This window comes from Methylobacterium fujisawaense, from assembly GCF_014138435.1.
GTDB lineage: Bacteria > Pseudomonadota > Alphaproteobacteria > Rhizobiales > Beijerinckiaceae > Methylobacterium > Methylobacterium fujisawaense.
In genome coordinates this window covers 56,771-113,992 of sequence record NZ_JACJIM010000006.1, presented here as the reverse complement: position 1 = coordinate 113,992, position 57,222 = coordinate 56,771, and the positions used below count along the sequence as shown (strand labels likewise).

Here is a 57,222-nt window from a genome sequence, read left to right as displayed (position 1 = left end):
TGCCCACCGGCACGCCGGGTGGATTGCGCGGGATTCCGGCCACCGGGATCGACACCTCCGAGGGCGGGCGCCCGATCAGGGTGGCGATGGCGTTGACGTACTGCACGCGGGTCAGGCGAACCGCGATGGCCTGGGCCTCGATGGTCTGGACCTGGGTCTGCGCGGTGATCACGTCGGACCGGGCCGCGACGCCCGCGGCGTACTGGTTCTCGGTGATCGCCAAGGTCTTCTTGAAATTCTCGACGTTCTCCTCGAGCACCTTCTGGAGCGAATCCGCGTAGCGCACCGTCAGGTAGTCGGCGGCGATCTCCGCCTGGATGCTCAAGCGGGTCAGCGCGAGGGTGGCGGCGTCGGATTGCGCCAGGGCCGCCTCGCTCTCGATGGTCCGGCGCGTGCCGCCGAACAGGTCGAGCTCCCAGCTCGCCTGGCCGAGCAGCGCCACGTTGGTGCGTGTGGTGGTGCCGCTGCCGGTCCGGGTGATGCTCGGCGCGCCGATCACCGTCGGATACAGGGCGGCCTGCGCGGAGGCGACGAGGGCCCGGGCCTGCCGGTAATTCGCCACCGCCTGCCGGAGGGACTGGTTGTCGACGTCGACGAGGCGGATCAGCCGGTCGAGATTCGGATCCCGAAAGACCCGCCACCAGTCGCCGCGCTCCACGGCGTCGTTGGGCCGGGCCTCGCGCCAGCCGTTCTTGCGCGCCGCGACATAGGCCGGGCTGTCCTCGCGGACGCCGCCCTGCTTGTAGGCGAAGGGCGTCTCCACAGAGGGCCGGGTGTAGTCGGGGCCAACCACGCAGCCGGCGAGGAGCGGGGCGGCGAGGAGGAGGGATGCGAGGGTGCGGCGCCGGCGATTGGCAGCGGCAGATTCGCGGCTCAACAATCCGACGGACGCAGGCGTCATGCCTACCCGCGCCCTCATGCTGAGGTGCCGGAGCGCACCGGAGTCCTCGAAGGACGGCTCCAGCCAGACGCGCGATCCCTGGAACCCTCCTTCGGGGCCCGCTGCTGCGGGCACCTCAGGATGAGGGCGTGGGTTGGACAGATGTTCACACCCGACCGGAGCCGCCGCTGTTTCACGTGAAACCTTAACCATCACTCTCCGGCCGGCAGCGCCGCTTCTCCGCCCCGTCCCGCGCGCCTGCGCCGGTTGAGCACCCTGTGCCGGAGGCGATCGAGGGTGAGGTAGACGACGGGGGTGGTGTAGAGGGTCAGGATCTGGCTCACAATCAACCCGCCGACGATGGCGATGCCGAGCGGGCGGCGCAGCTCCGCGCCCTCGCCGTTGGCCAGGATCAGCGGCACGGCGCCGAGCATGGCCGCCAGCGTCGTCATCATGATCGGCCGGAAGCGCAGGAGACAGGCCTCGCGGATCGCGTCCACGGGATTCGCGCCCCGGGTCCGCTCGGAATCGATCGCCACGTCGATCATCATGATCGCGTTCTTCTTCACGATGCCGATGAGCAGGAACACGGCGATCAGCGCGATGATGGTGAAGTCGGTGCCGGTCACCAGCAGCGCCAGCACGGCGCCGACGCCGGCCGAGGGCAGGGTGGAGAGGATCGTCAGCGGGTGCACGAAGCTCTCGTAGAGGATCCCCAGGACCGCGTAGACCGCCAGGATCGCCGCCAGGATCAGCAGCGGCTGGCGGGAGGCCGAGGCGACGTAGTTCTTGGCCGCGCCGGCATACTCGCCGTGGATCGTGGCCGGGAGCTGCAGGGAGGCCATGGCCCGGTCGATGGCGTCGGTGGCGTCCGACAGGCTCTTGCCCGGCGCGAGGTTGAACGAGATCGTCGTCGCCACGAACAGGCCCTGGTGGCTCACCTGCACGGGGGCGCTGCCGGGCTCGATCCGCGCGAAGGCCGAGAGCGGCACCATCGTCTCCTTGGCGGCCGAGACGGGCGCGCTCGACGAGGCCCCGCCCTTGCTCGCCGCGATGGCGTTGGAGGAGGCGTTGCGGGCCGAGTCGGACGCGATGGCGGCGGCGTTCGAGGCGGTGTCGGCCGTGCTGGTGGCGGAGGCGGCGGCCGCCGCCGCGACGGCGCCCGCGCTGCCCGAGCCGCCCACCGCCCCGGAGCCGGTGGCGGCGCCGGTCGCGGCACTCGCCGACGACCCGCTGCCCGGGCTGCTGGTGCCGGTCGCCGTGTTGATGTTGACGGTCCCGCCCGCCGCCACCGTGCCGGCGACCGCGTTGGTGGTGGCCGAGCCCGGCGCGTTGCCGCCCGAGGTCGAGACGTAGATCTGCTTGAGCGTCTCCGGCGTCTCCAGGTAGCGCGGCGCGATCTCCATCACGACGTGGTACTGGTTCAGCGGATTGTAGATCGTCGAGACCTGACGCTGGCCGAAGGCGTCGTAGAGGGTGTTGTCGATCTTGATCGGCGTGATGCCGTAGCGGAACGCGGTCGCCCGGTCGATCACGACCCGGCTCTCCAGCCCGCCCTCCTGCTGGTCCGAGGTCACGTCCGCGAAGGTCGGATCCTTCTGCAGGGCCGCCACCAGCTTCGGGGCGGCGGCGAACAGCTCCGCGGCAGTGTCGCCCTGAAGGGTGTACTGGTACTGGGCGAAGCTCTGGCGCCCGCCCATCTGCAGGTCCTGGCGCGGGAAGACGTAGAGGCGCGCCCCCGCAACTTGCGCGAGCTTCGGCCGCAGCCGCGCCATGACCGCGGAGATCGGCGCCCGCTCGTTGAGCGGCTTCAGGCCGACGAAGACGTTGGCCGAGTTGGTGCCGCGGCCCCCCGTGAAGCCGACGACGCTTTCCACCGCCGGATCCGCGCCGACGATCGCGGTCGCCTGCTTGAGCTTCTTCTCCATGGACTGGAACGAGATGCGCTGGTCGGCCTGGATGCCGCCCATCATCTGCCCGGTATCCTGCTCGGGGAAGAAGCCCTTCGGGACGATGATGTAGAGGTAGACGTTGAGGCCGACTGTGGCGAGCAGGCTCAGCAGCACGAGCCGCGGATGGGCGAGCGCCACCGCGAGGGTCCGTTCGTAGGCGCCGAGCAGACGCGAGAAACCGCCCTCCAGCATCCGGATCAGCCAGTTCGGCCGGCGGCCCGCCGGGGGTTCGCCGTTGGGGCCGTGCCCCTCGGCCCGGAGTAGCCGGGCGCACATCATCGGCGTCGTGGTGAGCGAGAGGACCAAAGAGATCAGGATCGACAGCGACAGGGTGACGGAGAATTCCTGGAAGATGCGCCCGACGAGGCCGCCCATCAGCAGGATCGGCAGGAACACCGCGATGAGCGACAGGCTCATCGAGATCACCGTGAAGCCGACCTCCCGGGCGCCGATCAGCGCCGCCTGGAGCCGGGGCTTGCCCTCCTCGATGTGCCGCTGGACGTTCTCCAAGACCACGATGGCGTCGTCGACCACGAAGCCGGTGCCGATGATCAGCGCGGTCAGCGACAGGATGTTGAGCGAGTAGCCGAGCAGGTACATCGCCGAGAAGGTGCCGATGATCGAGATCGGCACGGCGACCGCCGGGACCAGGGTCGCCCGCCAGGAGCGCAGGAAGGCGAAGACCACCAGGATGACGAGGCCGACCGCCACCAGCAGCGTCTCCTCGGTGGCCGAGAGCGAGGCGCGGATCGTGGCGCTGCGGTCACCGGTGAGCTTGATGTCGATGCCGCCCGGCAGCGCCGCGGTGATCTGCGGCAGGGCCTCCTTCACGGCGTTGATGGTCTCGACCACGTTGGCGCCGGGCTGCTTGTAGACGAACAGCAGCACGCCGGGCTTGCCGTTGACGATGCCGAGGTTGCGCTTGTCCTCGACCCCGTCGAGCACCTCCCCCACGTCGGTGAGCTTCACCGCGGCGCCGTTGCGATAGGCCACGATGATGTCGCGGTAATCGGCGGCCTTGCGGCCCTGGTCGTTGGCGTAGAGCTGGTAGCGGCGGTCGCCCGCATCGATCTCGCCCTTGGGCGAGTTGGCGTTGGCCGAGGCCAAAGCCGCCCGGATGCCTTCGAGGCCGATGCCGTAGTTGAACAGGGCCGTGGGATCGAGCTCGACCCGCACCGCCGGCAGGGACGAGCCGCCGATATCGACATTGCCGACACCGGGCAGCTGCGACAGCTTCTGCTGCACCACGGTGGCGGCGGAATCGTAGACCTGCCCGCGGGTGAGCGTCTCCGAGGTCATGCCGAGGATGATGATCGGCGTGTCGGCGGGGTTGAACTTCCGGTAGGTCGGGTTCTGCCGGAGCGAGGCCGGCAGGTCGGCGCGGGCCGCGTTGATGGCGGCCTGGACGTCGCGGGCCGCACCGTCGATGTCGCGGTTCAGGCCGAACAGCAGCACGATCCGGGTGGAGCCGAGGGCGTTCGTCGACGTCATCTCGTTGACGTCGGCGATGGCGCCGAGCCGCCGTTCGAGCGGCGCCGCCACGGTGGTGGCCATGGTCTCGGGCGAGGCGCCGGCCATCTGCGCCTGGACGAGGATGACCGGGAAGTCGATCTGCGGCAGCGGCGCCACCGGCAGCTTCAGGAAGGCGAACACGCCCGCCAGCAGCACGCCGATCGTGAGCAGCGTGGTCGCCACCGGCCGTCGGATGAACGGCTCGGAGATGTTCACGGCAGCGCCTCGCCGGCCGCGAGATCGGGCCCCCGCCGCCCGGAAATCCGCCGCTCCAACCGGTCGAAGGCCAAGTAAATCACCGGCGTCGTGAACAGCGTCAGCACCTGGCTGACGATCAGGCCGCCCGCGATGCAGATGCCGAGCGGCTGGCGCAGCTCCGAGCCCACGCCGGTGCCCAGGATCAGCGGCACCGCGGCGAACAGAGCCGCCAGCGTCGTCATCAGGATCGGCCGGAAGCGCAGCAGGCAGGCCTGGAAGATCGCCTCCCGGGGCTCGAGCCCGTCCTCGCGCTCCGCCTGGAGCGCGAAGTCGATCATCATGATGGCGTTCTTCTTCACGATGCCGATCAGCAGGACGATGCCGATCACCGCGATGATGTCGAGCGACAGGCCGAACAGCATCAGGCCGAGTAGGGCCCCGATCCCCGCCGACGGCAGGGTCGACAGGATGGTGATCGGGTGGATGAAGCTCTCGTAGAGCACGCCGAGCACGATGTAGACGGTGACGATCGCCGCCAGCACGAGGAACAGCTCGTTGCCGAGCGCCGACTGGAAGGCGAAGACCGAGCCCTGCGGCACCACCCGGAACGAGGGCGGCAGGCCGATCTCGGCCTTGACCGTGTCGATCGCCTCGACCGCCTGACCGAGGGCGGCGCCCGGGGCGAGGTTGAACGACACGGTGGTGGCCGGGAACTGGCCGAGATGCGAGATCAGGAGCGGCGCCCGCCGCTCGCTGATCCGCGCCACCGCGGAGAGCGGCACCTGCCCGTTGGTCGCCGTGGAGGAGGGCAGGTAGATCGCGTCGAGGCTGCGCAGGGTCGTGTGCAGCTTCGGATCGGCCTCCAGGATCACCCGGTACTGGTTGGACTGGGTGAAGATCGTCGAGATGATGCGCTGGCCGAAGGCGTCGTAGAGGGCGTTGTCGATCGTGGCCGGGGTGATGCCGTAGCGGCCGGCGGTGGGCCGGTCGATGGTCACGTAGGCGGCGAGCCCCTGGCCCTGGTGGTCGCTCGCCACGTCCGCCACCACGGGCGACTTCGCCAGCGCCGCGGTGAAGCGCGGCACCCAGGTCTCGAAATCGTCGATGTTCGGGCTCTCGAGGATGACCTGGTACTGGGTCGCCGAGACCGCCGTGTCGATGGTCAGGTCCTGGACCGGCTGCATGTACAGCCGCATGCCCGGCTCGTTCGCGACCGCCGCCGAGATCCGCCGGATGATCGCGCTGGCCGAGGCCGTGCGCTCATCCCGGGGCTTCAGGTTGATCAGCATCCGGCCGGAATTGAGCGTGACGTTCTGGCCGTCGACCCCGATGAACGAGGACAGGCTGGCCACGTCCGGGTCCTTGAGGACGATCTCGGCCATGCGCTGCTGGCGCTCGGCCATGGCCGCGTAGGAGACGGACTGGTCCGCCTGGGTGATGCCCTGGATCACGCCCGTGTCCTGCACGGGGAAGAAGCCCTTGGGGATCACCACGAACAGGTAGACGGTGAGCCCCAGCGTGCCGAGCGCCACCAGCAGCGTCAGGCCCTGGTGGTCGAGAACCACCCGCAGGGAGCGCCCGTACGACGCGATGGTGGCGTCGATGGCGCGCCGGCCGAGACGGGAGAGCACGCCCTCCCGGCGGCGGGTCTCGGCCTCGGGCACGTGCTTCAGGAGCCGCGCGCACAGCATCGGCACCAGCGTCAGCGAGACCACCGCCGAGATGATGATGGTGGCCGCCAGCGTGATGGCGAATTCGTGGAACAGCCGCCCGACCACGTCGCCCATGAACAGCAGCGGGATCAGCACGGCGATCAGCGAGACGGTGAGCGAGATGATGGTGAAGCCGATCTCGCGGGAGCCCTTGAGCGCCGCCTCCAGGGGCGAGTCGCCCGCCTCCACGTGGCGGGCAATGTTCTCGATCACCACGATGGCGTCGTCGACCACGAAGCCGGTGGCGATGGTCAGCGCCATCAGCGACAGGTTGTCGAGGGAGAAGCCGTAGAGGTCCATCACCGACAGGGCGCCGATCAGCGACAGGGGCACGGACAGGCTCGGGATCAGGGTCGCCGACAGGCTGCGCAGGAACAGGAAGATCACCAGCACCACCAGGGCGATGGCGAGGCCCAGCTCGAACTGCACGTCCTCCACGGAGGCGCGGATCGTGGTGGTGCGGTCGGTCAGCGGCGCCACCGCCACGGCAGCCGGCAGGCTCGCCTGGAGCTGCGGCAGCAGCGCCTTGATCTTGTCGACGGTGGCGATGACGTTGGCGCCGGGCTGGCGCTGGATGTTGAGGATCACCGCCGGCGTCGCGTCGGCCCAGGCGCCGAGCTTGGTGTTCTCCGGCCCCTCGACCACGTCGGCGACCTCCGAGAGCATCACCGGGGCGCCGTTGCGGTAGGCGATGATCGCCGAATTGTAGGCCTTCGGGTCGCGGATCTGGTCGTTGGCGTTGATCGCGTAGGACTGCGTCGGCCCGTCGATCGTGCCCTTGGGCGTGTTGACGTTGAGGTTGGTGATCGTGGTGCGCAGGTCGTCGATGTTGAGCCCGTAGGCGGCGAGCGCCCGGGCGTTGAACCGCACCCGCACGGCCGGGCGCTGGCCGCCCGAGATGCTCACGAGGCCGACCCCCGCCACCTGGCTGATCTTCTGCGCGAGGCGCGATTCGGCGAGGTCGCGCACCTGGGTGAGCGGCAGGGTCTTCGACGTCAGCGCCAGGGTGAGGACCGGCGCGTCGGCCGGGTTGACCTTGGCGTAGATCGGCGGCGCCGGCAGGTCCGAGGGCAGCAGGTTGCCGGCGGCGTTGATCGCCGCCTGGACCTGCTGCTCGGCGATGTCGAGGGACAGGTCCAGGCTGAACTGCAGGGTGATGACCGAGGCCCCCGCGGAGGATTGCGAGGTCATCTGGTTGAGGTTGGCGAGCTGCCCGAACTGCCGCTCCAGGGGCGCCGTGACCGAGGAGGTCATCACCTCGGGGCTGGCGCCGGGATAGAAGGTCTGGATCTGGATCGTCGGGTAGTCGACGGCCGGCAGCGCCGAGACCGGCAGGTTCAGGTACGACACGCCGCCGACGATCAGGATCGCCAGCATCAGCAGCGTCGTCGCCACCGGGCGCAGGATGAAGAGGCGGGACGGGTTCATGGGCGCGACCCTTCCGCGCCGGACAGCCTGCACTGCAGGGAGGCTTGAATCGGGGGGCACGGACGTCCCATCCGCGCCCTCATCCTAAGGTGCCGAAGCGCAGCGCAGGCCTCGAAGGAGCTCTCCAGCCGGCCGCGCGATCCCTGGAGCCCTCCTTCGAGGCGGCTTCGCCGCACCTCAGGATGAGGAGGAGACTGGGACTGACCTTCCGGAATCTCCCCGACTCCGCGGAAGGGGGAGGGGAGGCCGCGGGTCCCGCGCGCCAGACCCGTCCTCACTGCGCCTGACGGCGCCGGTGCCGACGACCGCCCTCCGCTGTCCCTTGAACATCCGCCGCCGCGTCGGTCGGCGCGCCGGACTTCACCTCACCCTTGCCGTCGGGTTTGGCCTCCGCGGCCTTCCCGTCCCCTGCCGCCGCCTGTGCGCCCTCCGTGATCCGCACCGGGGCGCCGTCCTTCAGCCGGTCGGTGCCGTCGGTGACGACTCGATCCCCGGGCTTCAGGCCCGAGACCACCACGGTGTTGGTCCCGTCGGTCTCGCCGGTCTTGATCGGCCGGACCGTGACCTTGTTGTCCCCGTCCATCAGGTAGACGTAGGTGCCGGGCGTGCCCTGGAGCAGGCTCGCATTCGGCACGAGCGCCGCGCCCCGCACCGTGTCGACGGTGAGCTTGGCGTTCACGAACTGGTTCGGGAACAGCTCCTCGTCGCCGTTGTCGAACAGCGCGCGCAGCTTCACCGTGCCGGTGGTCGTGTCGATCTGATTGTCGACCGTGTCGAGCCGGCCGGCGGCGATCTCGTGGGCGTCGCCGCGGTCATAGGCCCGCACGGTCAGCTTCGCGCCCGCTCGCACCTGCCGCATCACCCGCGCCACGTCGTCCTCCGGCAGGGTGAAGATCACCGAGATCGGGTGGAGCTGGGTCACCACCACGATCGCCGTGGATGCGGCCGAGATGTAGTTGCCCTGGTCGACCTGACGCAGGCCGACCCGCCCGTCCACCGGCGACGTGATGTGCGTGTAGGCGATGTTGAGCTTCTGCTGGTCGACCAGCGCCTGATCGGCCGCGACCGTGCCCTCGTTCTGCTTCACCAGGGCGCCCTGGGTGTCGACGTTCTGCTTCGAGATCGAGTCCTGCCGGTTCAGGGTCTGGTAGCGCTGCAGGTCGAGCTTCGAGTTCTGCAGGAGCGCCTGATCGCGGGCGAGCTGGCCCTGGTACTGGGCGAGCAGCGCCTCGTAGGGCCGGGAATCGATCTGCGCGAGTTCGTCGCCGGCCTTCACGGTCTGGCCCTCGCGGAACTTCACCTGGGTGAGATAGCCGCTGATCTGCGACTTCACCGTCACGGTGGCCAGCGGCGTCACCGTGCCGAGGCCCTGGAGCACCACCGGCATGTCGCCGGTCGTGACCGTCGCGACGCCCACCGCCTGCGGCATGTCGGCGCCGCCGTGCCGGCCGCCGCGGCCGCCGCCCTTGTGCGCCGTCGCGGGCTCCGCGCCCTTGTCGGTGCGCGCCTCGTACCAGCGATGACCGATCGCCCCGGCGCCGGCGAGCAGCATCAGGATCACGAGCCAGCGGATCGGCCGGAAGCGCCGCGTCCGGACCTCCCGCGCGGGCGCCTCGCCGGGCTGGTAAGCCCGGGCCGTGTCGGTCCGGATCGGTGAACTCTCGTTCATGCCTGACTAGAGCACATGCCGGTCGCCTGCGCGACCGGCGGCACCCTATCCCTCGCTGTCGAAGCCCCCACTCCGCCTCCGGAACGCCGCGTCCCGAAGACCTGTCCTGAAGCCGCCCTGTCCCTCGGGAACCGACGGCTCCGATCCCGTGTGCGGGAGCATACGCCCATAAAGCTGTCCGGGCCCCGAACGGCTCCTTACCGCGGCGACATGTTCACCTGCGGGTTCACCTGTCGGTGCACTTACCGGTGCCCGGCCAATGCGCCGTCACTAGGGCGGCGACGTTTCAGTCGTGTTGCTGGGTCCCGCCGGCCGCATCCGGCGCCGCATAGGCCCGCAGCACCGCGCGGAAGGCGTCATCCACCGGGGTGACGGTCACGGCGCGGCGCAGGCCGATCCCGACGCCGCCGATCAGCAGCGCCAGGATCAGGCAGCCGAGGACCGTGCGTGAGGAAGGCCGCATCGTCGCATCCGGAAGACCCGCCCGACGATCGGAGCGGCCGCCTCCGGACATGCCGAAAGGGCCACCGACCCGCAAGTCGATGGCCCTTCTTGGGGACCGGAGCGGAACCCCGCTGACGGAGCGAGGGGGCGAAGCTCCGTCGGCGTGTGCGCCGCTCCGGCCGTGATCCGAACCTAAGATACGGGTGATGAATGTCAACATTCGTCAGCCGGTGCGTGCGCGTCGGAATCCGGGTCTGTGCGACCGCGCACATTCCGCAACGCGCGGCGCCCATGCTACAGGCCGGCGATGCCGACACCCTCGATGCCCGGCGCCCCCTGCCGCGCCGCATGAAGCCCGCCTTCATCAACCCCGTCTTCGACGCCCTCCCCACGACGGTGTTCGAGACCATGTCCCGGCTCGCGCGGGTCCACGGCGCGATCAATCTCGGCCAGGGCTTCCCCGACGATCCCGGGCCGGAGGACGTGCGCGAGCGGGGCGCGCGGGCGCTCCGCGACGGCTGGAACCAGTATCCCCCGATGATGGGGCTGCCGGCCCTGCGGGAGGCGGTCGCCGCCCATTACGCGCGGCACCAGGGTCTCGTCCTCGACCCGGAGACCGAGGTGATGGTCACCTCCGGGGCCACGGAGGCGCTGGCCGGCGCGCTCCTGGCGCTGATCGAGCCCGGCGACGAGGTCGTGCTGTTCGCGCCCATGTACGACGCCTACCTGCCCCTCGTGCGGCGGGCGGGCGGCGTGCCGCGGATCGTGGCGCTGCAACCCCCGGCCTTCCGCCTCGACGAGGCCGCGCTGGCGGAGGCCTTCGGGGCGCGGACCCGCGTCGTGGTGCTGAACAATCCCCTCAACCCGAGCGCCACGCTGTTCGCCCCCGAGGATCTCGACCTGCTCGCCCGCTACTGCCAGCGGTTCGACGTGACCGCGCTCTGCGACGAGGTCTGGGAGCACGTGGTGTTCGACGGTGCGCGCCACCGGCCGCTGATGGCGCTGCCCGGGATGCGGGAGCGAACCGTCAAGATCGGCTCGGCCGGCAAGATCTTCTCGCTCACCGGCTGGAAGGTCGGCTTCGTGATGGCCGATGCCCGGCTGATGCGCGGGCTCGCCAAGGCGCACCAGTTCCTCACCTTCACCACGCCCCCGAACCTCCAGGAGGCGGTGGCCTACGGGCTGGGCAAGCCGGCCCCGTGGTTCGAGGCCATGCGCGCCGGCTATGCCCGGTCCCGCGACCGGCTCGCGGACGGCCTGCGCGGCCTCGGCTTCACCGTGCTGCCGGCCCGGGCCACGTGGTTCCTCAACATCGACGTCGCGAATCTCGGCTACGCCGACGACGCGGCATTCTGCGAGGCGCTCGTCACCCGGCACGGCGTCGCGGCGATCCCCGTGAGCGCCTTCTACCCGGACGCCGCCGTCCGCAACATCGTCCGGCTGTGCTTCGCCAAGGACGACGCCACCCTGGATGCGGCCCTCGACCGCATGAGCGGTCTTGCCGGGAGGGCGGCGTGACCCGCGGCGGCCCCGTCCTTGCGGGGATCCGACCGGGGGGCCACATCGTTGCGGACGATGGCTTCCCGACGGATCCCGACCATGGACTTCACCCAGGCTGCCCAGGCCGGGCGTTTCGCCCGTGCCGAGACGTTCCCCGGGGGCGCGACGCCCTCCAACCCCGCCTTCCTGAAGGCGGATCTCGGCCGGGAGGCGAGCCTCGCCCGGCTGGAGACGCTGGCCCACCTGATGGACACGGCCTTCGTCATCCCGGGCATCAACCGGCGGGTCGGGTTCGACGCGCTGATCGGCCTCGTGCCGGTGATCGGCGACGTGGCCGGCATGGTGATCTCCTCCTTCATCGTCTACGAGGCGAAGCGCCTGGGCGCGCCGCGCTGGCTGCTGGCCCGGATGGGGATGAACGTCGCCTTCGACGGGCTGATCGGTGCGGTGCCGCTGGCGGGCGACCTGTTCGACGCCGCCTTCAAGGCCAACCGCCGCAATGTCCGTCTGCTGCGCCGCTGGATGGAGCGCAGCGGCGGTCTGCGTCCCACCGAGATCGAGGGCACCGCGACCCGGCTCGACGGCTGAGCCCCCTCAGCCGCTCCCCGTCCGGCCGGTCCTGGGGCTGCCCGGATCTCTGGGCGAGTCTCTGGGCAAGCCCCCGGGCAGCGGGATGGCGCGCGGCACGGGCCGGGAGACAGCACGGATGAACGAGGTCACGCGTCCCGGCGAGAGCGAGGTCGTGCCCGCGCCGATGCCCGGCGCCCAGCCGCTGGTCCTGCGGCCGGATGAGGGGGCACCGGTCCCGGTCGCCGCCGCGGGCCGGGGTACCCGCCTGTCGCCGCTCAACCGGCGCCGCCTCGACAATTTCCGCCGCAACCGGCTCGGCTACGGGTCGTTCCTGATTTTCGCGGTCCTGTTCGTCCTCAGCCTGTTCGCGGAATTCATCGCCAACGACCGCCCGATCCTGCTGTCCTACAAGGGCGAGTGGCTGGTCCCGGTGCTGGTCGACTATCCCGAGGAGAAGTTCGGCGGCTTCCTCGCGACGACCGATTACCGGTCCTCGGAGATCCGCAAGGAGATCGCGGCGAACGGCTGGGCGCTCTGGCCGCCGATCCCGTTCTCGTACGATACGATCAACGAGGATCTGCCGACGCCGTCGCCGTCCCCGCCCACCTGGATGCTCACCGACGCGCAATGCCGGCCCGTGGCCGAGAAGCTCGGCGGCACGGGCTGCGCGGACATTCCCTGGCACTGGCTCGGCACCGACAACACCACCCGGGACGTGCTCGCGCGGGTGATCTACGGCTTCCGAATCTCGGTGCTGTTCGGCCTGATCCTGGCCGCGGTCTCCTCGGTGATCGGCGTCGTCGCGGGGGCCGTGCAGGGTTATTTCGGCGGCTGGGTCGATCTCGCCTTCCAGCGCTTCATCGAGGTCTGGGGTGGCATCCCGACCCTCTACCTGATTATCATCATCTCGGCCTTCATTGCCCCGGGCTTCTTCGTCCTGCTCGGGATCATGCTGCTGTTCTCGTGGGTGGCGCTGGTCAGCGTCGTGCGCGCCGAGTTCCTGCGAGCCCGGAATTTTGAATACGTCCGGGCCGCGCGGGCGCTGGGCCTGTCGAACATCCGCATCATGACGGTTCATCTGCTGCCGAATGCCATGGTGGCGACCCTGACCTTCCTGCCGTTCATCCTGAACGGCTCGATCACCACCCTGACGTCCCTGGACTTCCTCGGCTTCGGCCTGCCGCCGGGCTCGCCCTCCCTCGGAGAGCTTCTCGCGCAGGGCAAGGACAATCTCACCGCGCCGTGGCTCGGATTGACCGGCTTCCTGGTCATCGCCGTGATGTTGAGCCTGCTCGTCTTCGCCGGCGAGGCTGTGCGCGATGCCTTCGATCCGCGTAAGACTTTCGTCTAACGTCGCGATTGGCGGGCGAAAATGACGCAGGCGCCCCGCCCGTCTTTCCACAACTGTACGAAGATCGAGCGTTGTCCCGGCATGACCGCAGGGCAATCGTGAGCGATCGTCTAGGTGCGCCCTCGGTCCGGGCGGTAAAGGTCTCTGCCGCCAGCGAAAACCCGGCTCCAGGATCCGGCTAGCATTCGTGGGACCGGCGGGGATAAAGCGCTTCAGAAGTGCGCCTCAAGTGCCATCTATGCAACCATACCCTGTAAGCCCAGCCGCGTGATCGAGGTTTAGACTTCTGCACGATCACAGATAATTGTATGAATCGCCTTGCATTTTCTGGACGCTGTCTTAACTCGCGAAAAGTGAGGATCCAACCAGGCTTTTGCGCCGAGGAAAGAGAGAATGTCAGAAGCTGCGCCGACATCGCAATTGGACTACATCGAACGGACCGTGGACGTCGTCGCGGCCTACGTTTCCAACAACTCGCTACCCTCGGCCGATTTGCCGGCCCTGATCGCGAGCATCCATGAGGCCCTGAACGCGATCGGATCCGGCCCGGTCGCCCCGGCGACCGAGAGCGTCGAGCGGCCGACGCCGGCTCAGATCCGCAAGTCGATCCGCCCTGACGGACTGGTCAGCTTCATCGACGGCAAGTCGTACAAGACGCTGAAGCGCCACCTGACCAAGCACGGGCTCGATCCGCAGAGCTATCGGGAGCGCTACGGCCTGCCGGCCGATTACCCGACCACCTCGGCGAACTACTCGGCCCAGCGCTCGGCTCTCGCGAAGAGCCTCGGTCTCGGCCAGCCGGGCCGGTCTCAGTCCGCCGACAAGGATGCGGAACCCGCTGACGAGGCGGTCTCCGCCCCCGCCCCGAGCCGGCGCAAGGCTTCGGCCGCCGCGACCAAGCCGCGTGCCGGCCGCAAGGTCGAGGCCGCCTGATCGCGGCCGCGGAAGCCGGACGGTCGTAGGCTCGCGATCGGAGACGGTCGCGTCCTCACCGTCCGCAGGTCCTGCAAGGCGCCCTGGCGCGCTGTGGGTTCAGGCCGGCTGCGGTCCGGCCTGACGGTCACGCGGCCGCCGATCAGGCCGCGAGCCGCCCATCCAGCGGAAAGACCTTGGCGGGGTTCAGCATCCAGTCCGGATCGAACACCGCCTTCACCCGCATCTGCTGCTCGAGATCGACCTGATCGTACTGGAAGCGCATCAGGTCGCGCTTCTCGATGCCGACGCCGTGCTCGCCGGTGAGGCAGCCGCCCACCTCGACGCAGAGCTTCAAGATCTCGTCGCCCGCGGCCTCGGCCTTCTGCAATTCGCCGGGCGTGTTGATGTCGAACAGGATCAGCGGATGCAGGTTGCCGTCGCCCGCGTGGAACACGTTGGCGACCCGCAGGCCCTTCCCGGCGCAGATCGCGCCGATCCGCTCCAGCACCGGACCGAGCTGGCCGGTGGGGATCGTGCCGTCCATGCAGATGTAGTCGGAGATCCGGCCGGTGGCCCCGAAGGCCGATTTCCGGCCCTTCCAGATCGCGGCCGATTCCGCCTCCGAGCGCGAGACCCGTACGCTGGTCGGGCGGAAATCCTTGGCGATCGTCTCGATCCGCGCCAGCATCGCGTCGCACTCGGCATCCGAGCCCTCGACCTCGATGATCAGCATCGCCTCGGCGTCGCGGGGGTAGCCGGCCTGGGCGAAATCCTCGGTGATGAGGATCGCCTCGCGATCCATGTACTCGATCGCCACCGGGATGATGCCGGCCGCGATGATCGCGGCCACGCAGTCGCCCGCATCCTCCACCTTCGAGAAGCCGACCAGCACCGGCCGCGCCCCTTCCGCCGCCCGCAGGATCCGCACGGTGGCCTCGGTGACGATGCCGAGCTGACCCTCCGAGCCGCAGACGAGGCCGAGCAGGTCGTAGCCGCCGCTGTCGAGGTGCTGGCCGCCGATCTCCACCACGGTGCCGTCGTTGAGCACCAGGGTGACGCCAAGCAGGTTGTTGGTGGTCACGCCGTATTTCAGGCAGTGGGCGCCGCCGGAATTCATCGCGATGTTGCCGGCGATCGTGCAGGCGAGCTGGCTCGACGGATCGGGGGCGTAGAAGAAGCCCTCGTGGGAGACCGCCCCCGAGATGGCGAGGTTGGTGATGCCGCTCTGCACCCGGGCGGTGCGATTGGCGAAGTCGAGGTCGAGGACCTTGGTCATCTTGCCGACGCCCAGGATGATCGCGTCGGCCTGCGCGATGGCGCCGCCCGCGAGCGAGGTGCCGGCGCCCCGGGGGACGACCCGCACGTTGTTGGCGTGGCAATAGGCCATCACGGCGGCCACTTCCGCGGTGGTGGAGGGCAGCACCACGGCGAGCGGCATCTGCCGGTAGGCGGTGAGCCCGTCGGTCTCGAAGGCCCGGCGCTCGTCCTCGCTGACCACCAGCGCCTCCGGCGCGACCAGGGGCGCGAGGCCGGCCAGGATCGCGTCGCGGCGGGCGAGGATCGCGGGATCGGGGTCGGGGAAGCGGATGGTCATGGGGCTTGTGCCCTCCTTGGGCCCGCGGCGCGGGGTGGCATGCGGGATGGCGTGCCGGCAGCATGGACCGCGGCGGCCGCGCCTTCAACCGGCGTGCGGCGCTGCGTCGTCCCCGCGTCACATTTCAACCACGACGGCTGCCTAGCGTCGCCGGACACGCTTCGCTGCGCCGATCCGCGAGCCCGGCCCTCGGTGCCGGATCCGGTCGACGGGTCCAGAACGGAAACGATGAACGCTCCCGCCTCCAGCGCCCTGCGCGACGATCGTTACGACGCGCCGTCGGCGCATCTCGCCACCACCCGTGACCTCGGGATCCGCAGCCTCCAGCTCGGCATCGCGGCCCTGCAGGAGGCGAGCGCGGCCTTCCAGGGCCGGCTCGGCGCGGCCTTCGAGGAGGCGGTGCAGACGATCCTGCAGAGCAAGGGCCGGGTCATCGTCAGCGGCATCGGCAAGAGCGGCCATGTCGGCCGCAAGATCGCCGCGACGCTGGCCTCCACCGGCACGCACGCCTTCTTCGTCCACCCCACCGAGGCGAGCCACGGCGACCTCGGGATGATCGCCCGGGACGACGTCATCATCGCCCTGTCGTGGTCGGGGGAGACCGCGGAGCTGTCCGACCTCGTCGGCTTCAGCCGCCGGTTCTCGATTCCCCTGGTCGCCATCACCCGCAACGGCGAGAGCACGCTGGGCAAGGCCGCCGACGTGCTGCTGGAACTGCCCCGGGTGCGGGAATCCTGCCCGCACGACCTCGCGCCGACCTCCTCGAGCCTGATCCAGCTGGCCCTGGGCGACGCCCTGGCGGTGGCGCTCCTGGAGCGGCGCGGCTTCACCTCGGCGCGCTTCCACACCCTGCATCCCGGCGGCACCCTGGCCGCCCGCCTCAAGACCGTGCAGCAGGTGATGCACGGCCCCCAGGACATGCCTCTGGTCCACGAGACCGCGCTGATGTCCGAGGTGCTGATCGAGATCGCGGCGCGGCGCTACGGCTGCGTCGGCGTCACGGACGCGGCCGGGCGCCTCGTCGGCATCGTCACGGACGGCGACCTGCGCCGCCACATGGGCCCCGCGATCCTCGACACGCCGGTCACGGACATCATGACCCGCGACCCGATCACCGTGGAGCCCCACAAGCTCGCCCAGACCGCGCTGGAACTGATGAACCGCCGGCTGATCACGGCGGTCTTCGCGGTCGCGGACGGACGGCCCGTGGGCATCGTGCACGTCCACGATCTGCTGCGCGTCGGCATCGTCTGAGGCCGTTCGGAACCGGCGGGTCCGATCCTCGCCCCCGTCCTGAGGCCTCCGTCGCGCTGCGGCCCCTCGGGATGAGGACGGAGGGTCGGACGACCGGCGCCGGATCCGCCGGTCGGGCGCCGCTCACAGCCGCGCCAGCAGCTCCGCCTTCTTGGTCGAGAATTCCGCATCGGTGAGCACGCCGCGCGCGTGGAGCGCGGCCAGACGCTCGATGGTGGCGAGCACGTCGTCCGATGATGACCGATCCGGCGCAGGCGCTGCGGCGGGACCCTGGATCCCAGCCGCATCCACCGGATGCGGATCCGCCGGGTGAGTGCCCGCCGGGTGAGTGCCCGCGGGGTAAGTGTCCGCGGGGTGAGTGTCTCCTGGGCGTGGATCCGCTTGGCGCGGCGCGGCGACCTCCGCCTCGATCCGGCGCAGGCGGTCGAGGGCGACGGCTCCGGCCGGCCCGGTGAAGCCGAGGCTTCCATCCGCCTGCGACACGCCGGTGATGCGGTGCTCACCGGTGTCGTAGAGAGCCACCCCCGCCCCCGATTCGACCGCGAGCCGCCGGCTGTCCGGGAAATAGGCGTAGCGCAGCCCGTTCTGCGCTCCGGTGCTCGCCGGGTTCCCGAGACCGGCCGGCCACCACTCGCCGCCGCCCCGGAGGGCCGCAGGGGCCGCATCCGAGAAGCCGCCCGCCGGGAGCGCCCCGGCCAGCTCGGTGCAGAGCGCACCGACCCGCGCCTTCAGCGCGTCGTCGAACATCCGGCCGACCATCACCATGCCGCCGGCGAACCACTGGCCCATGCCGCCGAGATCCGGATGGTCGAACTGCGCCATCGTGCCGTGGCCGCGCTCCAGCGCCTGCACGAGATGGCGCACCGCATCCAGGCTGACCCCGTGGCGCTCGGCCACGCTCTGCAGCCCCGAGGCGTGGTCCAGCGGTCCGTCATCGAAGAAACCGTCGCGCGGGGCGCTGTCGGACGGGTTCATGAGCCAGCTCCCGATTCGTCGCAGGGCGGACCGGATCGGTGCAGGCCCGGCGATCCGCCACCCGGCGTGTCCGACCTGCGGCGGTGAGCCCCAGGCCGGCCACGACGTTGCGCTGCGGACACAATCCCTGGTCGAAGGCACCGGTTCCGGCCCGTCTCAGTCCGCGGCGGGCGGGAACGGACCCGCGATGGTGAAGTCGGTGATCGGCCGGCGGCCGTTCGGCGTCTCGCGGGGCCGCTGCTCCTCGGTGAGTTCGGCCTCGGGCGTCTTGCGGCCGACCGCGAAGGCGGCCTCGATCCGGTGGTTCTCGGGCAGGCGCAGCACCTCGGGGGCGCGGACATGGTCGAAGCCGACCATGCCGTGGGCGTGCCAGCCCTGGTGGATCGCCTGGAGCTGGAAGGCCAGCGAGGCGGTGCCGGCGTCGAAGGAGTGGCTGTAGGAGGGCTTCAGCTCGTCGCCGACCTTCATGAGCCCGTTCGAGACCAGGAACAGGATCGCGCCGGTGCCGGATACCCATTTCTGGTTGCCGGGCACGAGCAGGCCGAGGAAGGTCTCCCAGTGGGCGTCGCCGCGGAGCGCGTAGAGGAAGCGCCAGGGCTGCGAGTTGTAGGCGGAGGGCGACCAGCGCGCCGCCTCGATCATCCGCATCAGCTCGGCTTCGGGCACGGCCTCGCCCGTGAAGGCGCGGGGCGAGTGCCGCTTCACGAAGACCGGATCGATGTCGTGGTCGGCGCGGCGGGGCGGGGGCAGGCTCAAGGGATTCGTCTCCGAAGGGCGGGGCGCCCGGGCGGCCGAGCTTGCCCGAAACGCCTGCCCGGAGGCAAACCCGATGCCGACCCGATGCCGACCCTAGGCCACGCTGCGCTCGATCTCCTCCTCGTCGCAGATCACGCCGGCATTGCCCTCGAACTCCGCCGCGAGGTCCACGGGGGCGTGGGTCGGCGCCGGCGAGACCCGGTCGCGGGCGAAGGTCGCCAGGAACAGGCGCATCACGTGGCGGACGCCCGCATCGTTGATGGTGCGCTGGTCCTCGTTGTAGTAGCGCCCGGCATTCACGTTGCTCGTGACGATGTCGTAGGCGGGGAAGTAGACCGCCCGCGGGTCGCCGCGGCCGACCACCTCGCCGGCCGCCACCCGCAGCACCGACTTGGAGTAGCTGTTCGACTCCATCACGTGCCGGTCCATGTAGGTGGCGATCATCGGCACCGGCGAGACCGTGAAGATCACCCGCGCCTTCGGGTTCACGCTCCAGAGCCGGTCGAGGAAGCCGTTGAGGTCGCCGAGCACCTCGCCCGCGCCGGCATTGACGCATTCGTAGAGGTCCGGATCGAAGGTCCCGCCCGCGACCCCGGGGGCGAGCGGCAGCGCCGCCCCGTCGGCCCGCCAGCGCCAGCCTTCCGTGAGGCCGAGTGTCAGCACGAACACGTCCAGGGTCTCGAACAGGCGGCGCACCTCGGCGAGATGCGCGTCGCGCGCCGCGACCACCTCGGCCTCGCTGGCGAAGCCCGCCGGCTCGACCGTGGGGCGGAACGGGTCGACGTAGCGGCCGTCGTCCCGCAGCCACGCCTTCAGCTCCGGCTCGAACTTGCCGTAGGCCCGGTCGAACAGCTGCACGAACTGGCGCGTGTAGTAGAGGTTGCCGTAGCGCGCCGAGAACGTGCCGAACTGCCGGGCATTGGCCTCCTCGGCGCTCATGCCGGGGGGCGGCGGCTCGGTCAGGTAATAGTTGAAGCCGGCGCCGCGCACCGCCTCGGCCACCCGCTGCGCGAAGCAGGAGCCACCGGTGGCGACCTTGTCGGTCGGCCCGATGACGAACGTGTCCTTCGGGTGCGGATTGACCGCGAAGGGCGGCACGTTGGTGACGACCTTGCGCCAGAATCGCTCGGCCGGTAGACCCGTATACGGATTCAACGCCATCTTCGAACCCTCTTCTTCACGACGGCGGCAGGCCCTCGGGGGCGCTGACCCGTCCGCTGACACCGGCACGCGACGTGGCCCTGAACGACCTGCCCCGGCGCGCCCGCAGCGCGTTCACCCTCGCGACACCCAGTTGGGCGCCCACCTGGGCGACACCATGGCGGAACCGCGCCCGCGCCGCCACGACCCGTGACGGGCCGAGCATCGCGGTGCTGGGCAATTGCCAGGCGCGGGGCATCGCCCGGGCCATGCGCCTGCTCGCGCCGAAGAGCCCGGTCCGCTACCTGCCCATGGGCTCGCTGAAGCGCGACCACGGCCATGTCGACGGCTTGATCCGGACCCTGCGCGCCCACGACCACGTCTTCTCGCAGGCCTTCCCGGCCGGGCTGATCCCGGGCGGCGACGTCGCCACTCTGCGCGCGGCCGACCCGCGGCTCAAGCTCTTCCCGTCGATCGTGTTCTCGGCCTTCCACCCGGACATGGTCTATGCCGGCCAGGCCTCGGACCTCGCCGCCCTGAAGCTCGCGCCGTCGCCGATGGGCCAGTACCACTCGGCGATCGTCCTCACCGCCCACCGGCTCGGCCTCGAGCCGCAGCGCACCGCCGGCCTGTTCCGCGAGGAGGTGTTCGCCCGCCTGGGCTATCTCGACCATTGGGATCCGGCGGTGCGCGAACTCGTCGGCGCGGCGGATGCCCTGGGCTTCGGGCTGGAGCGGGAGGTGACCCGCTGGGCGCGCCGCGGCGCCTTCATGCATCTGATGAACCATCCCAAGGTCCATGTCCTCGGCGACATCGCCCGGCGGCTGCTGCTGGAGAACGGGCTCACGCCCGAGCCCGTGGAGATCGAGGATTACCTCGGCGACGAGCTGGCTCAGGACGTGGTCTGGCCGCTCTACCCGCCCATCGCCGAGCATTTCGGGCTGACCGGCTCATACCTGTTCAAGGCCAAGCCCCGGGGCGACGACTTCCCGGTGCTCTACGACCTCTCGGGCTTCATCGCGGCGAGTTTTGCCATCTACGACGCGACGTCCCCTGGGGATCTCGCCTGTCCCCGGGTGGACGCTTGGCTCGCCGCGCCGGAGATCGTCGCGCTGTTCCGGCGCGGTTGAGGCCGTCTCCGGCCGTGAAGGGCGTCCGACCGAAGGATGCGGACGGCCCGTGATCCGGGAGGCGGCGTCTCAGCCTGCCGTGCAGAGTTGGCTGTCGCGGTCGGTCGCGCCGAGGCCCTCGACCATCATCCGGACCAGCCGGTTGACCTCCTGCACCTGGAAGGGCTTGCGCAGGAACAGGCTGCCCGGCACGCCGCTGCGGCGGTTCGTGTCCGTCGAGGAGTAGACCACCGGACGGTCCGGATGGATCGCCCGGAAGGCATGGGCCACGGTCCAGCCGTCGATCAGCCCCGGCAGGTGGATGTCGGTGAACAGCCAGTCGATCGCATCGCCCCGGTCGCGCAGGACGGTCAGCGCCGCCTCGCCCGTCGAGGCCTCGATCACCCGGATGCCGTGCGTCTCGCACAGGCTCGCGATGATCTCGAGGAGCAGGTAGCTGTCCTCGACGATGAGGACGCACTGGGCGGGGCGCATGACGGAGGTCCGGTTTTCGGCCCGTCGATTAGGAAGCGTTAGGGTTGAGGATTCCTTAAGGTCCCGGCCGGAACCGTTACGGTGCGGAAGCCCCGCGCCTGTTGCCGCGCCGCAACCGACACGGCCGAAATGGCCCTTCGCCTCCGTCCGCCCCGCCGCCGCCGCATTCCGGGCGTGTCCCGGGTGCGTCAGCGCACGCCATCGCTCGGTGCGGACCGTCACCACGGCCGCCGCGCCGCGCGACGGAACCGTCGCTTAACCATCCCCGCCTACCAACGGCGCCAGGACTATGCGGACCCGCCTCGAAGACCCGCAGCCGGCCTTCGGCACCGCTCGAGGAGTTTTTCAGATCATGCCCCAGCGTTTCCGCGCCGCCGCCCTCGGCCTCGCCCTCGTCGCCGCCCTCGGCCTCGGCGCCTGCAGCAACGACAAGGACCTCGCCGACGCCTCCGCCTTCGGGGCCGGCGCCGCGACCCCGGGCAGCGCGCAGGACTTCGTCGTCAATATCGGCGATCGGGTCTTCTTCGAATCGGATTCCACCGACCTGACGCCCACCGCGACCGCCACCCTCGACAAGCAGGCCGCGTGGCTGCAGCGCTACCCGCGCTACACCTTCATCATCGAGGGCCATGCCGACGAGCGCGGCACCCGCGAGTACAACTTCTCCCTGGGCGCCCGCCGGGCCCAGGCGGTGAACGACTACCTCGCCACCCGCGGCATCGCGGGCAACCGCATGCGGACGGTCTCGTACGGCAAGGAGCGGCCGGTGGCGGTGTGCAACGACATCTCCTGCTGGTCGCAGAACCGCCGGGCGGTGATCGTCCTCGACCGCGGCGCCGGAGCGTAAGCCGTCGCGACGCGTTACCCGGAGGCGGCCCCGGCCGCCGCCGCGCCGCAGTTTTGCCGCGGTGCGGCGCATCTGTTAGGGCCTCGCGCCGCCACCGGATCGCACCCCCACCATGTCCGCCCGTCTTCGCACTCGCCTCGCGCTCACCACGATCCTGGGAGCCGTGCTCCTCGGCCACCCGGCCGTCGCGCAGGACGCCTCCGAGCTGGTGGTGCGCCTCGGCCGCATCGAGAACCAGTCCCGGCTCATGGCCGGCCAGATCGAGACCCTCCAGTACGAGAACCGCCAGCTCAAGGAGCAGCTGCGCAAGTTCCAGGAGGACGTCGAGTTCCGCCTGAACGAGGGCAAGGGCGGCAAGCCCTCGGCCGCTCCCGCGCCGTCGGGCCCCGTCAACGGCGGGAATCCGGGCGCCGGACGCCCCGGCAAGCGCGGCGACGCCTTCGACCCGGCCCAGGCCCCCGGCGCCCCGGGCACCCCGATGCAGCTCGGCAGCACCCAGCCCTCGGCGCCGCTGCCGCCCCGGGAGGCCGTCGAGGCGGCCGAGGCTGCGCCCCGGCCGCAGCGCCTGCCGCAGGGTGCGATCAACGGGGAGGACGAGGACGCGGAGGCCGGCGCCCCCGGCTACGACGAGCCCGTGGACCTGCGGCCGCCGGCCCGGACCGGGGCGATCCCGGCGCGGCCCTCCGAGAGCGTCGCGGCAACGCGGACGGGCGATCCGGCCGCCGATTACGATGCCGCGGTCGAGCTGTACCGGGCCAAGCAGTACGAGCAGGCCGAGATGGGCCTGCGCCAGTTCATCCAGTCGCATCCCCGCGACAACCGCGTCGCCGGCGCGACCTACTGGCTCGGCGAGAGCTACCTCGCCCGCGGCCGCAACCGCGAGGCCGCCGAGCAGTTCCTGAAGGTCTCCACCGACTACGCCCGCTCCTCCCAGGCGCCCGATGCCATGCTGAAGCTCGGCGTCACGCTCAACGCGCTCGGCGCCCGCGAGCAGGCCTGCGCGACCCTGGCCGAGCTCGACCGGAAATTCCCCAATGCCGGCAGCGGCGTCCGTCAGGGCGTCGCCCGCGAACAGAAGCGCGCCCGCTGCGGCGCCTGAGCGACCCGGGCGACCCGGTCCTCGGCGCCCTCCGCCCCTGGCTCGATCCGGCCGCGCGCGGCGGGCGGGGTGTCCTCCTCGCCGTCTCGGGCGGCCCCGATTCGAGCGCCCTGCTGTATGCCGCCGCTGCCCTGCGCGACGCTGGCCCGGTCGCCGTGCAGGTCGCCACCGTGGATCACGGCCTGCGACCGGGCTCGAAAGCCGAGGCCGAGGGCGTCGGCCGTGCCGCCCGGGATCTGGGCCTGCCCCATGCACTCCTGACCTGGGCGGGTGCGAAGCCCGGCACCGGCCTGCAGGATGCGGCCCGCACCGCCCGCTACGCCCTGCTCGCCGCTCAGGCCGCGGCGATCGGCGCCGGTCTCGTGCTCACCGGACATACGCAGGATGACCAGGCCGAGACGGTGCTGATGCGGCTCGCGGCCGGCAGCGGCCTCGCGGGGCTTGCCGGCATGCGCGCGGAGCGGACCTTGGCCGCCGGCCTCAGCCTCGGGCGCCCGTTCCTGCATCTGCCGAAGGCGACCCTGGTGGCGTGGTGCGAGGAGCGCGGCATCGCGTATGTCCGCGATCCCGCCAATGGGAATCCGCGCTTCGCCCGCGGCCGCCTGCGCGAGGCTTGGCCGGTTCTGGAACGCGAGGGCCTGACCCCGGCGCGTCTCGCCCGGCTCGCCGAGCGCGCCGCCCGCGACGAGGCCGCGCTCCGGAGCGCGGCGGAGCAGGCCCTCGACAGGACGGGGCGGCCCGGACCGGGGGCGGGGACGGGTCTGCGCCTCGACGGAGCCGCCCTGGCGGTTCTGCCGGATGCCGTGGTCCTGCGCTGCCTCGATCTCGCCCTGACCCGGGCCGGCGCGGCACCGCGCCGCCTCGAACGCCTCGAGGCCCTGGTCCTCGAATCGCTCCTGCCGGCCCTGCGCCGCCGGGAACCGATCCGGCGCACCCTGGCGGGGTTTCTCGTCTCCGCCGATTCGGGGGGAGCCGTGAGCCTCGCCCCCGCTCCGCCGCGCCGAAGCAGGGGGGCAGGTGCTGCCCTCGCCGCAGGGGCTCCCGAATTACTTGGCAAGGGAGAGCCCCCCGCCTACATTGGTGACGTGTGCACGGATGGACCGGAACAGCCGCGTGGCATGTCCGTCCTGGGGGTCGCACGCGCCAAGGATTGATCGATGAACCCGAATTTTCGCAACTTTGCCTTGTGGGTCGTCATCTTCCTGCTGGTGCTGGCCCTGGTCACCCTGTTCCAGAACCCGGGGCACCGGGGTGGCGGCAGCGAGATCGCCTACAGCCAGCTCCTGAACGACGCCGATGCCGGCAAGATCCAGTCGGTGGTGATCTCAGGGCAGGACGTGTCCGGCACCTATGTCGGCGGCGGCAACTTCACGAGCTACGCGCCCAACGACCCGAGCCTGGTCTCCAAGCTCCAGGGCAAGGGCGTGCAGATCACCGCCCGTCCGCCGTCGGACAACACCCCCTGGTTCATCCAGCTCCTCGTGAGCTGGCTGCCGATCCTGGTCTTCATCGGCGCCTGGATCTTCCTCTCGCGCCAGATGCAGTCCGGCGCCGGCCGCGCCATGGGGTTCGGCAAGTCGAAGGCGAAGCTCCTGAACGAGGCCCATGGCCGCGTGTCGTTCGACGATGTGGCGGGCGTCGAGGAGGCCAAGGAAGACCTCCAGGAGATCGTGGAATTCCTCCGCGACCCCCAAAAATTCCAGCGGCTCGGCGGCCGGATCCCGCGCGGCGTGCTGCTCGTCGGCCCGCCCGGCACCGGTAAGACCCTGATCGCCCGGGCGGTCGCGGGCGAGGCCAACGTGCCGTTCTTCACCATCTCGGGCTCGGACTTCGTCGAGATGTTCGTGGGCGTCGGCGCCAGCCGCGTGCGCGACATGTTCGAGCAGGCCAAGAAGAATGCCCCCTGCATCATCTTCATCGACGAGATCGACGCGGTCGGCCGCCACCGCGGCGCCGGCCTCGGCGGCGGCAACGACGAGCGCGAGCAGACCCTGAACCAGCTCCTCGTGGAGATGGACGGGTTCGAGGCCAACGAGGGCGTCATCATCATCGCGGCGACCAACCGCCCCGACGTCCTCGACCCGGCCCTGCTGCGGCCCGGCCGGTTCGACCGCCAGATCATGGTGCCGAACCCGGACGTCACCGGCCGCGAGCGCATCCTGCGCGTCCACGTCCGCAAGGTGCCGCTGGCCCCCGACGTCGACCTGAAGACCATCGCGCGCGGCACCCCGGGCTTCTCGGGCGCCGACCTGATGAACCTCGTCAACGAATCGGCCCTGCTGGCGGCCCGCCGCGGCAAGCGCATCGTGACGATGCACGAGTTCGAGGACGCCAAGGACAAGGTCATGATGGGCGCCGAGCGGCGCACCCTGGTGATGACCGAGGACGAGAAGCGGCTCACCGCCTATCACGAGGGCGGCCACGCCATCGTCGCCCTCAACGTCCCGGCCACCGACCCGGTGCACAAGGCGACGATCATCCCCCGCGGCCGGGCGCTCGGCATGGTCATGCAGCTGCCCGAGCGCGACAAGCTCTCCATGAGCTTCGAGCAGATGACCTCGCGGCTGGCGATCATGATGGGCGGGCGCATCGCCGAGGAGATGATCTTCGGTCAGGACAAGGTGACCTCGGGCGCCCAGTCGGACATCGAGCAGGCGACCCGCCTCGCCAAGATGATGGTGACCCGCTGGGGCTTCTCGCCGGAGCTCGGCACCGTCGCGTACGGCGACAACAACGACGAGGTCTTCCTCGGCATGTCGATGGGCCGGCAGCAATCGGTCTCCGAATCGACCGCCCAGAAGATCGACGCCGAGGTCCGCCGCCTCGTGGAGACCGGTCTGGAGGAGGCGCGCCGCATCCTGGCCGAGCACAAGGACGACCTGGAAGCCCTGGCGCAGGGACTCCTCGAATACGAGACCCTCTCGGGCGAGGAGATCCGCAACCTGCTCAAGGGCCAGCCTCCGATCCGCGACGGCGGCGACGTGCCGCCGACCCCGGCCCGGGGCTCCTCGGTCCCCTCGGCGGGCCGCGGCCGGCCGAAGGAGAGCGACGGCGGCCTGGAGCCGCAGCCGCAGGCCTGAGGCACGGACAACAGCACGACCACCGGAAAGGGCGCCCCGCGGCGCCCTTTTTCGTGCCGGCGCCGGATGCGACGCGCGCACGGACCGCGTCGGCAGCCGCCTGTGACAATCCGGACGGCTCGTTTATGACTCGGCCGCGCCAAAACGGCCGAAGCTTCGGTGCCGCCCACCCGGGGGTTGGGCCGGACTGGCCAAACCCTCACCCCGTCGCAGAAACGCTTCCATGCCGGTCTCGACCTATCTCGTCGTCGCCCTGGGCGCCGGCGTCGCCGGCTTCGTGCAGGGTCTGTCGGGCTTCGCCTTCGGCCTCGTGGCCCTGTCGTTCTGGGCCTGGGTGATCGATCCGAAGCTTGCCGCCATCCTCTCGGTGGCCGGGGGGCTCGCCGGCCAGATCGTCGCCGCCGTCTCGGTGCGGCGTGGCGTCGATCTCAAGAGCCTCGCGCCCTTCGTGCTCGGCGGCCTCGCCGGTATCCCGCTCGGCGTCCTGCTGCTGCCCAGCCTCGACGCCGACCGGTTCAAGGCCCTGCTCGGCCTCCTGCTGATGGTCTGGTGCCCGGTGATGCTGTTCGCCCGGGACCTCCCGCGGGTCACGGCGGGCGGTCGGATCGCCGACGCCGCGGTCGGCCTTGCCGGCGGTGTCATGGGCGCCCTCGGCGGCTTCACGGGCGTGCTGCCGACCCTCTGGTGCACCCTGCGCCGCTACGAGCGCGACGTGCAGCGCACGATCGTCCAGAACTTCAACCTCGCGATGCTCGCGGTGACGATGATCACCTATCTCGCCTCGGGGATCATCACCCCGCCCGTCCTGCCGATGCTGGCCGTGGTCCTGCTGGCCATGCTGATCCCCACGCTCCTCGGGACCCGGGCCTATGGCGGCATCAGCGAAGTGGCGTTCCGCAGGCTCGTGCTGAGCCTGCTCACGCTCTCGGGCCTCACCCTCTTGGCGTCGGCGCTGCCCCGGCTCCTGTAAACGCCGCGCCGCCCCATTTCGAACGCCTTTGTCGGGAAGCAACCGATTCACCGTCGGGGAGCGTCCGGCTCCGGATTTCACCGAAATCTGCTAGGCTCTGCCCGGCCCGCCCTCGGGTCTCGGAGACGTCATGGTGCGCAAGTATTTCGGAACCGACGGGATCCGGGGCCGGGCCAACGGCGTGATCACGCCGGAGCTCGCCCTCAAGGTCGGGCAGGCCGCGGGCCTCGTGTTCCAGCGCGGCGACCACCGGCACCGGGTGGTGATCGGCAAGGACACCCGCCTCTCCGGCTACATGATCGAGACCGCGCTGGTGGCCGGCTTCACCTCGGTGGGCATGGACGTGCTGCTGCTCGGGCCGGTGCCGACGCCGGCCGTGGCGATGCTGACCCGCTCCATGCGGGCCGATCTCGGCGTGATGATCTCGGCCTCGCACAACCCGTTCGAGGACAACGGCATCAAGCTGTTCGGGCCCGACGGGTTCAAGCTCAACGACGCGATCGAGCACGAGATCGAGGGGCTGATCGACGCCGACATGCACAAGCGCCTGTCCGGCTCCAACGATCTCGGCCGGGCCAAGCGCATCGAGAGCGTGCATGCCCGCTACATCGAGTTCGCCAAGCGGACCCTGCCGCGGCAGGTGACCCTGGACGGCCTGCGGGTGGTGGTCGACTGCGCCAACGGCGCGGCCTACCGGGTCGCCCCCGAGACCCTGTGGGAGCTCGGCGCCGAGGTCATCGCCATCGGCACCGAGCCGGACGGCTTCAACATCAACCGGGATGTCGGCTCGACCGCGCCCGCGGCGCTGATCGACAAGGTGCGCGAGCGCCGGGCCGATATCGGCATCGCGCTGGACGGCGATGCCGACCGGGTGCTGATCGTCGACGAGAAGGGGCATGTGGTCGACGGCGACCAGCTCATGGCGGTCGTGGCGCGCTCCTGGCAGGAAGACGAGCGCCTCACGCAGCCGGGTGTGGTCGCAACGATCATGTCGAATCTCGGCCTGGAGCGCTATCTCGGCGGCCTCGGTCTCACCCTGGCCCGCACGGCGGTGGGGGACCGCTACGTCCTCGAGCACATGCGCGCCCACGGCTACAATCTCGGGGGCGAGCAGTCCGGGCACATCATCATGTCGGACTACACGACCACGGGTGACGGCCTCGTGGCGGCCCTGCAGCTGCTGAGCGTGGTGCAGCGGCAGAACCGGCCCGTGAGCGAGGTCTGCCACTGCTTCGACCCGCTGCCGCAGATCCTCAAGAACGTCCGCTACCGGAGCGGCGAGCCGCTCCGCCAGGACAGCGTCGTCAGCGCCATCGAGCATGCCCGCGAGCGGCTCGGCAATGCCGGCCGCCTGGTGATCCGCCCCTCGGGCACCGAGCCGGTGATCCGCGTCATGGCCGAGGGCGACGACCGCGGCCTCGTCAACGCGGTGGTCGACGAGGTGGTCGACGCCGTGACCCGCGCCGCGGCCTGACCGGTCAGGCCGCCGCGTAGGCGGCGCGCAGATCGGGCGGCGCGGTCACGCGCCACGCCCCCAGCAGCGCCGTCCGCAGGGTCTCCTCGTCGCAGAGATCGAGGTCGAGATTGGTCCAGCCCCGGCGTCCCCAGGCGCCGTCCAGGGGCGTGAACAGATCGGGCTCGGCCGCGCACAGGGCGGCCTGATCCGCGGGCGCGAGGCGCAGCACCACCCGGGCCTCCTCGACCCAGAGTGTCGCGAAGACCCGGCCGCCGACCCGGAAATCCGGGTTGCCGCTGTGCGCGCCCGTCACCGTCTCGGGCAGCATCGGGGCCAGGATGCGTACGTCCTCGGGACCCATGGGGATGTCAGCCGGTGCGGAGCCCGGGCAGCCGGGCGGCGATGGTCGGGGGGCGCATGGGTCCCATCCAAGACAGATGAACCGGACCAACCTGGGGATCCCCGGCGGCAGAGGCAAGCAAGTCGCGTCCGGATAACGGTTTCGACAGGCCGGCAACGGATGCGCAAGCCTAACATTTAACGTTAAGCCGGATTTAAGACGTTGCTTCCATCCTTCGCTGCGTACCCCGGGACCGCGCGCCGCGCGTCCGGCTCACGAGTCCAGTGAAGGAATCTCCATGGCCCGCTCCAAGCTGAACGCTTTGGTGCGTAGCCTGACGCTCGCGGCGAGCGTCGGCGCGCCCTGCCTCGCCGCGGCCGCGGATCTGCTGCTTCCGCCGCCGCCTCCGCCCCCGCCCCCGCCGATCGAGGTCGGCGGCGGCTGGTACCTGCGCGGCGACGTGGGCGCGAGCATCTACACCCGTCCGCGCTACAGCGACGCCTACGACTACACCGGCTATCCGGACGCCAACCGCGCCTTCGGCAACACGATCGGCGGCGGCGGCTTTGCCGGCGTCGGCGTCGGCTACCAGTTCACCCCGTTCCTGCGCGGCGACATCACCGGCGAGTACCGCTACTCGACCGGCCTGCGCGGCAGCGAGTATTACAAGGGCCCCGATTTCGACAACGGGCTCGGGTCGTACGGCGTGAACAAGTCGAGCGGAAATTTCGACTCCGCGGTGGTGCTCGCCAACGCCTATTTCGACCTCGGCACGTGGTACGGCATCACGCCGTTCATCGGCGGCGGCGTCGGCTACGCCTTCAACCACGTCTCGAGCTACTCGACGAACCAGCAGTTCACGAGCCCGACCTACGCCTACGATTACACCAATGCCGGCTGCGGCTGCATCCCGTACGCCCCGGTCTACGACCCGAACGGCAACGCGGTGTACAACACCAACAGCGGCAGCAAGTTCTACAAGGACAAGACGACCGGCAGCTTCGCCTGGGCGCTCCATGCCGGTCTCGCCTACAACGTGACCGACGCGCTGAAGATCGAACTGGCCTACCGCTACCTGAACCTCGGCAAGGCCGAGACGGGACCGGGCTTCGTGCCGTGCTGCACCGGCAGCCTGCAGGCGATCAAGGTGAAGGACATCGAGGCGCACGATGTGAAGATCGGCCTGCGCTACTACCTCGGCGGCCTCGTGGCGGCCCCGCTGCCGCCGCTGATGCCGGAGCCGATCCCCGGCCCGCTGGTGCGCAAGTACTGATCGGGCCTCGGTCCCGATCCCACCGACAGGCGATGACGGCGCGGAGGCTCTCCGCGCCGTTTCGCGTTTCCACGCCCCGTTCCGGTCGATCCGGGCCTGAACGCCGCCGATACCCGACGCGTCACGCCGGGATTGCGATCTCCGGATTGGAAATCCGTCATCGTGTTCAGCAACGGAGAATTAAGGTTACCGACGTATCACCGGGGTGAGGCTCGATCCGCTGCCGTCTCTTGCTGTCCCAGGACGATCCCGATGCGTACCGTCACCTTTCCGCTGCTGGCGGTTCTCGGTCTCTGCGGCGTGAACACCGCCCGCGCCGCCGATCTGGACTACGATTACCTGCGCGGCGCCGATTACGATCCGGTCCCGGCTCCGGTGGTCGACTGGAGCGGCGTGTATCTGGGCGGCCACGGGGGGTATACCTCGGGTGGATTAGCACAGCGCGACGCGATGCAGTCCACGCTGGCGAATTACTTCAGTTATCGCGATATCGAAAACGAATTCAGCGTCTCGAAATTCCTGTCGCTGCCAGGCACCCGGACGCACGGTGCCAGCTTCGGCGCCTTCGCCGGGTTCAACGTGCAGTTCGACGACATCGTCCTCGGTATCGAGGCCGACTACACGCACACGAATCAGAACAGCTGGTCGACCAACAGCATCAGCCGCATCATGACCACATCCGGAGGCAACTCTGAAACCGTGAATCTGTCCGGAACGTCGAACACACGCATCGACGATTACGGCAGCATCAGAGCCCGGGCCGGCTACGCGTTCGGCAACCTGCTCCCCTACGTCACAGCCGGCGCCGCGATCGGGCAGGTGACGATCAACGACACGGTGGCGGTTCAGAATTACGGTTACAGCGCCACGACCTATGCGGCGAATCAGGCCCTGACGACCGGGCTTCCCGCGGCGGTCTACAATCACGGCTACGCGAGCTTCAATCCGAATTTCCCCCTCAACCGCTCGACGCCGGCCGGGCAGGGTGTCCAGACCATCCCGTACGCGCCGACGACGCTGACGGCGAATGCGCGGACCAAGACCATCGGCGGCGTCGCCCTCGGCTTCGGCCTGGAATACGCCATCACGCCCAACATCCTGGTGCGCGGCGAGTACCAGTACGTGCAGTTCCAGGACTTCAACGGCCACAAGGCAGAGTTGAACACCGTCCGGGGCGGCGCGGCCGTGAAGTTCTGATCACGCCTCCCGCAACGGCCGGATCCTGACCATGACTGACCGTCCCTTGAGGCTGTGGCCCCTGACGTCGCGCGCCGCGCTGCTCGCCGGTCTCGTGCTCGTCCATGGGCCGGCCTTCGCGGAGCGCCGCGGGGCGCATCACCCGACGCGCCGCGTCGTGCGGGTCCGGCCGGTGCCGGCCATCCCGCCGCCGGTGCTGATACGGGACTACCTGCCGCGCAACCCCAACGTCCCGATGTACAACGAGCCGCCCCGCCGCGAGCCCGTCTGGTAAGGGCCGCGGGCCGCGCTCAGTTCTCCAGCTCGCTGTCCCAGTACAGGTAATCGAGCCAGGTGTGATGGTACTGGCGGTGGTCGAACTCGGGCTGCCGGTGGTGCAGCTCGTAGCGCGTCGGCCGGCGCGGCTCGGTCATCAGCGGCATGTCCGCCTCGGCCGGCGTGCGGTTGGCCTTCCGCAGGTTGCAGGGCGAGCAGGCCGCCACGACGTTCTCCCAGCTCGACAGCCCGCCTCGGGAGCGCGGCACCACATGGTCGAAGGTCAGGCCCCCCGAGGGCAGCCGCAGGCCGCAATACTGGCAGCTGAACCCGTCGCGCAGGTAGATATTGTAGCGGGTGAAGGCCGGGCTGCGGGCCAGCGCCACGTAGTTCTTCAGCGCCACCACGCTCGGGACCCGCAGGGAGCGCGAGGGCGACCGTGCCTCGACGTCGTAGCTCGCCACCAGGGTGACGCGGTCGAGGAACAGGGCCGTGAAGGCGTCCTTCCACGACCAGAGGGAGAGCGGATTGTACGAGAGCGGCCGATAATCCGCGTTGAGGACGAGGGTTTGGAGATCCATCATCGGCGCGACTCTTCGGACTAGCTCTGGCGCGGAGAACGCGCGGGACCAGGCCGCCGCCCCGCCGGCCCGTCCGAACCGGCCCGCGGCCGATGCAGGACGAGCCGGCGCGCGGAGCGACGGCTTGACGGGAGAGGCGGAGGGAACAACAGGGCGGCGGGCCGGCGCGCGGGGGCGCCGGTCGATGCGGTAACATCCGGAACGCGGCCGGGCCGGGCCGGCATCGCCACCGGCCGCGCCCTTTCGCGTAGCGACGAAAAGGCCCTGTCCATCAGGTGTTCATCTAATCCCAGCGTGACACCCTTGTGAAGCTTTTCCGGATGGGCCGCGGGGACGCACCCACAGCGGCCGGCTGGCGCCGGATCCGGCGCCGGGGTGGGCAGGGGCACGCTTTCGCCCTATTGCTCGCCCAGAGCGCCCGGCCGCCAGGAGGCCCGCCCGGTCCCCGATCGCCGCCGATTCGCCGATGCCGGACCCCGGCCGGCCGCCGTGCGCCCGACGAGAGGTTGCTCATGCATCATATCCCAGCGCGGATCCTGAAGCCGGAGGGCGCGTCGCGCCTGTCCCGCCTGCTCGTTCTGTTCGCCGCGCTGGTGTTCGCAACCCCGGCGGCCCTGACCCTGCCGGCCTTCGCCCAGGATCCGGCGCCCGCCGCCAAGCCCGCGGATCACAAGCCCGCGGACGCCAAGCCCGCGCCCGAGGCCAAGCCCGCGGACGGCAAGGCGCCGGACACGAAGGCGCCCGACGCGCAGGCGACCGGCGCGAAGCCGTCCGACGCGAAGCCCGCAGCCCCGCCGGCCGCCAAGGCCGAGATCCCCGAGCAGTTCAAGAAGGTCCGGGCCAAGCTCGACGCCGCCAAGGCCGAGCTCGACGCCCGCGAGAAGCAGCTCGGGCATACGGACCTGACGGTGGCCGACCTCACGGCCATCCGCGACAGCGCCGTCACGGTCACCGACGAGATCCGCACCCTGGTCACCCGGCTCGACGCGCCGCTGGAGGCCGCGCGCGAGCGCCTCGCCCAGCTCGGTCCGAAGCCGAAGGACACCCAGGAGAGCGCCGATGTCGCCGCCGAGCGCGGCGAGCGCGAGGCCGCCGTCACCCGCATCGACGAGACCCAGCGCCTCGCCCGCGCCCTGGTGGTGCAGGGCGATCAGATCGTCGACCGGGTCTCGAACCGCCGCCGCGAATCCTTCACCCGCGACCTGCTCCAGCGCTCCCAGCCCCTGGTCGGCCCCGGCCTCTGGACCAAGGTGATGGGCGACGTGCCCCGGGACACGCGCGCCCTGCAGAGCGCCGTCTCGGATATCGGGCTGCTGTTCTCGCGCAACGGCAGCCTCACCAACCTGCTGTTCCTGGGGCTCGCCTTCGGGATCTCGGTGGCGCTGTATTTCGGCCGGCGCAACATCGCCCCCAAGGGCGCCCGCCGGGACGCCGCCCGGACCGATCCGTCGCGGCGCGCCGTGATGCTCGCCGCCTGGCGGGTGATCCTGCTCGGCACGGTGCCGGCGGTGGCCGGGTCCTACGCGGTCTACTACGCGCTGGACGCCACCAACCTGCTGCCGTCCCGGCTCCTGCCGGTGGCCGCCGCGATCCTCGGGGGGCTCGCCTTCATCGCCTTCGTGGAGGCCCTCTGCGACGGGCTGCTCAGCCCCGAGAAGCCGGCGTGGCGGCCGGCCCCGGTGAGCGATGCGGCGGCCACGCGCCTGACCCGGCTCGCGGTCGGCATCGCCACGGTGATCACCGTGGTGAAGTCCGTGGAGGCCCTGAATTCCGGGATCTCGGCGGCCCTGCCGATCTCCATCGCCACGCGGGGCATCGGGGCGGTCGCCACGGCCCTGATCCTGGCTGTCGGCCTCCACCGCTTCGCCGATACCGAGCAGGAGGAGGAAGCCTGCTTCGGCCCCTACGTGCCGACCAAGACCACCACGGGCATCGGCGGGCCGGCGCGGCTGCTCGGCTGGGCCGCGGTGGCGCTGATCGGCCTCGGCGCGCTGGTCGGCTACGTCGCCTTCGCGGCGTTCCTGATCGACCAGCTGATCTGGGACGCCAGCGTCCTGGTCCTGCTTTACCTGCTGGTCCAGAGCGTCGACATCTTCGTCGGCCGCGCGCTCAGCGACGAGACCCGGCTCGCCACCACGCTCCAGGCCAATACGGGCCTACGCAAGCGCTCGCTGAACCAGATCTCTGTCCTGGCGACCGGCGCCGCCCGGCTCGTCCTGTTCCTCGCGGCCGCGATCCTCGTGCTGGCGCCCTGGGGCCTGGATTCCACCGACATCGTCTCCTCGGTCCGGCAGGCCTTCTTCGGCTTCAAGGTCGGCGACGTCACGATCTCGCTCTCCAGCATCGCCTTCGGGATCGGCATCCTGGTGGTCGGCGTGTTCATCACCCGCGGCGTGCAGCGCTGGCTGGAGAACACCTACCTGCCGGCCACGGACCTCGATGCGGGCCTGCGCAACTCGATCACCACGGTGGCGGGCTATTGCGGCTTCCTGATCGCGCTGGCGCTCGCCTTCTCGTATCTGGGCCTGAGCCTGGAGAAGCTCACCATCGTGGCCGGCGCCCTGTCGGTGGGTATCGGTTTCGGCCTGCAGTCGATCGTCAACAACTTCGTCTCCGGGCTGCTGCTCCTGTGGGAGCGCCCGATCCGGGTCGGCGACCAGGTGGTGATCGGCGATCAGGAGGGCATCGTGAAGCGGATCTCGGTCCGCTCCACCGAGATCCAGACCTTCGACCGCTCGGCCGTGATCGTGCCGAACTCGAACCTGATCTCCGGGGTGGTGAAGAACCGGGTGCGGGGCGACCGGACGGGGCGCGTCAGCATCACGGTCAGCGTCCTGCGCAACCAGGACCCGGTCCGTGCGGCCGAGATGATCGCGGCCTGCGCGCAGGGCCATTCCGACGTCCTGAAGGAGCCCGCGCCCCGGGTGGTGTTCAAGAAGATCGGCGATCCCTTCCTGGAATTCGAGCTGCTCGTCTGGATCGTGGACGTGAGCCTCGGCCAGAAGGTGGTGACCGACCTGAACTTCTCCGTGTTCTCGACCCTCTCGGAGGCGGGCTTCATCCCGCCGCTCGGGCCCGGCTCCAGCATCGTCACCGTGCAGGGCCTCGACACGATGCAGAGCGCCATGGGCGAGATCGCCAGCCGCTTCATCCAGCCGACGGATGTCCCGGAGGGGGGCGACTCGGCCCGGGTTCCGCGCGACCGCAGCCTGCGGAGCGCAGGCGGCTGACTAGCCGCTCCCGACGGCGATGCGGACGGCGTTCCCGCCCGCATCCTTGGCGGCGTAGAGCGCCGCATCCGCCCGCTCGAACAGCCGGGTCCGGCTGCCGCCCGTCGCGATGCCGGTCTTGACCTCCAGGGCGATGCCCACGGAGGCGCCGATCCGCACCATCTGTCCGCGATACGGAATCGGCCGGCTCAGGGCGGCGACGATGCGCCGGCCGCACTCCGCCAGCGCGCGGAGATCCACGGGCGCCCGCAGGAGCACGGCGAATTCGTCGCCGCCGATGCGCGCCACGAGGGCCGCGTCCCGGCAGATGGCCGCGAGCCGCGCGGCGGAGTGCCGGATGCACTGGTCACCGGCGATATGGCCATGGAGGTCGTTGACCGGCTTGAACCCGTCGAGGTCGATGAGGATCAGGGCACCGAGGGGATCCGGTCCGGCGCCGGACGATCCGGCGTCGAACTGCGCCTCGAAGGCGTGGCGGTTCGCCAGTCCGGTGAGAGGGTCGCGGTCGGCGCGCCGGCTCAGCTCGGCCAGCCGGGCGATCTCCTCGGTGACGTCCTGCTTGGTTCCGAAGAGCCGGGCTGGCCGTCCGCCCTCGGTCTCGACCGCCGCGCGGATGCGGATCCAACGCGGCCGGCCGCAGGCGGTGCGGATCTCGGCATCGAGCCGGAAGCTCGCGTGCCCGGCGATGGCCCGGCGGCGGATCGACTCCAGCAGCCGCCGCGAGGCCGGCTCGTAGAATTCCAGGATCCGCGGGCGGTGCAGCGCCGCGCCCCGGGGGATGCCGAACAGATCGTGGACTCCCCCGGACCAATCGAGGGCGCCGTCATCCAGGCGGCACGACCACAGCCATGTCCCGGCGGCGGCCAGGGAACGCTCCTGACGCGCCAGCAGGCCGGCCTGCGCACGGATGATCGCCTGCTGCAACGCGAGCGTCGCCGCGGCGTCGGGATCGGTGGCCGATTCGGCCTGGGCCGACGGGCCGGCAGGCCCATCGACGGCGCGATCGCGGGGCGTCTCCAGCATGGTCAGGGAACGCTCGGTCGTGAGGTCGGTGCACGTTTAGACGACAGGTCTTTGAGGAAGCCCTAATCGTCCGATGCGCGACGGCCCGGCAGCGCCTATATGCCGCCGGGGCGGCTCGACCGTCGCAGGGATGGGTAAGTCGTGACGAGACGCGATCGGGACGGTCGGCATGCGGGGCGCGGGCTCGGCCGGATCACGGGCAGGATGCTGGGTCGCGCGACGGGCTCGGCGGCGCTGACCGCGGCAGCCCTGCTCGGCGGCTGCGCCACCCAGGCGCCGAGCACCGCGGCGTTGCCGAGCATCTACCTGCCCCTCGCCAGCAACAGCGCGCAGATCGACGTCGCGGCGGCCCGCGACATGATCTCGTCCTACCGCCGCAACCGCGGCGCGCCGCCCCTGACGGTCGATCCCGAATTGCAGCGCCTGGCCGAGGCCGAGGCGGCCGCGATGGCCCTGGCCGACCGGCCGAGCCGGGCCCAGACCGTCAAGGGCGCCGTGGAACGGCTCGGCTACGCCAACGTGAACGCCAACCTCTCGGCCGGCTACCACACCCTGGCCGAAGCCTTCTCCGGCTGGCGCGAGAGCCCGCCCCACGACGCCACCATGCTGGCGCCCGAAGCGACCCGGATGGGAATCGCCACCGCCTACGCCCCGGGCTCGAAGTACAAGGTCTACTGGGCTCTGCTCACCGCCCGATAGAAGCGGTTGACCGGCGGGCCCGGCGCCGCGGCGTCCTCACGGCAATCCCTTCACGTTCGGGACCGGCGGGGCCTCCTTGAGCAGCGTCACCGTCACGCGCCGGTTGGCGGGCATGTAGGGGTTGTCGGGGAACATCGGCTCGGTGTCGGCCTTGCCGGCGACCATGGCGAACCGGTCGTCCGGAACGCCGGCGCCGGCCAGGATCTCCCGGACGCTGACCGCGCGGCCCGCCGACAAGTCCCACGGGGGCGCGGCGGGACGCCGGCCGGGGCGGTCCGTGGCGGTGTGGCCCGTGACGGCGATCCGGTTCGGCATCTGGCGCAGGGCCGGGCCGAGCTTCTCCAGCAGGCGCCGGGTGCGGTCGTTGGGCCGGGTCGAGCCTTCCGGGAACATCGAGCGCCCGTCCTGGTCGACGATCGACACGTCGAGCCCCTGCTCGGTCCGGGCGATCACGACGTTCTTCGACACTTCGGCGAAGTCCGGCAGGCTCTGCAGGGCCTGCCGCAGGGAGGCGGCCGCGAGGCCGAAATTCTCCGGCTCGCCGGTGTCGGTCAGGCCGAATTCGCTGCTCTTGTCGAGCCGCGGCGGCGTGGTCCGGTCGGTGGCCTGCTCGGGAGGGATGTCGCGCAGGTGCTTCACGTGGTCGGCGGCCGGCAGGCCGTCGGTCTCGATGATGCCGGCGAACTTGGACTCCGTGTTCACGCCGAAGGCGTCGCGCATGGAGCCCGCCACCATCTGCATCTTCTTCTGGTCCTGCGTCGAATACGCGGCGATCATCACGAAGAAGCTCATCAGCAGCGCCATCAGGTCGGCGAAGGTGACGAACCAGCCGTGGCCGCCATGCGCGCCGCCGCGCTTCTTCCTGGCCATGTCATGCCATCCGCGGGCGCTCCGCCGGGGCTGTCCGGGCGGTCACGCGGCCGCCTCCTCGAACGACCCACGGTGGTGGTGCGGCAGGTAGGCGACGAGCATCTCGCGGACGAGGGTCGGGCTCCTCTGGTCGCGGATCATCAGGATGCCGTCGATGATGAGCGAGCGGGAGACGTCCTCCTCTTCCAGCTTCACGTGCAGCTTGTCGGCGATCGGCAGGGCCACGAGGTTGGCGATGAGCGCGCCGTAGAGCGTGGCCAGAAGCGCGGTCGCCATGGCGGGGCCGAGCTTCGAGGGATCGGACATGTTGGCGAACATCGTCACCATGCCGAGGATCGTGCCGATCATGCCCCAGGCCGGGGCGCAGTCGCCGAAGGCGCGGTAGATCTTCGAGCCTTCGTCGAGGTGCATGAGGAAGTTGTCGCGGTCGCGCTCCATCGTGTCGCGGATGAACTCGCGGTCGTAGCCGTCGGCGACGTAGCGGGCCCCCTGCGCCAGGAAGGGGTCGGAGATCTCTACGTTCTCCAGGGCCATGGGCCCGCTCTTGCGGACCACCTCGGCGATCGTGGTGATCTCCTCGATGAGGTCGTGCGGCCTCACCGCGCGCATGGTGAAGGCGTAGCGCAGGCCCATCGGCAGGCCGTGGGCGATGGTGGCGAAGGGGAAGCGGATGATCGTCGCCATGACCGATCCGCCGAAGATGACGATGACCGCATGCTTGTCGAAATAGGCGGCGAAGTTGCCGCCATCGATCATGATCAGCGTGAACACCACGCCGACGCCGCCCAGCAGTCCGACACCGGTTGCGAGATCCATGGGACGATGACCCGACGGGCTTTCCGGACAGAGCTGCACCGCGCTCGCATCCGCGACGCAGGCGGCCCGTGCCGAGCCTAGGGCATCGGGCTGAACGGACCGTAAAGGCGACTGTTTCGAACCTGTATCAGTCCGTCATCGCCCGTTCAGGCGGGCGCTGGCATACCCGTTTCCCAAGAGGGGTTTGACCCGGATTCGGCGCTGAAGCCGGCCGTGCGAACCCGTCAAAGACGGCGTGAGACCCGGGTCACACGGGCCGCGCCAGGGGTGGCGGAGCGGTACGATGGTTCGTCTGTACGGGCGGGTCCTGGGTTTCCTGAAGGCGGAGCGTCGGCTGGCCATAGGCTTGGCCGGAACCAACGTCGTCCTGGCGATCGCGGCCTTCGCCGAGCCCCTGCTGATGGGCCGGATCATCGACCAGCTGACCCATCTCAAGCGCGGCGGCGACGCCATGGGCACCATGCTGCCGCTGCTCGCCGCCTGGGTGGCGTTCGGCTTCTTCACCATCGCGGCGGGCGTGTTCATCGCGCTCCACGCCGACCGGCTCGCCCACCGCAACCGGCTGTCGTCGATGGCGAGCTACTTCGAGCACGTCCTCGACCTGCCGCTCGCCTTCCACTCGGCCAACCATTCGGGCCGGGTTCTGAAGGCGATGCTGGAGGGCACCAACGGCATGGCGTGGCTGTGGCTCGGCTTCTTCCGCGACCACCTCGTCGCCCTGGTCTCGCTCGGCGTGCTCCTGCCGATGACCCTCCTGATCAACTGGCAGCTCGGCTCGATCCTGGTGGTGCTGGTGCTGGCCTTCACGGCGCTCACCACCTTCGTGATGCGCCGGACCGAGGCGCTCCAGGGGCAGGTCGAGGAGTTCAACTCGGGTCTGGCCGCCCACGCCTCGGACGCGCTCGGCAACGTCGCGGTGATCCAGTCCTTCACCCGCGCCAAGGCCGAGAAGGACGCGATGCGCGGCATCATCACCAACCTGCTCGCCGCGCAGATCCCGGTCCTGTCCTGGTGGGCGCTCGCCAACGTGGCGACCCGCGCCTCGGCGACCATCACCATGACGGCGATCTTCGTCACCGGCATCTGGCTCTATCAGGCCGGCACCACCACGGTGGGCGAGGTCGTGGCCTTCATGAGCCTCGCCACCGCCTTCGTGGCGCGCCTCGACCACGTGGTCGGCTTCGTCAACGGCCTGTTCCAGCAGGCGCCCAAGATCGCCGAGTTCTTCGAGATCTACGACACCGTCCCGGCGGTGGCCGACCGGCCGCAGGCCCGGCAGGTGGCGCGCTTTGCCGGCGAGGTCACCTTCGAGGACGTCGCCTTCTCGTACGATGGCCGGCGTCAGGCGCTCGACGGCGTCTCGTTCTCGGCGAAGCCCGGCGAGACGATCGCGCTGGTGGGCACCACCGGATCGGGCAAGTCGACGACGCTCGGCCTCCTGCACCGCAGCTTCGACCCGGCCGCCGGCGCGATCCGCATCGACGGGATGGACATCCGCGACGTCGGCCTGTCGTCCCTCCGCCACAACATCGGCGTGGTGTTCCAGGAGCCGATGCTGTTCGCCCGTTCGATCCGCGAAAACCTGCAGGTCGGCTGCCCCGACGCCACGGATGACGAGATGCTCGACGCCCTGGAGCGGGCCCAGGCCAGCGCCTTCATGGCGCGCCAGCCCGCCGGGCTCGACACGGTGATCGGCGAGCGCGGCCGGTCGCTCTCGGGGGGCGAGCGCCAGCGGCTCTCGATCGCCCGGGCGCTCCTGAAGAACCCGCCGATCCTGATCCTCGACGAGGCGACCTCGGCGCTGGACGCGGCCACCGAGCGCAAGCTCCAGGGCGCCCTGGAGACCGTGATGGAGGGCCGTACCACCTTCGTGATCGCCCACCGCCTCGCGACGATCCGCGACGCCGACCGCATCCTGGTGTTCCACGAGGGCCGGATCGTCGAGGCCGGCACCTTCGACCAGTTGGTGGGGCAGAATGGGCGCTTCGCCGAACTCGCCCGGGCCCAGTTCATGGCGGCGGAGGCGGAGGAGGACGAGGGGCTGGCGCTGGCCGCGTGAGGCTGCCCGGGCGCCGCTGCGCGCACGCCGTCCGCCTCCCCGTGCGGGGAGGGGACGCCCTCACGCCCACCCGATCCGCGCGAAGAACCCCGCGATCTCCGCGGCGGCCCGGTCGGGATCCTCCCGGTGGGGGAAGTGCCCCACCCCCGGGAACAGCGCCAGATCGAGATCCGAGAAGGTCTCGCCCAGGCGGTCGGTCCAGGCGAAGGGAAAGATCGGGTCGTGCTCGGCCCAGCGCACGCAGGTCGGCACGCCGATTGGCGGCAGGGCCGGGGCCTCGCCCTTGAGCATCGCGATCCGCCCGGCATGGGCGGCCCGGTAATGCGCGAAGCCGCCCGCGAGGTTTCCGGGCTTCAGGAAATTGTCCACGAAGGCGTCCAGCACCGGGTCGAACGCGTCCGTCCGGTGCGACCAGTGGCGCAGGAAGTGGCCGATATAGGCGGCGCAGCTCTCCCGGCTGGCGCCCACCAGCGTCACCGCCAGGTCCATCTGGTTGAAGGACTGGTACCAGATCTCGGTGAGGCGGTCCGGCGCCCCGAGCCGGGGGCCGATCCCCGGATAGACGAAGTCGAACAGGAACAGGCCGGCGCACCGCTCCGGGTGAGACCGGGCGAGGGCCTGGATCACCGCTCCGCCGACATCGTGGCCGACGATGCCGGCGCGGTCGATCCCGAGGGCGTCGAGCAGCGCCACCATGTCGGCGGCCTGCTCCGGCGGGCCGAAGGCGCCCGCGGGCTTGTCGCTGTCGCCGAAGCCGCGCAGATCCGGGGCGATCAGGGTGTGGCGGGCGGCCAGGCGCGCCATCACGGGCTCCCAGGTCAGCCAGAATTCCGGCCAGCCGTGGAGCAGCAGCAGCGGCGTGCCCGTGCCGCAGCGCGCCACATGCAGATCGGCGCCGTTCGCGCGGATCGTCAGGTGCTCGATCCGGTCCATCGTCCCTCCCTCTCGGCCCGGCGGGCCAGCATCTGCGCCTGCAGGCGGCTGCGGCGGGCGGCGATCACCGTGCCGTTGATCTCGCCGCCGAACAGGAACATGGCGGCGAGCCAGTAGAGGAACACCAGGAACACCATCGCGGTGGCCAGACCCCCATAGGTCGACGCGTAGGCGTTGGAGAACCGGTCGAGGTAGTAGCCGAAGCCGAGGCCGGCGAAGAACCACAGGACGAGCGTCACCCCGATCCCCGGCAGCACCGACAGGATCGAGCGCCGTCCGGCCGCCACGAACTTGTGGGCGATGACCAGGACGACGGTCAGCAGCAGGGCCGTCACGGCGATCCGCCCGATCGCCACGGTGAGGCTCAGGGGCTCCAGCCCCGGCGCCACCAGGACGACGTTGCGCCAGATCAGCGGCCCCAGCACCACGAGCAGCGCGAAGGCCAGCATCGCGAACGCCCCGCAGATCACGTAGCCGATCGACTCGAGGCGGGTCAGCCACCAGGGCCGGCTCTCGCGCAGCCCGTAGGCCCGGTTCAGCCCGACCCGCAGGCTCTCGACCCCCGAGGAGGAGAAGTACAGGGCGAACAGCGCGCCGAGCGTGAGCACGCCGCTGCGCTGCTCGGTGAGCACCCGGTGGACCTCGCCGACGATCGGCTTGGCGATCTCCCGGGGCCAGGCGTCGAAGATCAGCACCCCGGCCTCGTCGGCGAGCGACTGCGTGCCGAACAGGCCGGCCAGCGCCGCCAGCAGGATCAGGAACGGGAACAGCGAGGTCAGGCTCGAGAGCGCGATGTGGCTCGCGATCGCCCAGCCGTCATGGGAGACGAAGCGCTGCGCGGCGACGCCCATGATCTGCAATCCGCTGCGGAGAGGTTTCACGGGTGTCCAACGATCCTCGATCTCGTGATCCTCCCCGGGGAGAGGCCCGCCGATGAACGGTGCCGGCACCCGCGCGTCAACGCCGCCGGCCGGATCCGGTCCCGATCGCCGCCCGGTGACGCGTCCGCGCCACGCCGGCCCCCGGTGGCCGCCGCGCTCCGGCGGGCGGGCGCGATCACCGTTGCGCCCGGCGCGCCGGCATGCTCCGTCCGGCGGACATGCCTACGCTCTCACGCCCGTCGCCGCTCGCGGCCGGCGCCCTTCCGGCGCTGTTCATCCCGATCTGGGCCACGGGTTTCATCTCCGCCCGGGCGGTGGTGCCGCACGTGGATCCGCTGGCCTTCACGGCAATCCGCTTCACGGCCGTCGCCCTGGTGCTGGCGCTGATCGCCACGGCCTCCCGGGTGCGCTGGCCCGGGGACCGGGCGGGCTGGCGCGACCCCGTCATCGCGGGCTTCCTGATGCAGGGGGTCTACCTGTCGGGGGTCTTCTGGGCGGTGAGCCACGGGCTGCCGGCCGGCATCGCCGCCCTCGTCGGCAGCCTCCAGCCGCTGCTCACCGCACTCCTGGCGCAGCCGCTGCTGGGCGAGCGCGTCAGCGGGCGGCGGGCCCTGGGCATCCTGATGGGCTTCGTCGGCACGGGCCTCGTGCTCGCCCCGAAGCTCGGGGCCACGGACCCGTCCGGGATCCCGCCGCTGGCGCTCGCCGTCAGCCTCCTGGCGGTGCTGGCGCTGACCCTCGGCACGCTCTGGCAGAAGCGCACCGGCGGCCGGGTCGATCTGCTGGCCGGCGCGACCCTCCAGTTCGTCGGCGGCATGGCCTGCGCCATCCCGCTGGCGCTGGCCTTCGGCAGCACCGCGTTCGACCCCGCCCCCGCCCTGTGGCTCGGCCTCGGCTGGGCGGTCCTGGTCAACTCGGTCGCGGGGATCCTGCTGCTGCTGGTGCTGATCCGGCGGGGGGCGGTGGCGGGCGTCGCCGCCCTGTTCTTCCTGGTGCCCCCGGTCGCGGCCGTGCTCGGCTACCTGCTGTTCGGCGAGGTGCTGACCCCGCTGCAGGGCGCCGGCATGGCGCTCGCCGCCCTCGGCGTGGCGGTGGCGAGCCGGGGCTGAGGCGCCGGGCCTGCGACGGAAGGCGCGGAAACCCTTCGGGGCTTCGCGGTTTGGTGCGCACGGGCCGGCACCGGGCGAGGCGAGGATGGACCAAGAACACCTGGATTCGGGCAAGCCCCGCGAGATCCGCCTCGCCCTCGACGCGATCCCGCTCGGCGGCAAGGCCGAGGGCAAGGCGGGCGACGACGCGGTGCTGTTCGTGCGCGACGCCGACGGCGTGCGCGCCTTCCAGGCCAAGTGCCCGCATCTCGGGGCGCCGCTCACCAAGGGCGAGATCTGCGGCGGTCGGCTCTACTGCCCCTGGCACAAGGCGGCCTTCGCCCTCGCCGACGGCAGCCTGGAGGAGCCGCCAGCGCTGGACGCGCTCACCCGCTATCCCGTCCGGATCGAGGGCGGCGAGGCGGTGGCGACGCTGGCCCCCGAGCCCGCTCCGGCCCGGCACGCCCGGACGCCCCTCGGACAGGTCCTGATCGTCGGCACCGGGGCGGCGGCGGCCGCCTGCATCACCACGCTCCGGCGCGAGGGTTTCGCGGGCGCGATCACGATGGTCGGCCGCGAGGGGCACCCGCCCTACGACCGGACCAAGCTGTCCAAGCAGTTCCTGGCCAAGCCCACCCCGGCGGAGAAGACCCTGCTGGAGCCGGATTTCTCCGCCGCCCACCAGGTCGAGCGGATCGAGGCCGAGGCGGTCCGGATCGATCCGGCGCGCCTCAGCGTCACCCTGGCGGACGGCCGGGTGCTCACCGGCGACGCGCTGCTGATCGCCACCGGCAGCCGCGCGGTGGTGCCGGACTTCGACGGCCGCGATCTCGACGGCGTGATGACGCTCCGCAGCCTCGACGATGCGGTGCGGCTCAGCGCCGCGGCGGAGCAGGCCAAGCGCGTGGTGGTGATCGGCGCGGGTTTCATCGGCCTGGAGGCCGCGGCCTTCCTGACCAAGCGCGGCCTGTCGGTGACGGTGCTGGCGCGGGAGGAGATCCCCTTCGCCAAGCGCTTCGGCGAGGCCGTGGGCGCGGCGCTGAAGCGCTACCACGCCGGCAACGGCGTGACCTTCGTGACCGGCAAGGTCGCGCGGATCGCCGGCACCGGCTCCGTCGAGGCCGTCGAGACCGCGGACGGCACGCGGCTGCCGGCCGATCTCGTGCTGATCGGCGCCGGCGCCGCGCCGGAGACCGGGATCGTCGCTGGGGTGGAGCCGGACGAGACCGGCGGCCTCCCGGTCGGCGCCGATCTGAAGCTCGCCGACAACGTCTGGATCGCCGGCGACATCGCGGCCTTCCCGGAGCGCGGCAGCGGCGTCACCGCCCGGATCGAGCACTGGCGTCTGGCGCAGCAGCACGGCACCCACGTCGCCCGGGCGATGCTGGGCGCCAGCGGCGCCTTCGCGGGCGCGCCGTTCTTCTGGAGCAACCAGGGCGACAAGCGCCTGGATTACGGCGGCTACGCGCCGGATTTCGATCGGATCATCCTGCAGGGCGATCCGGCGGCGCTGGACTTCATCGCCTATTATGTCCGCCAAGACCGGGCCGTGGCGGCCTGCAGCATCGGCCGCAACCCGGCCTTCACGGCGTTCCTGCACCTGCTGGGCGAGGGACGCGTGCCCAGCCCGGAGGCGATCGAGTCGGGTGCGGATCTCACCGCGCTGGTGTGACCCGCTCCGTCATCGCTATGCTCCGCTCGCGAGGACGGGCGTCCGGGCCGATGGAACCAGTTCCGGCGGCCCATCTTTCGGTAGACGCCGCCCGCCGTCTCGAGAGTCGGGCCCATACGGGAGGCCCCATGAACCAGATCATCGTCGTCGCGCTCATCTGCGCCGCCTCCGTCCAGGCCCCGGACTGCTCCCGCGAGACCGCCCTCGACGTGGTCACCGGGCCGGCCCACACGCTCCAGGAATGCCTCGTTCAGGGCCCGGTGCTGGCAGCCAGTACAGGCTTCAAGGGCGAGGACGGGGCCTACGTGAAGACGCGCTGCGAGCAGAGGCGCTGAGCCGGGCCCGGTCTGGCGAACAGCTTTCGGCAGGGCGGCGGACGGTTCATCAGTGTCGGGACCGACGCGTATCGCCGCACCGGCCCGGCCTTGACTTTCATGGGCTGCGCATCGGCCCGTGAGCTCCGGCCTTCAACTTGAGTTCAAGGCGAGCCAAACGAAATCTGCTTCGGCTCCGGCCCGCGACAGGTTAAAAGACCCGATCCAAGAAGACGCCACGCGAGCAGGAAACCATGTCCGCATCCCCCGCCATCCAGACCGAGCCGCAGGATATCGCCACCCTCGCCAGGGCCGCCGGCGAGAGCGTCAAGGCCCTCGTCGCGGAGGCGACCCGCCGGGTCCGCACGCGGATCCTCGGAACGGACGGGCGGATCGACGCGGCCAAGCTCGAGGGCGAGCAGCATGCCGCCCATGGGCTCGCATGGCTCGCGACCTACGCGGAGGCGGTCGCCGAACTCGGCGGCTACGCCGAGCGCCTCCAGGCCGAGGGCCGGTTCGGCGAGACCGAGTCGCTCCTCGTCCGGATCGGCGCCGGCGAGTATCTCGACCAGCTGTTCTCCGGCATCCCGATGAGCCAGGGCGAGATGGTCCGCCTCACCGGCTCGCTCGGCCTCTCTGGCAAGGAGGTGGCGCAGTTCCGCACCGACGCCGTCGAGACCCTGATCGCCGAGGGGAACACCCCCGAGAACCGCGCCGCCCTGGTGGCGCGGATGCGCGACGGCAGCGGCTCGGCCACGGTCGGCGCCTCGGGCCTCGACGAGGACATGGAGGCGATCCGCTCCGAGATGCGCCGCTTCGGCAAGGCCGAGGTGGTCGATCAGGCGCACGAGTGGCACCTGAAGAACGCCTACATCCCGATGGAGATCGTCACCAAGATGGCCGAGCTCGGCGTCTTCGGCCTGACGATCCCGGAGGAATACGGCGGCATGGGCCTGCCGAAGACCGCCATGTGCGTGGTCTCGGAGGAGCTGTCGCGCGCCTATATCGGCGTCGGCTCGCTCGGCACCCGCTCGGAGATCGCCGCTGAGCTGATCCTGTGCGGCGGCACCGAGGAGCAGAAGCAGCGCTTCCTGCCCAAGATCGCCAGCGGCGACATCCTGCCCACGGCCGTCTTCACCGAGCCGAATACCGGCTCCGACCTCGCCTCGCTCCGCACGCGGGCGGTGAAGGACGGCGACAGCTGGAAGATCACCGGCAACAAGACCTGGATCACCCACCCGGTCCGCGCCGACATCATGACGGTGCTCGTCCGCACCAAGCCCGAGGAGAAGGGCCACAAGGGCCTCTCCATGCTGATCGCCGAGAAGCCCCGGGGCACCGACGCGGAGCCGTTCCCGGTCCAGGGCCTGTCGGGCGGCGAGATCGAGGTGCTCGGCTACCGGGGCATGAAGGAGTACGAGCTCGCCTTCGAGGGATTCGAGGTGCCCGCCGGCAACCTGCTGGGCGAGGTCGAGGGCAAGGGCTTCGCCCAGCTGATGCAGACCTTCGAATCGGCCCGCATCCAGACCGCGGCCCGGGCCATCGGCGTCGCCCAGTCGGCCCTCGACGTCGGCCTGCGCTACGCCGAGGAGCGGGTCCAGTTCGGCAAGGCGCTGGTCAACTTCCCGCGGGTCGCCGACAAGCTCGCCATGATGGCGGTGGAGATCAACATCGCCCGCCAGCTCACCTATTTCTCGGCCCGCGAGAAGGATGCCGGCAAGCGCTGCGACCTGGAAGCCGGCATGGCGAAGCTGCTGGGCGCCCGCGTCGCCTGGGCGGCGGCCGACAACGCCCTGCAGATCCACGGCGGCAACGGCTTCGCGCTGGAATACCCGGTGAGCCGGATCCTGTGCGACGCCCGCATCCTCTCGATCTTCGAGGGCGCCGCGGAGATCCAGGCCCAGGTGATCGCCCGCCGGTTGCTCGAGGCGGCCTGAAAATCGAGCTCAAACTGGGGAATAGTACGTATCATGGGATTATAAGTCGGCTCATGAACCCGGCTTAAACGAAGTCCCAGCTTCCTGGCCCCCGGTGAACAACTGGGGCGGCTCGGTGACCGCGCACGACGACGACGGACAGACGGGCCGCAACATCCTTCGGCGCTGGCAGGATTGCCGGACGCCGGGGGCACCGATCCCGTCCTACGAGGCCGTCGTGCTCGGGAGCCTCGGCCGCCTCGCCGACCGGGCCGCCCTGGTGACCACCCGGAACGGCCAGGCCGCCCGGATCCTCTGGGCGGGCCAGGAGTTCGGCGCCTGGCTCGCGCAAGGGTCGGAAGGCCCGTCGGCGGAACCCTGTCCCAGCGAGACCGTCCCGGTCGACGCGCTCCCGATCGAGCTGCGCGAGCCCGTCGGCGAGATGGTCGCGGCCGCCCTCGGATCCGGCCAGCCCGCCTACAGCCGGTGCGATCGCCTGGATGCCGGCGTCGTGACCTCGACCCGCCTCGTCGGTGTGCCCCTCGACAACCGCTGGGGCGAGCCGTTCGTGCTGATCGGGTTCGACGGGGCGAGCGTCCGGACCGAACTCGTCCAGGCGATGTTCACCGCCACCGACCAGGGGATCCTGGCCCTCAGCACGATCCGTGACGCGGCGGGCCACCCGATCGATTTCAAGATCGTCGCCCTCAACCGCGGCGCCGAGCGCCTCCTGGAGCGGCCCGCCGCGGTCCTGCAATGGCAGCGCATCGGCCAGCTCTTCCCGGGGGCGATCACCGCGCGGACGATCGCGACGCTCGCCGCCATGGTCGAGCGGGGCGGGCGCTCCGCCTTCGAGCTGAGCCGCCCCCGGTCCGACGGCGGCACGCTCTACCTCAAGGTCGAGGCGGGCTGCGTCGGCGATCTCCTCTCGGTCACCATGACGGATGTCGGCGACATCAAGGCCCGGGAGGCCTCGTTCCGGCTCCTGTTCGAGAACAACCCGGTCCCGATGTGGGTCGTGGCCGACGCGCGCGACCGCTTCCTGGCGGTCAACGACGCGGCCGTCGCCCATTACGGCTACAGCCGCGAGCAGTTCCTGAGCCGGGCGCCGGCCGATCTCGCCATGCCCCCCGACGCGGCGCCGGGGCTCGGCCTGCCGCCCACCGGCGCCCTCCACCAGCGCGCCGACGGCTCGGCGATCGAGGTCTCCCTGTTCCAGCGGGCGATGCCGTTCGAGGGGCGGCAGGCCGTGCTCGAAGCCGCCATCGACATGACGGAACGCCGGAGGGCCGAGGCCCGCATCGCCCACATGGCGCACCACGACGCGCTCACCGGGCTGCCGAACCGCGTGCTGTTCCGGGACCGCCTCGCCGAGGCGATCTCCCGCCACGCCCGGGACGGGGAGGCGGCGGTGCTGCTCTGCCTCGACCTCGACAAGTTCAAGATCGTCAACGACACGCTGGGCCATCCGGTCGGCGACGCGCTCCTGCGCGAGGCGGCCGAGCGGATCGCCGGCTGCCTGCGCAAGGACGACCTCGTGGCCCGGCTCGGCGGCGACGAGTTCGCCATCCTGGTAGGGGGGATGGATCTCCCGGCCCTGGCCGACGGGCTGATCGCCCGGGTGATCGCCGAACTCGGCCGGCCCTTCCGCCTGGACGGCCAGGATTGCCATATCGGCACCAGCATCGGGGTCGCCTGCCTGCCGCGGGACGGCACCGATCCCGAAACCCTGATGAAGAACGCCGACCTCGCCCTGTACCGGGCGAAGGCCGAGGGCGGCGGCACCTTCCGGTGCTTCGAGCCGGAGATGGATGCCTGGGTGCAGGCACGGCGGCGGCGCGAGAACGAACTGCGCGAGGCCTTCGCCCGCGGCCAGTTCTCGCTGGTCTACCAGCCGCTGATGGATGCCCGTTCCGACCGGATCCTGGCCTTCGAGGCGCTGCTGCGCTGGTCCCATCCGGACCACGGCCCGGTTTCGCCGGCCGAGTTCGTGCCACTGGCCGAGGAGACCGGCCTGATCGTCCCGATCGGCGCCTGGGTGATGCAGACCGCCTTCGCGGAGGCGGCGACCTGGCCGGAGGCGATCCGCCTCGCCGTGAACCTCTCCCCGATCCAGTTCCGCAACCGCAGCCTGGTCGAGACCGTGCGCGGCGCCCTCGCGACCTCGGGCCTCGACCCGCGGCGCCTCGAGCTGGAGATCACCGAATCGGTCCTGCTCGCCGACAGCGCCGCCAATCTCGCGACCCTGCATGAGCTGCGGGCCCTGGGCATCCGGATCGCGATGGACGATTTCGGCACCGGCTATTCGAGCCTCGGCTACCTGCGCAGCTTCCCCTTCGACAAGATCAAGCTCGACCGCTCCTTCGTGAGCCAGGTCGGCGAGAACACCCATTGCACGGCGATCGTGCGGGCGGTGGCGAGCCTGGGCGCCAGCCTCGGCATCGCCACCACCGCCGAAGGGGTGGAGACCGTCGAGCAGCTCGCGATGCTCCGCGCGGAGGGCTACGACGAGGTCCAGGGCTTCCTGTTCAGCCGTGCGGTCCCGGGGCCCGAGGCCCGCAGCCTGATCGACCGCGGGCGGGAGCCGGTCCCGGACGACCGGGCGGCCTGACGGCCGCCCGGCCGGTGCAGGCCCGGGGGCCTACTTGGTGATCTTCACCGACACCGGATCGCTCGACGGGAAGGTCTCCTCCAGGGCCTCGTCCAGGCGCTCGTTCAGCTTCTCCTGCTTGTTGTCGGGGTTCTTGGCGTCGCCCGGCTTGGCGCTGCCCTGCTGGAAGCCCGGCTTGGCTTCGTTCGGCTTGTTGTGGGTCTCGGCCATGTCGCTCACTCGTCCGTGACGGAGGCACGCAAGGGTGCTGGTGGGCATCAACGCGAGGGACGGCGGGTGTTTCCGATCTTTCCGGCGGCCGCATGGGCTTTCCGGTCGAAGCGTCCGGCCCATGGCCTCGCCGGCGTCACCCGCGCGGCGTCGGGATCCGCGGCAGCGCGACGGGCAGCGCGACGGGCGGCGCGGCGCCGACGGGCTGGCTCCGCGTCCCGCGCACGGACGGCCGAACCGGCGGCAGGGTCAGGTGGTCGCGAGCGGCCGATCAACCGGGCTCAGGCCCCTCCTGCGGGCGGTGGCCCCGCGCATCACCGTCTCGTAGACGCCCTCGAGGCGGTCGAGATGGGCGTCGAGGCTCAGGGGCGCCGTCCAGTAGCGGTCGTGGGCGGCCCGGCCCATCCGGGCGGCGAGGCCGTCGTCGGTCAGGCGGCGCAGATGGGCGGCGAGCGCCTCCGGATCGCCGGAGCGGAACCAGAACCCGGTCTCGCCATCGATCACCGCCTCCCGCCCCGCGCAGGCATCGCTGACGATCACCGGCGCCCCGCAGGCCAGGGCCTCGTAGACGGTGAGCGGCTGGCCCTCGTACCAGACGCTCGGGAAGACCAGCGCCCGGGCTTGGCGCATCAGCGCCTGTACGCCGGCGGCGTCGCGCCAGCCGAGCATGACGGCCTCGGGATGGCGCGCCGCGAGATCGGCCCGCTGGGGGCCGTCGCCGACGAAGACCGCCCGCACCCCCGCGCGCCTGGCCGCGTCCGCGAAGATCGGCGCGCCCTTCTCGGTGGAGATCCGCCCGACGAACAGGAAGTCGCCCGGCGCGCCTTCCCGCAGGGGCGCCTGCACCACCGCGATCGGGTTGTCGACCCGGTGGAACACGGTGCCGGGGGGCATCAGCGGCCGGACGACGCTTTCCTGCAGATCGCTGATCGTGACGACGTGGGCGAACAGATCCGGCAGCCGGGCCACGTGGGCGAGGCCGGCATGGCGGACCATCCGGGCCACCTTGCGCGGGTAGCTGCGTGCGTCGCAATGCGCCGCGATGCAGGCGGCCGACATCGGGGTCCGATGGCAGATCCGCTGCTCCGGATAGGCGTAGAAGCCGCCGGTGGGGCAGACGAGGAAGAACTCGTGCATCGTGTAGAGGCACGGCAGCCCGGAGGCCCGGATCGCCGGGCCGATCGACGGCGACAGCGCCTTGGCGAAGGCGTGGACGTGGACGAGGGTGTCCCGGGGGTCGCAGGCGGCGAGTTCCCGCGCGAGGGCGCGGCGCGCCGCACCGTTCCAGATCGCCTGGGCGGCGAAGGCCAGTTTGCTGCGCGCCGTGGTGACGTCGTCCTGCTCCAGGCAGACCACCCGGATGCCGGCGGGCTCCAGCCGGGGGTCCACCGGGCCGACCGCGGCGAACAGGCTGACGCGGATCCCCCGGGCGGCGAGCCCCAGGGCGGATTCGATCGCGACCTTGGCCTGGCCGCCGTTGATCGCGGCGTGGTCTGCGACGAGGACGACGTGCACGTCAGGAATTCCGCCGCTCTGATCCGGGGCAGAGATCTGTATCCGGCCGCGGTTGATCCCCCGTAAACCGCTCTCCTTCATCCTCCCGGCTCCCGAGACCGACGCGATCCCCGGGAGGGACACCGTGCATGTCGTGATCCTGGCCGAGTTCGCGGCCGCCAGCGGCGGGGCCGAGAAGGTGGCGCTGGAATCGGCCCGCGGGCTCGCCGAGGCCGGTCTCGCCGTCACCTACATCCAGGCGATCTCGGGGGCCGTCGATCCGCTCCTCGACCATGCCGGGATCCAGCGGATCGATCTCGGCCTGCCCGACATCTGGTCGCTCGGTGCCGCGCGGGCGGCCGCCGCCGGGATCTGGCACGCCGCCGCCGCCCGCCGCCTCGCCGCGGCCCTCGCCGGCCTCGCCGCGCCGCCGGACTGTATCCACCTGCACCAATGGACCCGGACCCTGTCGCCGGCGATCGTTCCGGTCCTGTCGAAGACCGGGGTGCCGCTGGTCGTCACGCTGCACGACTACGCCCTGGCCTGCCCGAACGGCGTCTATTACCGCTTCGACCGGGCCGAGCCCTGCGGGCTCGCCCCCCTGTCGGCCGCCTGCCTCGCGGCGCCCTGCGATCCCCGCAGCCGGGGGCACAAGCTCGTGCGGGTCGCCCGTGCCGCGGCGATGCGGCAGGTCGTCGGTCGGGCCAGCCGGCACCATCCGCTGCACGTCGTCCATGTCTGCGACGCCAGCCGGCAGCGGCTGGGCGCTCTGCTCGGCGGCTACGCCCTCACGCATCATCGGATCGACAACCCCGTCCGGCTTCCGGAGGGGCCCGCGGCCGCGCCCGCCCGCGGCGACGCGATCGCCTATGTGGGGCGCCTGACCCGCGAGAAGGGCGCCGACCTCGTGGCCGACGCCGCGCGGAGGGCCGGACTTCCGGCCCTGTTCATCGGCGCCGGCCCCCTGGAGGCGGAGCTGCGTGCCCGGGACGGCGTGGAGGTGATCGGATGGCAGAGGCCCGAGGCGGTCTGGGCTACGCTCCGGACCCGCGCCCGGGCGCTGGCGGCGCCGTCGCGCTGGTACGAGACCGGCCCGCTCACCGTCTACGAGGCGCTGGCGGCCGGCATCCCGGTCGTGGCCTCCGACCGCTCCGGCGCCGCCGAGAAGGTCCGGCACGGCCGGACCGGATTCGTGCTCGCACCGGAGGTCGGGCCCCTCGCCGAGGCCTTCACGGCGCTCCGGGACGACGCCCTGGCGGCGTCGCTCGGGGCGGAGGCCCGCAGGCTCTTCCGCACCGCGCCGATGGGCCTGGACGCCCATGCGGCGGCGCTCCGGGGGCTCTACGCCCGTCTGTCCGGAGCCGCGGCTGGTGCGATGCAGCATCCGGATTCGCTGGCCCAGCCGCGATGATCCGAGGCGGCCCGGCCCGTCTGGTATACCACAAGCATTCACGATCCGTTCGTGCCGCTCTGGACAGGCAGATCGTTTTTTGCGAAGCGGCCTCTTGCCGGGATCGGCAATCTTGGCCGATCGGATAAATGGCGCAGCTTGCACGCCATCTGCTATCGGGGCTGCAGCCGCGATGCGATGACTGTGCGAGATCATCGGATCTGCATTTTATCGGGCTTCCGGGTCCTGCATGGCCCCCGAAGCATGCACTTGACTTCTTGTTGCGGTGCAACATATAGAAGCGCGTCAACGCGGACGCATCCGGCGTCCCGCTCCATGAATGTTGCTGGAGACATCGATGCAGACCCCGAACTTCGAGATCCCGACCGAGATGCGCGACTTCGCCGAGAAGAGCGTCGATCAGGCTCGGACCGCTGTCGGCACCATGATGACGAACGCCGTGAAGGTCGCCGAGCAGGTCCAGACCTCGGGTCAGACCTTCCAGTCGACCCTGACCGCCGCGGTCGCGAAGGGGTTTGATCACGCGCAGGCCAACGCCAACGCGACCTTCGACTTCGCCCAGAAGCTGGTGCGCACGAAGGATCTCCGCGAGGCGTTCGAGCTCCAGTCCGAGTTCGTCCGCAGCCAGTTCGCCGCGCTCCAGGCCCAGGCCAAGGATTACGGGGCCCTCGCCCAGAACGCCGCCGCCCGCTGAGGCCGGCGCGCCGTCCCCGATCCTCGATCGGGGACGCGATACGGGATCCGGAGGGCGCGCGGCGCCGACCGGATCCGAGGCTCTGACACCCGGGCGTCACGGGTCCGAGGCCGACACCGCGGGCGAGCCGGCTGCGCACGACCCTCCGGCCGCCGCTCCGTCAGGACGGCCTGACGCCGACAGGAGGAGATCGCGCGATGGGAAAGCCGCGTCGACCGAGGGGAGGCCGCCCCGCCGGATCACCCCAACCGCTCCGGAAGGCGCCGGCCCCGGCCGAGACCCGCCCTGCGCCGATCGCCGAGGACGCACCCGCGCCGGCGAGCGACGTTTCCGTCGAGACCCACGAGCCGCAGGCCGAGCCGGCCCAGGCGGCGTGCGCGGCGACCACCCCGGTCCTGCCCGAGACCGCCTCTGAGGTGCCGGCCGACGGGCCGGCCGATGGGCCGACCGAGACGGCCGCGCAGGCGGTCCCCGAAGCCGGTGCCGCGGCGGATATCGCCGTCCCGCCGATGCCGGACGCCGTCGACGTCCCAGACCGAATCGTCTTCACCCCCGACCGCTTCGATGTCGTCGAGATCGGCTCGACCATCGCCCGCTACGTGCGCGGCGAGGGCGAGGCGGCCCTGGCGCATCTGCGGGCGCTCTCGGGCGCCCGGTCGCCGGCCGAGGTGATTCGCCTGCAGGTCGGCGAGGTCCAGCGGGCCGCCGACGCGTCCCTGACCTGCTGGGTCACGGTCATCGGTCAGACGAGCCGCGTGGTCGCGTACCGCTGAAGCGGCGCGGGACTTGTCGCATCCCGGCAACACGGGCGCCCGGATCGAACCGGCGGCGGCAACCGTCCGTTAACCAAGTCGGTCCCATGCCGTAACGGAGGGCACGGGAAACGACACCGGACCGATGCCGAACTGCGCGCGCCTGATCCGTACCGCATGGCTTCGCCTGGCCGTGGCGCTTCTGCCGGCCCTGGCGGGAGCGCCGGTTGCCGCGCAGAACGGCGAGAAGCCCGCCGTCGCCATCGGGGCCGACCTCGCGAGCCAGGCCGGCGGCACGCGCCTGACCCTGACCCTGTCCCGGGCCGTCGAGGCCCGCGGCTTCGTGATGGAGCGGCCGGACCGGGCGGTGATCGACCTGCCCGAGGTCAACTTCCAGCTGGAATCCGGGACCGGCAGCCGCCGCGACGGGCTCGTCCAATCCTTCCGCTACGGCCTGTTCGCCCCAGGCCGCTCCCGCATCGTGATCGACCTCACCGCCCCCGCCACCGTCGGCAGGATCGAGTCGGTGACGCGGGCCCGCGACGGCGCGGTGCTGCTCACGATCCCGCTCCAGCGCGCCGACCGCGACGCCTTCCGCAAGGCCGCGGCCGCCGCGGATCCCGCCCCCGCCCAGGCCCGCAGCGCCCCGCCGGAACCGACCGACCAGCGCCCGCTGATCATGGTCGATGCCGGCCACGGCGGCACCGATCCCGGCGCCATCGCGGTGGGCGGCGTGTTCGAGAAGGATATCGTGTTCGGCTTCGCCCAGGCGCTGGTGGAGAAGCTGGAGGCGGCCGGGCGCTACCGGGTCCGGATGACCCGCGACCGGGACGTGTTCGTGCCCCTCGCCGACCGGGTGCGCCTCGCCCGCGAGGCCAAGGCCGACCTGTTCGTGTCGATCCACGCGGATTCGATCTCGGCGGCCCCCCAGGTGCGGGGCGCCACGATCTACACCAATGCCGAGAAGGCCACGGACGCCGAATCCGCCAAGCTCGCGGAGCGCGAGAACCGGGCCGACGCCGCCGCGGGCGCCGACGCCGCCGAGGCGCCGCCGGACATCGCCGACATCCTGCAGGAGCTGACCCTGCGCGAGACCCGCGGCTTCTCGTCGGGCTTCGCCCGCACGCTGATGGGCCAGCTCGCCCCCGTGATCGAGATGAGCGCCAAGCCCCACCGCGAGGCGCGCTTCGTGGTGCTGCGCTCCCCCGACGTGCCGAGCGTGCTGGTGGAGCTGGGCTATCTCTCCAGCAAGCGCGACCTGGAGATGCTGCAATCGCCGGAGTGGCGGGCGGGCGTCACCGGCTCCATGGCCAAGGCGATCGATCTGTTCTTCACCAACCGCGCCACCCTGGGGCGTCCGACGGTCATGCGCCGCTCGGCCGCTGTCGCCCCAGTTTCACCATAGAATGCGTGTCGATACGGGACGTCCGAACGCCCCGTCGCACCGCCGTCGAAACCGGCATTCCGAAGGGGCCTGACGGGAGCATCCGGGGGCTGACCGCATCGAGAGCGGACGCACGCGCCGGATGAGCCGATTCCGGCATTCGGCCGGGCCAGCGACGAGCGGAACACCGGATGCGTCTGATCCTTCGTTTCTTCGGGATCCTGTTCAGCGCTGGCGCGGTGCTGTTCGTGGTCGGCGCGGCGGTGGGCGGGTACTTCTACTGGAAGTACAGCCAGGACCTGCCCGACCACGCGGCGCTCGCCAATTACGAGCCGCCGGTGATGACCCGCGTCCACGCGGCGGACGGTTCGCTGCTCGCCGAATATGCCCGCGAGCGCCGGCTGTACCTGCCGATCCAGGCGATGCCCAAGATCGTCGTCGCGGCCTTCCTGTCGGCCGAGGACAAGAATTTCTACAAGCACGGCGGCATCGACCCCGAGGGGATCGTGCGCGCCTTCCTGACCAACGCCAAGTCGGGCAAGCGGCAGGGCGCCTCGACCATCACCCAGCAGGTCGCCAAGAACTTCCTGCTCTCCTCCGAGCAGACCTACGA

General features: G+C 71.0%; 47 protein-coding genes (2 of these 47 only partly in view). 28 read left to right on the top strand and 19 right to left on the bottom strand.

Going from position 1 to position 57,222, the window contains the following annotated elements:
- The 5 genes from GGQ91_RS19220 to GGQ91_RS19200 all read right to left on the bottom strand — a co-directional run.
- Positions 1-901 carry the 5' portion of an efflux transporter outer membrane subunit gene (locus tag GGQ91_RS19220; RefSeq protein WP_244447693.1) on the bottom strand. The gene continues 650 nt to the left of window position 1, outside the view, so only the first 901 of its 1,551 coding nucleotides appear in the window; the start codon lies at positions 899-901; its stop codon lies beyond the left edge, outside the window.
- Positions 902-1,092: 191 nt separating this feature from the next.
- Entirely contained in the window at positions 1,093-4,560 is a 3,468-nt protein-coding gene (locus tag GGQ91_RS19215; protein WP_043346320.1) for an efflux RND transporter permease subunit, read from the bottom strand.
- Positions 4,557-7,682, bottom strand: coding sequence for an MdtB/MuxB family multidrug efflux RND transporter permease subunit (locus GGQ91_RS19210; RefSeq protein WP_182592656.1), 3,126 nt, complete (start codon positions 7,680-7,682; stop codon positions 4,557-4,559). Before GGQ91_RS19210 ends, GGQ91_RS19215 begins: the two co-directional genes overlap by 4 nt.
- A 274-nt stretch (positions 7,683-7,956) precedes the next feature.
- Entirely contained in the window at positions 7,957-9,351 is a 1,395-nt protein-coding gene (locus tag GGQ91_RS19205) for an MdtA/MuxA family multidrug efflux RND transporter periplasmic adaptor subunit (protein WP_182592655.1), read from the bottom strand.
- Positions 9,352-9,637: 286 nt separating this feature from the next.
- Complete coding sequence (locus GGQ91_RS19200; protein ID WP_236952745.1) at positions 9,638-9,814, bottom strand: hypothetical protein; 177 nt, start codon at positions 9,812-9,814, stop codon at positions 9,638-9,640.
- A gap of 329 nt (positions 9,815-10,143) precedes the next feature.
- On the opposite strand from GGQ91_RS19200, the gene GGQ91_RS19195 reads away from it, so the two are divergent.
- From GGQ91_RS19195 to GGQ91_RS19180, 4 genes are all read left to right on the top strand, one after another.
- Positions 10,144-11,313, top strand: coding sequence for an aminotransferase (locus GGQ91_RS19195; protein ID WP_182592782.1), 1,170 nt, complete (start codon positions 10,144-10,146; stop codon positions 11,311-11,313).
- An 81-nt stretch (positions 11,314-11,394) separates the two neighbouring features.
- Complete coding sequence (locus GGQ91_RS19190; RefSeq protein ID WP_043346332.1) at positions 11,395-11,883, top strand: DUF4112 domain-containing protein; 489 nt, start codon at positions 11,395-11,397, stop codon at positions 11,881-11,883.
- A gap of 118 nt (positions 11,884-12,001) precedes the next feature.
- Positions 12,002-13,216 (top strand): ABC transporter permease, encoded by a 1,215-nt coding sequence (locus GGQ91_RS19185; RefSeq protein ID WP_182592654.1) that lies wholly within the window; start codon positions 12,002-12,004, stop codon positions 13,214-13,216.
- 393 nt (positions 13,217-13,609) lie between these two features.
- A complete protein-coding gene (locus tag GGQ91_RS19180; RefSeq protein WP_043346338.1) occupies positions 13,610-14,149 on the top strand; it encodes a Ros/MucR family transcriptional regulator in 540 nt (179 codons plus the stop codon).
- 142 nt (positions 14,150-14,291) lie between these two features.
- On the opposite strand, the gene GGQ91_RS19175 is transcribed toward GGQ91_RS19180, so the two are convergent.
- Positions 14,292-15,725 (bottom strand): FAD-linked oxidase C-terminal domain-containing protein, encoded by a 1,434-nt coding sequence (locus GGQ91_RS19175; protein ID WP_053611317.1) that lies wholly within the window; start codon positions 15,723-15,725, stop codon positions 14,292-14,294.
- Between the two features lie 228 nt (positions 15,726-15,953).
- Here GGQ91_RS19175 and GGQ91_RS19170 point away from each other — a divergent pair, with 228 nt between their 5' ends.
- Entirely contained in the window at positions 15,954-16,979 is a 1,026-nt protein-coding gene (locus GGQ91_RS19170; RefSeq protein WP_043759616.1) for a KpsF/GutQ family sugar-phosphate isomerase, read from the top strand.
- A gap of 123 nt (positions 16,980-17,102) precedes the next feature.
- Here the strand turns inward: GGQ91_RS19170 and GGQ91_RS19165 are convergent, their stop codons facing one another.
- The 3 genes from GGQ91_RS19165 to GGQ91_RS19155 form a co-directional block, all read right to left on the bottom strand.
- Positions 17,103-17,954 (bottom strand): SHOCT domain-containing protein, encoded by an 852-nt coding sequence (locus GGQ91_RS19165; protein WP_182592653.1) that lies wholly within the window; start codon positions 17,952-17,954, stop codon positions 17,103-17,105.
- 156 nt (positions 17,955-18,110) lie between these two features.
- Positions 18,111-18,710 carry a nitroreductase family protein gene (locus GGQ91_RS19160; RefSeq protein ID WP_182592652.1) on the bottom strand — a complete coding sequence of 200 codons (600 nt, stop codon included), beginning with the start codon at positions 18,708-18,710 and terminating at the stop codon, positions 18,111-18,113.
- Positions 18,711-18,803: 93 nt separating this feature from the next.
- A complete protein-coding gene (locus GGQ91_RS19155; protein WP_043346353.1) occupies positions 18,804-19,871 on the bottom strand; it encodes a GSCFA domain-containing protein in 1,068 nt (355 codons plus the stop codon).
- Between the two features lie 74 nt (positions 19,872-19,945).
- Between GGQ91_RS19155 and GGQ91_RS19150 the strand changes: the two genes are divergently transcribed.
- Positions 19,946-20,980, top strand: a complete 1,035-nt coding sequence (locus tag GGQ91_RS19150) for a WcbI family polysaccharide biosynthesis putative acetyltransferase (protein ID WP_043384815.1) — start codon at positions 19,946-19,948, stop codon at positions 20,978-20,980.
- Between the two features lie 69 nt (positions 20,981-21,049).
- Here the strand turns inward: GGQ91_RS19150 and GGQ91_RS19145 are convergent, their stop codons facing one another.
- Positions 21,050-21,454, bottom strand: coding sequence for a response regulator (locus GGQ91_RS19145; RefSeq protein WP_043759618.1), 405 nt, complete (start codon positions 21,452-21,454; stop codon positions 21,050-21,052).
- 352 nt (positions 21,455-21,806) lie between these two features.
- On the opposite strand from GGQ91_RS19145, the gene pal reads away from it, so the two are divergent.
- From pal to glmM, 6 genes are all read left to right on the top strand, one after another.
- A complete protein-coding gene (gene pal / locus GGQ91_RS19140) occupies positions 21,807-22,301 on the top strand; it encodes a peptidoglycan-associated lipoprotein Pal (protein WP_043346359.1) in 495 nt (164 codons plus the stop codon).
- A 112-nt stretch (positions 22,302-22,413) separates the two neighbouring features.
- Positions 22,414-23,400 carry a tol-pal system protein YbgF gene (gene ybgF, locus GGQ91_RS19135; RefSeq protein WP_043346361.1) on the top strand — a complete coding sequence of 329 codons (987 nt, stop codon included), beginning with the start codon at positions 22,414-22,416 and terminating at the stop codon, positions 23,398-23,400.
- Entirely contained in the window at positions 23,388-24,554 is a 1,167-nt protein-coding gene (tilS, locus tag GGQ91_RS19130; protein WP_403091484.1) for a tRNA lysidine(34) synthetase TilS, read from the top strand. Before ybgF ends, tilS begins: the two co-directional genes overlap by 13 nt.
- 3 nt (positions 24,555-24,557) lie before the next feature.
- Positions 24,558-26,480 carry an ATP-dependent zinc metalloprotease FtsH gene (gene ftsH, locus GGQ91_RS19125; RefSeq protein WP_043346363.1) on the top strand — a complete coding sequence of 641 codons (1,923 nt, stop codon included), beginning with the start codon at positions 24,558-24,560 and terminating at the stop codon, positions 26,478-26,480.
- Positions 26,481-26,703: 223 nt separating this feature from the next.
- Complete coding sequence (locus GGQ91_RS19120; protein ID WP_043346365.1) at positions 26,704-27,450, top strand: sulfite exporter TauE/SafE family protein; 747 nt, start codon at positions 26,704-26,706, stop codon at positions 27,448-27,450.
- A gap of 133 nt (positions 27,451-27,583) precedes the next feature.
- The gene (gene glmM, locus GGQ91_RS19115) at positions 27,584-28,924 is read left to right on the top strand and encodes a phosphoglucosamine mutase (RefSeq protein WP_043384857.1); all 1,341 of its coding nucleotides are present in this window, start codon (positions 27,584-27,586) and stop codon (positions 28,922-28,924) included.
- 4 nt (positions 28,925-28,928) lie between these two features.
- Here the strand turns inward: glmM and GGQ91_RS19110 are convergent, their stop codons facing one another.
- Positions 28,929-29,267 carry an MmcQ/YjbR family DNA-binding protein gene (locus tag GGQ91_RS19110; protein WP_043384808.1) on the bottom strand — a complete coding sequence of 113 codons (339 nt, stop codon included), beginning with the start codon at positions 29,265-29,267 and terminating at the stop codon, positions 28,929-28,931.
- A 277-nt stretch (positions 29,268-29,544) separates the two neighbouring features.
- Here GGQ91_RS19110 and GGQ91_RS19105 point away from each other — a divergent pair, with 277 nt between their 5' ends.
- The 3 genes from GGQ91_RS19105 (at position 29,545) to GGQ91_RS19095 (ending at position 31,990) form a co-directional block, all read left to right on the top strand.
- Positions 29,545-30,519 (top strand): outer membrane protein, encoded by a 975-nt coding sequence (locus tag GGQ91_RS19105; RefSeq protein ID WP_043346381.1) that lies wholly within the window; start codon positions 29,545-29,547, stop codon positions 30,517-30,519.
- Between the two features lie 252 nt (positions 30,520-30,771).
- Positions 30,772-31,716: an outer membrane protein gene (locus GGQ91_RS19100; RefSeq protein ID WP_053611315.1), complete on the top strand. Its 945-nt coding sequence runs from the start codon at positions 30,772-30,774 to the stop codon at positions 31,714-31,716.
- A 31-nt stretch (positions 31,717-31,747) separates the two neighbouring features.
- Positions 31,748-31,990, top strand: a complete 243-nt coding sequence (locus tag GGQ91_RS19095) for a hypothetical protein (RefSeq protein WP_182592651.1) — start codon at positions 31,748-31,750, stop codon at positions 31,988-31,990.
- Between the two features lie 16 nt (positions 31,991-32,006).
- Here GGQ91_RS19095 and GGQ91_RS19090 read toward each other — a convergent pair whose 3' ends face one another.
- A complete protein-coding gene (locus tag GGQ91_RS19090) occupies positions 32,007-32,555 on the bottom strand; it encodes an HNH endonuclease (RefSeq protein ID WP_043346385.1) in 549 nt (182 codons plus the stop codon).
- A gap of 509 nt (positions 32,556-33,064) precedes the next feature.
- Here GGQ91_RS19090 and GGQ91_RS19085 point away from each other — a divergent pair.
- Positions 33,065-35,782: a DUF3772 domain-containing protein gene (locus GGQ91_RS19085; protein ID WP_182592650.1), complete on the top strand. Its 2,718-nt coding sequence runs from the start codon at positions 33,065-33,067 to the stop codon at positions 35,780-35,782.
- On the opposite strand, the gene GGQ91_RS19080 is transcribed toward GGQ91_RS19085, so the two are convergent.
- Positions 35,783-36,805: a diguanylate cyclase domain-containing protein gene (locus tag GGQ91_RS19080; RefSeq protein WP_182592649.1), complete on the bottom strand. Its 1,023-nt coding sequence runs from the start codon at positions 36,803-36,805 to the stop codon at positions 35,783-35,785.
- Between the two features lie 204 nt (positions 36,806-37,009).
- On the opposite strand from GGQ91_RS19080, the gene GGQ91_RS19075 reads away from it, so the two are divergent.
- Positions 37,010-37,504: a CAP domain-containing protein gene (locus GGQ91_RS19075; protein ID WP_182592648.1), complete on the top strand. Its 495-nt coding sequence runs from the start codon at positions 37,010-37,012 to the stop codon at positions 37,502-37,504.
- Between the two features lie 36 nt (positions 37,505-37,540).
- On the opposite strand, the gene GGQ91_RS19070 is transcribed toward GGQ91_RS19075, so the two are convergent.
- Both GGQ91_RS19070 and GGQ91_RS19065 read right to left on the bottom strand, forming a co-directional pair.
- Complete coding sequence (locus GGQ91_RS19070; protein ID WP_182592647.1) at positions 37,541-38,374, bottom strand: OmpA/MotB family protein; 834 nt, start codon at positions 38,372-38,374, stop codon at positions 37,541-37,543.
- 42 nt (positions 38,375-38,416) lie between these two features.
- Entirely contained in the window at positions 38,417-39,190 is a 774-nt protein-coding gene (locus GGQ91_RS19065) for a motility protein A (protein WP_043384792.1), read from the bottom strand.
- A 283-nt stretch (positions 39,191-39,473) separates the two neighbouring features.
- On the opposite strand from GGQ91_RS19065, the gene GGQ91_RS19060 reads away from it, so the two are divergent.
- The gene (locus GGQ91_RS19060; RefSeq protein WP_182592646.1) at positions 39,474-41,249 is read left to right on the top strand and encodes a glucan ABC transporter ATP-binding protein/ permease; all 1,776 of its coding nucleotides are present in this window, start codon (positions 39,474-39,476) and stop codon (positions 41,247-41,249) included.
- 60 nt (positions 41,250-41,309) lie between these two features.
- Here GGQ91_RS19060 and GGQ91_RS19055 read toward each other — a convergent pair whose 3' ends face one another.
- Together GGQ91_RS19055 and GGQ91_RS19050 are read right to left on the bottom strand one after the other, a co-directional pair.
- A complete protein-coding gene (locus GGQ91_RS19055) occupies positions 41,310-42,182 on the bottom strand; it encodes an alpha/beta fold hydrolase (protein WP_043759626.1) in 873 nt (290 codons plus the stop codon).
- The gene (locus tag GGQ91_RS19050; RefSeq protein WP_182592781.1) at positions 42,161-43,033 is read right to left on the bottom strand and encodes a YihY/virulence factor BrkB family protein; all 873 of its coding nucleotides are present in this window, start codon (positions 43,031-43,033) and stop codon (positions 42,161-42,163) included. The genes GGQ91_RS19055 and GGQ91_RS19050 overlap by 22 nt, the downstream gene beginning before the upstream one ends.
- Before the next feature lie 248 nt (positions 43,034-43,281).
- Between GGQ91_RS19050 and GGQ91_RS19045 the strand changes: the two genes are divergently transcribed.
- The 5 genes from GGQ91_RS19045 to GGQ91_RS19025 all read left to right on the top strand — a co-directional run bounded on the left by GGQ91_RS19045 (position 43,282) and on the right by GGQ91_RS19025 (position 50,664).
- Entirely contained in the window at positions 43,282-44,172 is an 891-nt protein-coding gene (locus tag GGQ91_RS19045; protein WP_403091422.1) for a DMT family transporter, read from the top strand.
- Positions 44,173-44,257: 85 nt separating this feature from the next.
- The gene (locus GGQ91_RS19040) at positions 44,258-45,823 is read left to right on the top strand and encodes an FAD-dependent oxidoreductase (protein WP_246410809.1); all 1,566 of its coding nucleotides are present in this window, start codon (positions 44,258-44,260) and stop codon (positions 45,821-45,823) included.
- Positions 45,824-45,951: 128 nt separating this feature from the next.
- Positions 45,952-46,158 carry a hypothetical protein gene (locus tag GGQ91_RS19035; protein ID WP_043357188.1) on the top strand — a complete coding sequence of 69 codons (207 nt, stop codon included), beginning with the start codon at positions 45,952-45,954 and terminating at the stop codon, positions 46,156-46,158.
- A 233-nt stretch (positions 46,159-46,391) separates the two neighbouring features.
- The gene (locus GGQ91_RS19030; protein ID WP_182592645.1) at positions 46,392-48,074 is read left to right on the top strand and encodes an acyl-CoA dehydrogenase family protein; all 1,683 of its coding nucleotides are present in this window, start codon (positions 46,392-46,394) and stop codon (positions 48,072-48,074) included.
- A gap of 94 nt (positions 48,075-48,168) precedes the next feature.
- On the top strand, positions 48,169-50,664 hold the full coding sequence (locus GGQ91_RS19025; RefSeq protein WP_182592644.1) for an EAL domain-containing protein: 2,496 nt from the start codon (positions 48,169-48,171) through the stop codon (positions 50,662-50,664).
- 30 nt (positions 50,665-50,694) lie between these two features.
- Here the strand turns inward: GGQ91_RS19025 and GGQ91_RS19020 are convergent, their stop codons facing one another.
- Positions 50,695-50,874 carry a hypothetical protein gene (locus GGQ91_RS19020; protein WP_043384781.1) on the bottom strand — a complete coding sequence of 60 codons (180 nt, stop codon included), beginning with the start codon at positions 50,872-50,874 and terminating at the stop codon, positions 50,695-50,697.
- Between the two features lie 249 nt (positions 50,875-51,123).
- The gene (locus GGQ91_RS19015; protein WP_182592643.1) at positions 51,124-52,389 is read right to left on the bottom strand and encodes a glycosyltransferase; all 1,266 of its coding nucleotides are present in this window, start codon (positions 52,387-52,389) and stop codon (positions 51,124-51,126) included.
- A gap of 124 nt (positions 52,390-52,513) precedes the next feature.
- On the opposite strand from GGQ91_RS19015, the gene GGQ91_RS19010 reads away from it, so the two are divergent.
- From GGQ91_RS19010 to GGQ91_RS18990, 5 genes are all read left to right on the top strand, one after another.
- A complete protein-coding gene (locus GGQ91_RS19010; protein ID WP_179697448.1) occupies positions 52,514-53,779 on the top strand; it encodes a glycosyltransferase in 1,266 nt (421 codons plus the stop codon).
- 337 nt (positions 53,780-54,116) lie between these two features.
- Positions 54,117-54,473 (top strand): phasin, encoded by a 357-nt coding sequence (locus GGQ91_RS19005; RefSeq protein ID WP_043357179.1) that lies wholly within the window; start codon positions 54,117-54,119, stop codon positions 54,471-54,473.
- 197 nt (positions 54,474-54,670) lie between these two features.
- A complete protein-coding gene (locus tag GGQ91_RS19000) occupies positions 54,671-55,246 on the top strand; it encodes a phasin family protein (protein WP_043357177.1) in 576 nt (191 codons plus the stop codon).
- Between the two features lie 124 nt (positions 55,247-55,370).
- Complete coding sequence (locus GGQ91_RS18995; RefSeq protein ID WP_043759637.1) at positions 55,371-56,630, top strand: N-acetylmuramoyl-L-alanine amidase; 1,260 nt, start codon at positions 55,371-55,373, stop codon at positions 56,628-56,630.
- A 170-nt stretch (positions 56,631-56,800) separates the two neighbouring features.
- A protein-coding gene (locus GGQ91_RS18990; protein WP_043350075.1) for a penicillin-binding protein 1A crosses the window boundary here: on the top strand, positions 56,801-57,222 show its 5' end (the start). The gene runs 2,011 nt beyond the window's last position; the window shows 422 of its 2,433 coding nt (coding positions 1-422); it begins with the start codon at positions 56,801-56,803; its stop codon lies off the right edge, out of view.

Excerpts from the sequence above, each read along its gene's own strand:
- GGQ91_RS19210 (WP_182592656.1), bottom strand. The coding sequence starts at position 7,682 with ATGAACCCGTCCCGCCTCTTCATCCTGCGCCCGGTGGCGACGACGCTG.
- GGQ91_RS19205 (WP_182592655.1), bottom strand. The coding sequence starts at position 9,351 with ATGAACGAGAGTTCACCGATCCGGACCGACACGGCCCGGGCTTACCAG.
- GGQ91_RS19200 (WP_236952745.1), bottom strand. The coding sequence starts at position 9,814 with ATGCGGCCTTCCTCACGCACGGTCCTCGGCTGCCTGATCCTGGCGCTG.
- GGQ91_RS19195 (WP_182592782.1), top strand. The coding sequence starts at position 10,144 with ATGAAGCCCGCCTTCATCAACCCCGTCTTCGACGCCCTCCCCACGACG.
- GGQ91_RS19190 (WP_043346332.1), top strand. The coding sequence starts at position 11,395 with ATGGACTTCACCCAGGCTGCCCAGGCCGGGCGTTTCGCCCGTGCCGAG.
- GGQ91_RS19185 (WP_182592654.1), top strand. The coding sequence starts at position 12,002 with ATGAACGAGGTCACGCGTCCCGGCGAGAGCGAGGTCGTGCCCGCGCCG.
- GGQ91_RS19180 (WP_043346338.1), top strand. The coding sequence starts at position 13,610 with ATGTCAGAAGCTGCGCCGACATCGCAATTGGACTACATCGAACGGACC.
- GGQ91_RS19175 (WP_053611317.1), bottom strand. The coding sequence starts at position 15,725 with ATGACCATCCGCTTCCCCGACCCCGATCCCGCGATCCTCGCCCGCCGC.
- GGQ91_RS19170 (WP_043759616.1), top strand. The coding sequence starts at position 15,954 with ATGAACGCTCCCGCCTCCAGCGCCCTGCGCGACGATCGTTACGACGCG.
- GGQ91_RS19165 (WP_182592653.1), bottom strand. The coding sequence starts at position 17,954 with ATGAACCCGTCCGACAGCGCCCCGCGCGACGGTTTCTTCGATGACGGA.
- GGQ91_RS19155 (WP_043346353.1), bottom strand. The coding sequence starts at position 19,871 with ATGGCGTTGAATCCGTATACGGGTCTACCGGCCGAGCGATTCTGGCGC.
- GGQ91_RS19145 (WP_043759618.1), bottom strand. The coding sequence starts at position 21,454 with ATGCGCCCCGCCCAGTGCGTCCTCATCGTCGAGGACAGCTACCTGCTC.
- pal (WP_043346359.1), top strand. The coding sequence starts at position 21,807 with ATGCCCCAGCGTTTCCGCGCCGCCGCCCTCGGCCTCGCCCTCGTCGCC.
- ybgF (WP_043346361.1), top strand. The coding sequence starts at position 22,414 with ATGTCCGCCCGTCTTCGCACTCGCCTCGCGCTCACCACGATCCTGGGA.
- ftsH (WP_043346363.1), top strand. The coding sequence starts at position 24,558 with ATGAACCCGAATTTTCGCAACTTTGCCTTGTGGGTCGTCATCTTCCTG.
- GGQ91_RS19120 (WP_043346365.1), top strand. The coding sequence starts at position 26,704 with ATGCCGGTCTCGACCTATCTCGTCGTCGCCCTGGGCGCCGGCGTCGCC.
- GGQ91_RS19110 (WP_043384808.1), bottom strand. The coding sequence starts at position 29,267 with ATGGGTCCCGAGGACGTACGCATCCTGGCCCCGATGCTGCCCGAGACG.
- GGQ91_RS19105 (WP_043346381.1), top strand. The coding sequence starts at position 29,545 with ATGGCCCGCTCCAAGCTGAACGCTTTGGTGCGTAGCCTGACGCTCGCG.
- GGQ91_RS19100 (WP_053611315.1), top strand. The coding sequence starts at position 30,772 with ATGCGTACCGTCACCTTTCCGCTGCTGGCGGTTCTCGGTCTCTGCGGC.
- GGQ91_RS19095 (WP_182592651.1), top strand. The coding sequence starts at position 31,748 with ATGACTGACCGTCCCTTGAGGCTGTGGCCCCTGACGTCGCGCGCCGCG.
- GGQ91_RS19090 (WP_043346385.1), bottom strand. The coding sequence starts at position 32,555 with ATGATGGATCTCCAAACCCTCGTCCTCAACGCGGATTATCGGCCGCTC.
- GGQ91_RS19085 (WP_182592650.1), top strand. The coding sequence starts at position 33,065 with ATGCATCATATCCCAGCGCGGATCCTGAAGCCGGAGGGCGCGTCGCGC.
- GGQ91_RS19080 (WP_182592649.1), bottom strand. The coding sequence starts at position 36,805 with ATGCTGGAGACGCCCCGCGATCGCGCCGTCGATGGGCCTGCCGGCCCG.
- GGQ91_RS19075 (WP_182592648.1), top strand. The coding sequence starts at position 37,010 with ATGCTGGGTCGCGCGACGGGCTCGGCGGCGCTGACCGCGGCAGCCCTG.
- GGQ91_RS19070 (WP_182592647.1), bottom strand. The coding sequence starts at position 38,374 with ATGGCCAGGAAGAAGCGCGGCGGCGCGCATGGCGGCCACGGCTGGTTC.
- GGQ91_RS19065 (WP_043384792.1), bottom strand. The coding sequence starts at position 39,190 with ATGGATCTCGCAACCGGTGTCGGACTGCTGGGCGGCGTCGGCGTGGTG.
- GGQ91_RS19060 (WP_182592646.1), top strand. The coding sequence starts at position 39,474 with ATGGTTCGTCTGTACGGGCGGGTCCTGGGTTTCCTGAAGGCGGAGCGT.
- GGQ91_RS19055 (WP_043759626.1), bottom strand. The coding sequence starts at position 42,182 with ATGGACCGGATCGAGCACCTGACGATCCGCGCGAACGGCGCCGATCTG.
- GGQ91_RS19050 (WP_182592781.1), bottom strand. The coding sequence starts at position 43,033 with ATGGGCGTCGCCGCGCAGCGCTTCGTCTCCCATGACGGCTGGGCGATC.
- GGQ91_RS19045 (WP_403091422.1), top strand. The coding sequence starts at position 43,282 with ATGCCTACGCTCTCACGCCCGTCGCCGCTCGCGGCCGGCGCCCTTCCG.
- GGQ91_RS19040 (WP_246410809.1), top strand. The coding sequence starts at position 44,258 with ATGGACCAAGAACACCTGGATTCGGGCAAGCCCCGCGAGATCCGCCTC.
- GGQ91_RS19035 (WP_043357188.1), top strand. The coding sequence starts at position 45,952 with ATGAACCAGATCATCGTCGTCGCGCTCATCTGCGCCGCCTCCGTCCAG.
- GGQ91_RS19030 (WP_182592645.1), top strand. The coding sequence starts at position 46,392 with ATGTCCGCATCCCCCGCCATCCAGACCGAGCCGCAGGATATCGCCACC.
- GGQ91_RS19020 (WP_043384781.1), bottom strand. The coding sequence starts at position 50,874 with ATGGCCGAGACCCACAACAAGCCGAACGAAGCCAAGCCGGGCTTCCAG.
- GGQ91_RS19005 (WP_043357179.1), top strand. The coding sequence starts at position 54,117 with ATGCAGACCCCGAACTTCGAGATCCCGACCGAGATGCGCGACTTCGCC.
- GGQ91_RS19000 (WP_043357177.1), top strand. The coding sequence starts at position 54,671 with ATGGGAAAGCCGCGTCGACCGAGGGGAGGCCGCCCCGCCGGATCACCC.
- GGQ91_RS18995 (WP_043759637.1), top strand. The coding sequence starts at position 55,371 with ATGCCGAACTGCGCGCGCCTGATCCGTACCGCATGGCTTCGCCTGGCC.